Source organism: Solihabitans fulvus (genome assembly GCF_008386585.1).
Lineage (GTDB): Bacteria > Actinomycetota > Actinomycetes > Mycobacteriales > Pseudonocardiaceae > Solihabitans > Solihabitans fulvus.
The window spans coordinates 1-50,490 of sequence record NZ_VUOB01000070.1 but is presented as its reverse complement, the minus strand read 5'-3'; the positions used below and the strand labels follow the sequence as shown (position 1 = coordinate 50,490).

Genomic DNA, 50,490 nt, shown 5'->3' with positions numbered 1-50,490 from the left:
CCAGGTCGATCCCGACCTCGGCGCCGGACGGCGGCAGCACCACGCCCTCGCCCTCGCCGGTCTGGACGCCGAAGGAGGCGAAGTACCGGCCCCCCGCGTCCTTCACGATCGTGACTGACGACGGGGCCGACGGTAGGGGCCGCGACCACCGCACGCGCAGGTCACCGACCTTCGGCAACCGCAGCTTGCCGTCGTCGAGGACCGCGAACCGGGCGTTGCGGGTGAAGCGGATGCCCTGCCGGTGGTCCTTGCGGGACCGGAACCGGGGCGGAGCGACCTTGCGGCCCTTGCGCTTGCCGGTGACCGAGGCGAAGAAGTTGCGGATCGAGCAGCACAACCGCCCAGTGTCAGGCACTGCCCTGGGCCTTGACGGCCCGCCCAGCACAGGCCTTCACCCCCGCCCTCAATGGCGAAGCACCTGCCCGCATCCCGGTAGCGCGTCACTCCTCGATGGCCCCGCCGACGGCCCGCAGGTGGTCGCGGAAGGTCAGCGACGGCGTCACGCGCCGGTTCGCGAGGTACTCGCCGAACCGCACCTGGCTGCGCAGCGAGACGCCGTCGCGGATCTGGTCGGCCTGGCGCCGCTCGGTGTCGCGGATCGTCTCCGCGAGCGCGAACAGGTCCCCGGCGCGGGATGCCGGCACGAACAGCACGCCGTCCTCGTCGCCGAGGACGAGATCGTCGGGCCCAACGGTCCAGTCGCCGACCACGGCGGCGGTCAGCGCGTCGTCCTTGCGCGGGTCAAGGCGCAGCGGGCCGGTCGGCAGCGCGCCGAGACTGAAGACCGGCAGCCCGATCGCCCTGATGTCGGCCGTGTCGCGGTGCAGGCCCCAGATCACCACCCCGGACAGCCCGGCGTTCCTGGCCTCCAGCACCGCGAGGTCGCCGACGCAGGCCTCGTCGACCCGGCCGTCGTTGTCGACCACCAGCACGTCGCCGGGAGCCGCACCCTCATACGCCTCAAGGAAGATGTCGACGCTGCCGACATGGCGTGCCGGGCACACGCGCCCGACGACGCGATCACCGGCGCTGACCGCGCGCAGCCCGCTCGGCGCGCAGCGCACCGGGAGCCCAGCGCGGATGCACGCGTCGGCGAGGTGTGCGGTGGTCAACGACGCGAACCGCTGCCGAAGATCCTCGGTCTCCATGCGGTGATCATATTTCTCTGTCGACCGGGAGTCCTAGGGCAGGCGTTGGCCGAGCACCAGTGCGGAGCCGATGGCCAGCAGCGCGAGCAGGCTGCCGACGGTCAGCCACGGCCGGCTCGCGTCGGACACCTTGACCTCGAAGCCGATCTGCTCGCGCAGCGAGTCGTACACCCCGCGGAGCTGGTCGGCGGAGGCCGCCTTGAAGAACGAACCGCCGGAGCGGTCGGCGATGTCCTTGAGCGCCTTGTCGTCCACGGGCACCTGGCGGCTCGTGCTGCTGCCGTCGTCGACCACGCCCTGGTCGGTGCCGTAGGAGATCGTCGAGATGGGGATGCCGGCCTTCTTCGCGTCGTCGGCCGCGTCGGTGGACTTGCGGGTGCCGTAGTTCTCCTTGCCGTCGCTCATCAACACGATCCGCGCGGGCGGCGGGCCCTCGGCGCCGCCGATGATCCGGCCGAACGAGTCGATGGTGGAGATCGCCGTCGCGATGGCGTCCCCGGTCGCGGTCGACGTCCCGGTCTTCATGCTGTCCAGGCCCTGCTTGACGCTGGTCCGGTCCGTCGTCGGCGACACCAGCACGGTCGGCGAGTCCGCGAACGAGATCAGCCCGATGTTGACGCCGGGGGTCACCTCGTCGGCGAAGGTCTTCGCCGCCGTCTTGGCCACCTCGAGGCGGCTCGGCGGGATGTCGGTCGACTTCATCGACAGCGACACGTCGATCACCAGCAGCACGGTCGCCCGGTTGCGCGGGATCTTCTGCTCCGCCGTCGGGCCGGCGAGCCCGATCGTCAGCAGCGCGAACGCGACCAGCAGCAGCGCGACGGGAATGTGCGCGCGCCAGCCCGGCCGGCTGGACACGAGCCGGTCCAGCAGCGGCGCGCTGGCAAAGCGCAGCGTGCGGGTGCGCACCACGCGCTGCACGAGCAGGTAGCCGGCCAGGAGGGCGCCGACGCCGGCGAACAGCAGGAACCACCACGGCGTGGCGAAGTTCCCGAAGTGGAAACTCATCCGGCGACGCCCCCGGACCACCGGCGCTTGCGCGCCACGATGAACCGCACGGTGTCGGCGATCCAGTCGGAGTCGGTGCGCAGCACCAGATGCCCGGTGCCCGCCTGCCGAAGGCCCGCGGCCACGTTGGCGCGGTGCTGCGCGGCGGCCGCGGCGAACTCCCTGCGCAGCAACGGCGACGCGGTGACCTCCCGCTGCCGCCCGCTCTCCGGATCGGCCAGCACCACGGTGCCGACCTCGGGCAGGTCGATGTCGCGCGGGTCGAGCACCTCGATGGCAACCAGGTCGTGCCGTCCGGACAGCGCCCGCAGCGGACGCTGCCAGTCCATCGGCCCGAGGAAGTCCGACACCACCACGGCGAGGCCGCGCCGCCTCGGCGGCCTGCGCAGCTGCTCCAGCGCCTCGGCCAGGTCTCCCCTGGTGCCCTCGGGGGCGCGCGGCGTCTCGGCCACCTTGCGGACCAGCCCGCGCGCGTGCGCGAGGCCGCCCCGCGCCGGCACCCGGACGACCTGGTCGCCGGTGGACACCAGCGCGCCGATCCGGTTGCCGCCGCCACCGGTGAGGTGGGCGACGGCGGCGGTGGCGGCGATCGCGAGGTCACGCTTCTCGCAGGCCGCCGTGCCGAAGTCCAGGCTGGGCGACAGGTCGATGACGAGCCAGGTCTCCAGCTCGCGGTCGGCCACCGTCTCCCTGATGTGCGGCACGGTGGTCCTGGCCGTCACCGCCCAGTCCATCCGCCGCACGTCGTCGCCAGGCTGGTACGGCCGAGCCTCGCCGGGCTCGGAGCCGGGGCCGGGCACCAGGCCGAGGTGGTTGCCCTGCAACAGGCCGTCCAGCCGCCGCCGCACGTCCAGTTCGAGGGTCCGCAGCGCGGCCTCCATGCGGCCGGCGGCCAGCGTCGGCGGCGCCCAGGACGGCCGCGACGGGGAGTGCTCTTCGTCGGCCGCCTTCTTGGTCACGGCCGACCGGCCTGCGCGGGAGCCATCGGCGCGGCGGGCTGCTGCGGCCGGGCGGAGACCTGGGGCAGCGGCACGGTCTGGAGCACGCGGGTGATGATGTGGTCCAGCGGCACGCCGTCGGCCAGCGCGTCGTAGGACAGCACGAGCCGGTGCCGCAGCACGTCGGGCACGACGTCGACGACGTCCTGGGGCAACACGTAGTCGCGACCGCGGACCAGGGCGAGCGCGCGGGACGCGGCGATGATGCCGAGGCTCGCGCGGGGCGAGGCGCCGTAGGCGACCCAGCCGGCCACGTCGGACAGCCCGTGCTCGCTCGGCGCGCGGGTGGTGAGGACGAGGCGCACCACGTAGTCCACCAGCGCGTGGTGCACGAAGACGCGGGAGGCCACGCCCTGGAGCCTGGTCAGCTCCTCGGGGCTGAGCACCTGGTGCGGGACCGGCGGCTGCACGCCCATCCGGTAGACGATCTCCCGCTCCTCCTCGGCGGTGGGGTACTCCACGATAATCTTGAACAGGAAGCGGTCGCGCTGCGCCTCCGGCAGCGGGTACACACCCTCGTTCTCGATCGGGTTCTGCGTGGCGAGCACCAGGAACGGGTCGGGCATCGGGAAGGTCTGGCCGCCGATGGACACGTGCCGCTCGGCCATCACCTCCAGCATCGCCGACTGGACCTTGGCCGGCGCGCGGTTGATCTCGTCGGCGAGCACGAAGTTCGCCACCACCGGGCCGAGCTCGACGTCGAAGGTTTCCTTGGCCTGCCGGTAGATCCGGGTGCCGAGGATGTCGGCGGGCACCAGGTCGGGGGTGAACTGCACGCGGGAGAACGAGCCGCCGACCACGGTCGCGAAGGTCTCCACCGCCAGGGTCTTCGCGACGCCGGGCACGCCTTCGAGCAGCAGGTGCCCCTTGGCGAGCAGGCCGACGAGCATCCGCTCGACCAACCGGTCCTGGCCGACGATGACCCGTTTGACCTCGAACACCGTGCGTTCGAGCAACTGGGCATCGCGGGCCGGGGTGTTCGGCGACTGCGTGCTCGCCGCGCCCTCGACGGGACCGGGCTCCGACACTGGCCATCCTCCTACAAATCGAACACAGCGCGAATCTTGGTGATGCGCCAGCCTAGCCAACCCTGTTGGCGGTATGACGGCTGTCAACTTCTCGCGTCCGGGGGCTCTTCTCGGGACTTTTCCCGGTCACGGGGGTGTCTCGGGGACGCGGCGGAGCCGGTCGAGGTCGTCGGGGGTGTCCACGTCGTCGGTCTCGCCGGGCAGGGCCGGCACCCTGAGCGGTTCGAGCGGGCCGAGCACCGCCCGCAGCGACCTGCCTGCGGGGTCCTCGGACAGCGCGGCGCGCAGCCGGTCGGCCCGCCACACTCCGGCGAGCCACTGCGCCCTGCCGGCGTCGTCGACCAGCAGCGCGCCGGCCGCGCCCGGTTCCCCGGCCAGGGCCGCGACCAGCCGCGCCACGGTCCGGTCCGTCACCATCGGTTGGTCCACCGCGAGCAGCGTCACCAGGCCGACGTCGGCGGGGAGCGCCGCGAGGCCTGCGGCCAGGCCGGCGACCGGGCCCGCGCCCGGCGGCTCCTCGCGCGTCCACAGCGGTTCCGGCCCGTCGGTCAGCTGGCGCCGGGGGCCGACGACGACCACGTGGTCCGCCCCTGCCGCGGCGGCCAGCGCGCGGGACAGCAGGGTCCTGCCGTGCAGCTCGACGGCGGCCTTGTCGATCCCGGCCAGCCTGCTGGCCCGGCCGCCGGCGAGCACGACGGCCGCGGTGGGTTCGCGTCGCACTGGTCGCCGCCTGTCTGTCCGAGCCGGGCCGTTCGCCGGGTTCCTCGCCGCGTCTTTCCCGTGATCTTCGCACCCGCCGGGCTCTGCCGCTCCCCGGGTGCCGGTCAGCGCGTGGGCGGGACCAGCGCGGTGCCGGCGCGCTTGGCGCTGCGGATGATCGGCGCGGTCTCCACGCGCAGCACGCCGGCCAGCGCGCCGAGGCGGGTGGCGAGGTAGTCGTAGAGGGCGTCCGCGTCGCGGCAGACGGCGAACGCGACCACGTTCGTCGGGCCGGTGGTGGCCGAGGCGAAGGCGATCTCGGGGTGCCCGGCCAGCGCGGCGGCGACGTCCGTGAGATGGCCGGGAGCCACCGTGAGCCACAGGATCGCCTCCGTGGCGTACCCGAGCAGCAGCGGGTCGAGGTCGACGTCGAAGTAGAGGACGTTCGCGCGGCGCAACTGGTCGAGTCGCCTGCGCACCGTGGACTCGGACCATCCAGTCGCGGAGGCGAGCGCCGGATAGCCCGCGCGGCCGTCCTTGGCGAGTTCGGCCAGCAGGCGCTGGTCCGCATCGCCCAGTTCGACTGGTTGGTCGGCGTCCGGTACCGGCGCGGGGCGCAGGGCGTCGATCTGCGGTGCGGTGAGGGCGGCGGTGCGGCCGGGCCAGCCGGTGGTGCCGGCCAGGTTGCGCAGCAGGCAGTGCGCGGTGATCGCGACGACCTGCGGGGTGCGCGGCAGCGTCTGCAGCAGCAGCGAGTCGCTGTCCTGCCGGTGGCGCGTCCTGGTGATGCAGGTGATCTCGGTGCCGCCGGAGGTCAGGCTCACCCACGAGGTGTCGGACCGGCGGGACAGCGCCGCCGCGACCGAGGCGGCCGCATTGGGGGCGCACTGGATGCGCACCAGCCAGTCGACGCAGCCGATGCGCCGGGCGTCGGGCAGGCCGATCACTCGCAGCGCGCCGGCCGTGCGCAGCCGGCGGTAGCGGCGGGCGACCGTCTGGTCGGAGACGCCGAGCACGGCGGCGATCCGGCTGAACGACGCCCGGCCGTCGACCTGCAGCGCGTGCGCGAGTTGACGGTCGAGTTCGTCCAGCGTGAGCGATTCCACCAGCACACGCTACGACATGTCGGATTACGCCACGGAATGCGCATTGACTGTCGAACGCGGTCCAGGATGCGCAGCCTTTGCCGGGTAGGCCCAAGCCAACCCGAACGGAGACCGAGATGAACTCGACACGAGCCGCCGACATCGACTACATCGACCACGCCGTGCTGCTGACCAAGGATCTGGACGCGCTGTCCGAGCGGTACCAGGCGCTCGGCTTCACGCTCAGCCCGCCGTCGCCGCACCAGCTGTCCGACCGGCCGGGCGGCCCGCTCACCGCGACCTGCACCGCCAACCGGTGCGCGCTGTTCGGCGAGTCCTACCTCGAACTGCTCGGCATCGTGGACGAGACCGCGCCGGACCCGTGGCGGGTGCGGCCGGTGGCCGAGGAGCGCCAGGGCTTCCGAGGGCTGGTGTTCGGCTGCGGCGACGCCGAGGTGGTGTCGGCCAGGCTCGCAGCCTCCGGGCTGTCCTCGTCGGGAGTGCTGTCGCTGGCCCGCGAGGTCGACACGCCGGAGGGGACGCGGACCATGCGGGCCAGCAGCGTGCACGTCGACCACCGGTCGGGCGGCTGGCTCGGGGCGGCTTCGCACCTCGACCCCGAGTACGTGCACCAGGCCAGGTACCTGCGGCACGCGAACGGCGCAACGCGACTGGACGGCGTGCTGGTGGCGGTCGACGACGGCGAACTGGACGACGAGGTCACCCGCTACTCGCTCATCCTCGACGCGCACCCGGAGGTGCACGGTCCGCGACACGTGTTCGAGCTGCGGACGGGCCGGGTGGAGATCGTCCCCGCTTCCGCCTTCGGGGACGTGCTGCCCGGCGAGACCTCGCCTGCGCTGCCCTCGTTCGCCGCGCTGTCCGTCGCGGTGGCGGACCTCACCGCCGCGCGGAACCTGGTGGAGGGCAACGGGATTGCGACCCGGTCGGTGCCGGCGGGATTCCTGGTCGCCTCGGCCGACGCGTGCGGCGTGAGCGTGCGGTTCGTGGCCAATGACTGATCGCAGGCCGCCGCTGGTGACCACCGCGCACGGGCGGCTGCGCGGCCGGTGGCAGGGCGAGGTCGCCGGGTTCCTCGGCATCCCCTACGCGGCGCCGCCGGTGGGGCGCGGGCGCTTCGCCCCGCCTCGGCCGGTGCGGCCGTGGACCGGGCTCCGTGACGCGAGCCGGCCGGGACCGGCCGCGCCTCAGCCGCCGTCCCGGCTGGCCCGGGTGATGGGCCCAGGCGACCTCGCCTGCGCGGAGGACTGCCTGTCGCTCAACGTCTGGACGCCGGAGCCGGGCGGCCCGCCCCGGCCGGTTCTGGTGTTCGTGCACGGCGGCGGCTTCCTCACCGGATCCGGCGGCCTCGACTGGTACGACGGGGCGGAACTGGCCCTGCGCGGCGGGATCGTGGTCGTCACGATCAACTATCGGTTGGGCGCGTTGGGTTTTCTGCACCTCGGCGAGCTGGCTGAGGACATGGGCAACGGCAATCTCGGCCTGCTCGACCAGATCCACGCGCTGCGCTGGGTTCGGGAGCACATCGCCGCGTTCGGCGGCGACCCGGACACCGTCACCGTCTGCGGCCAGTCCGCCGGCGCGACGTCGATCCTCGGCATGCTGTCCGCACCGGCCGGGCGTGGCCTGTTCCGGCGGGCCATCGTGCAGAGCGCGCCCGGCGGGATGCGGCCCGCGCAGCCCGCCGAGGCCACCGGGCTCGCCACGCATTTCCTGCGGCTGCTCGGGCTCGGACCCGACCAGGTCGGACTGCTGCGGGACGTGCCGGTGGCGGACATCCTTGTCGCGCAACAGGAACTGGCCGCGTTGACGAGACGTCACCCGTTCGACGCGACGCCGCCGTTCCAGCTCGTCGCCGACGGTGACACCGTGGCCGAGGATCCGGTGGCCGCCGTCGGCGCTCGGGCTGCGGACGGCGTTGCGCTCGTGATCGGCACGACCCGGGACGAGGCCGCGGCGTTCTTCGCGGCCGACGACCGGGTGGCGCGGATGACTACGGCCGAGGTGCGCGCGATCGCGGCGGAGTGGTTCGGCGACCGAGGCGACCCCACACTGGACGGTGGCACCGGGCCGGCCGAGCTGGCCGTCGAGGTGGTGACCGAGCACCTGTTCCGCGCCCCCAGCGTGCGCCTGGCGGAGCTGCTCGCCGCCAACGGCAACCCCGGCCGGCTGTACCAATTCGACTGGAGCCCGGAGACCGGTCCGTTCCGCGCCTGCCACTGCATCGAATTGCCTTTCGTTTTCGGCAATCTGCCCGCCTGGCGCGACGCCCCCATGCTGGCGGGCGGTGACCCCGGGGTCCAGCAGGCCATTGTGGAGTCCGTGCAGGAGCGCTGGATCTCCTTTGTCCGACATGGCGACCCGCTGCCCGAAAGGCCGCCGCGCTGGCCCACGTACGACAAGGGTCGGCGCAGTGTCCTGCACTTCACCGAACCGCACTGATCGACGGACTGCCCCAAGGGGAATGAAATGATGGCGAATCGGTCCGCTTTTTCACCGGCGCGCCCGGCCGACGGACTCGATTCAGACATTGACACCCGCCGGACGTCCGCATAACATCGCAGGTCAAAGCCCTGACCAGGCTTTTATGGGGGATCGACACAGTCGGGGGGAACAATTCGTCCGTGACGCGTGGCGGGACCGGGTTTCCGGCCCGTGATCGACAAGGTTTCCGACATGGCACATTACGCTGACGGGAGCATTGTGTCTGGGGGCACGTCGGGGTTGAATTCGGGGTTCGGATCTTATTTTCGATTGCTGCGGGCGCCCGGCGCCGCGGCGCTGGCGTTCTCGGGGATGATCGGCCGGTTCCCGATCGCCATGCGGTCGTTGAGCTGTCTGCTGCTGGTCTCGGCGGTCACCGGATCCCTGGGAAACGCGGGCACGGTGGCCGCGGCGATGCTGGTCTCGCAGGGGGTGGCCAGCCCGGTGCTCGGGCGGTTGGCCGATCGGCTCAGCCAGCGGCGGGTGCTACTCACCGCCTGCCTCGCGCACGCGGTCGGCATGACGCTGCTGCTGGTGTCGATCCTGCTGCGGGCCCCGCTCGTGGTGCTGATCCTCGCGGCGGTGGTCACCGGATGCACCTCGGTCTCGTTCTCCTCGTTCATGCGGGCGCGGTGGGCGGCGATGGTCGAGCACGACCTGCTGCGGACCGCGTACGCGCTGGAGTCCATGCTGGACGAGACGATCTTCCTGCTCGGGCCGCTGCTGGTCACCCTGCTGGCGGCGGCGGTGCACCCGGCCGCGGCCCTGGTCGCGTGCGCGGTGCTGACCACGACCGGCTCCATCGCCGTCGCGCTGCACCGCCGGTCCGAGCCGATGTCCGAACCGGCCACCGGCCGAGGCCCCCGGCGGGCGATCGCGGTGCCCGGGGTCCGGGTGCTGATGGCCGCCTACGCCGGGATGGGGTTCCTGCTCGGCGCGGTCGACGTCACGATGATCGCGTTCGCCAGGGCGCAGTCGGCGCCGGGGCTCGCCGGCGTGTTCCTGTCGCTGACGGCGGTGGGCAGCCTGGCCGCCGGCGCGGTCTACGGCGCGGTGGACTGGCGGCTGTCCCAGGCACGGCTGCTCTCGATCACGACCTGCCTGCTGGCGCTCGGCGCGGTCCCGCTGGCCTTCGCGACGTCCTCGCTCGTGATGGCCCTGCTCGCCGTGGTCGCCGGCGTCGCGATCGCCCCCTCGCTGATCGCGGGCAGCACGCTGCTGGAGTCGGTGGCCCCCAAGGGTTCCCTCTCGGAGGGGTTCTCGTGGCTCACGAGCGCTGGGGCGCTGGGCATCGCGCTCGGCACGGCCGTCGGCGGGCGGCTGGCCGACCTCGGCGGCTTCGCGGAGGCGGCGGCGGTCGCGGTCGGCGGCGGGCTCGTCGCCCTCGCCCTGAGCGTCGCGGGGCAGTCGGCGCTGCGGCAGGCACCAACCGCCCGACCCGTTTCGGGAACGGCGGCACCAGAACACACGGCGGCACCAGAACAATCAGAACAGAGAGGTCAGCAGGCATGAGCACAGCACATCCGGCCGCTGAGCGGGACGGTCTCGCGGGCCTACCGGTCCCCCGTCTCTCGTTCGACGAGTTCCTGGCCTTCGGGCGGCAGGCCCTCATCCGGGCCGATGTCCCGGTGGTGATCACCCTGCCCAAGGACATCCAGGGCCTCGGCACGGACGGCCTGGCGCAACGCCTCGGGAACATGATGGTCACCCTGTTCACCGAGCCGAGCAACAAGCAGAACTCGGAACGGTGGACCACCAAGGACATCCGCCTCGCGGAGTTCTTCGAGGACAGCCGCTACCAGACCGATCCGGGCACCTGGAACCGCATCGTGTCGAACATCCGCGACAGCCCGGCCGACGTCAACGCGGTGCTCGGCTTCGACGCCGAGGAGCTGTTCGACTACCGGCGCTCGCTGAACGCGGCGAACCTGTGGATCAGCCACCGGGGCGTGTTCACCCAGAGCCACTTCGACGAGCTGGAGAACTTCAACATCGCGCTGGTCGGCCGCAAGCGATTCGTCCTGTCGCCGCCGGGATCCTGGGAGTACTACCCGAGATCGGTGATGCACGGGTTCGGCGACAAGTCGCAGGCCTTCGACTTCGACGACGTGAACCCGGCGCGCTTCCCGAAGCTCGTCACGAAGCTGGCGCAGCGGCGGGAGCTGATCCTCGAACCCGGCCAGATGCTGTACCTGCCGCTGGGCTGGTGGCACCAGGCCGAGTCGCTTGAGGAGATGAACATCAACATGAACTTCTGGCTGCGGGACCTGAAGATCCTCCGCAGGCCCTACGTGCTTGGCGTGGCGCTCTACACCGCCGCCTACCGCAAGCTCAAGGGCGTCTACAACTACCAGCCCGCCGAGGCGGCGAGCCAGTGAGCGATCGTAAGGCCATCACGCCACCGCACCTGTACCGCAACAACGACAAGGCCGTCGGCGTCGGGAACGCGTTCTGGGACATGTCCGAGCGCAACGGGCTCGCCGGGATCGTCGCCGAGCTCCAGGACGGCGTGCTGCGCACCGGGGTCGGGCACGAGTTCGTCAACTTCACCTGCTGCTCCTACCTCGACCTCGACTCGCACCCGAAGGTCATCGACGGCGCGATCGCCGCGCTGCGCCGGTTCGGCGTGCTGGACCACTGCATCCCGCGCAGCCGCGTGCAGATCCCGGCGCTGCTGGAGCTGGAGGCCTCGCTCGGCGAGCTGTTCGGCGCGACCGTGGTGAGCGCGATCTCGGCCGGCGTGGCCAGCGCCGGGCTGCTGCCGCTGATCGCCTCTGGCCATCTCGGCAACGGCATCCGCCCGTTGATGGTGTTCGACAAGAACTGCCACGTGTCGCTGGCCGGCGCGAAACCGACCTGCGCCGACGAGACGGAGGTCGTCACCTGCGGCCACCACGACCTCGGGTTCCTCGAGGACATGTGCAAGCAGTACCAAAGGGTCTGCTACGTCGTGGACGGCTCGGACAGCCTCGGCGGGTACGCGCCGGTGCAAGAACTCGGTGCGCTGCAAGAGAAGTACGGCATGCTGGTGTACTACGACGACTCGCACTCGATCTCGGCGTACGGCGAGCGCGGCATCGGCTACGTCCGCTCGCACGGCCCGGTGCTCGACGAGCGGACGATCACCGTGGCGACGCTGAACAAGGCGTTCGGCACCAGCGGCGCGGCGATCCTGCTCGACGGCTACCAGAAGACGACGCTGCGGGTGATCGAGCGGTTCGCCGGCGCGCTGTGCTACTCGCAGCCGATGAACACGGCCGCGGTCGGCGCCTCCCTCGCCTCGGCGGAGATCCACCGCACCGAGGAGCTGCCCGCGCTGCAACAGCGGATGCGGGACAACATCGAGCTGTTCGACACGCACATCAAGACCGAGCAGACCGGGACGACCTACCCGATCAGGGTCGTGCCGATGACCGACGAGACGGTGATCGAGTCGGGGCGGCGGGTGTACGAGGCGGGGTTCTACGTCTCCCCCGTGTTCTTCCCGATCGTCGCCAGGGGCACGGCAGGCCTGCGGGTGATGCTCCGCGCCGGCCACACCGACGAGCAGATCCGGCGGCTGTGCGCGGTGCTCATCGAGGTCGGCGCCCAGCAGGCGGCTCCCTTACCGGAGGAGGCTCCTCTGCTGGAAGAGACGGCTATGCCGGAGGAGGCGGCCCGATGACGGGCGCGACCAGGGCGATCCCCCGCAGCATCCTGTACACGCCGGCGCTGTCGCTCGACCGGGTCGTGAAGGCCTGGTCCTACGACGCGGACGTGCACCTGATCGACCTTGAGGACGCCGTCCCGCCGCCGGAGAAGCCCTCGGCGCGGCTGGTCTGCCGGGCGGCCCTGGAGAAGGCGCCGAACCCGGCGAACGTCGCCGTGCGGGTCAACCAGCTCGGCACCATCGAGGCCGCGCACGACCTGGTGCTGCTCGCCGAGTCCCCGGTCCGGCCCGGCTTCATCGTGATGACGATGGTGGAGTCCTCGGTCGAGGTGACGCTGATGCGCGACACGCTCGCCTCGGCCGGCGCGCATCCGGAGATCTACGTGACCATGGAGACCCCGGCGGCCGTCGTCGACGTCGACGCGATCGCGGCGGCGGCCGACGGGCTGATCCTCGGCTCGGCGGACCTGGCCGCCACCCTCGGCGTCGAGATCACCTGGGCCGGGATGCTCGCGGCCAGGCAGGCGATGGCGTTGGCCTGCGCGCGGCACGGCGCCGCGTGCGTCGACACCGCCAACTACCGGCTCGCCGAACCTGGCGTGCTGGCGGAGGAAATCGACCGGATCCGCGAACTCGGCTTCCACGGCAAGGCGACCGTGCACCCGAGCGAGCTGGACGCGATCAACCAAGCGCTGCGGCCCGACCAGGACGGCCTGCGGCTGGCCAGGCGGGTCGCCGAGGCCGTGCTGGCGGCCAACGGCGGCATCGCCGTCCTGGACGGGAACATGGTCGGCCCGCCGTTCGCGCGGATGGCGCGCGCGACGGTGGCGCTCGGGGACGCCTGGGCCGAACGGTTCGGCCGGGGCGACAGCAACGGCGAGGGGGCAACGCACCATGACCGTCACTGAGGACACCACCACCACCGTCGAGCCCGTCACCGTCGCCGTGATCGGCACCGGGGCCATCGGCCAGGACCTGGTCAGCAAGGTGCACCGGTCCCCCGTGCTGGAGTGCGCGCTGGTGGCGGGCCGCAATCGTGAGTCCGAGGGTCTGCGGCACGCCGCCCGGCTCGGCTACCCGACCACCTCGGGCGGGATCGACGCGATCCTCGCGGCCCCGCGCCCGTTCGACGTGGTGTTCGACGCCACCAACGCGATGTCGCACGCCGAGCACTGGCGGCTGCTGCGGCCGCTCCCCGGCACGCTGCTGATCGACCTGACGCCCAGCCGGGTCGGGCAGTTCGTGGTGCCGACCGTGACCGGGACGCACGCGCCGACCGAGCGCAACGTCAGCCTGATCAGCTGCGGCGGGCAGGCGTCGATCCCGGTCACGCACGCGCTGGCCAACCGGTTCGCCGTGCAGTACATCGAGGTCGTCTCGACCGTGGCCAGCAGCATCGCCGGCCGGGCGACCAGGCTCAACCTCGACGAGTACGTGGCGACCACCCAGCACGCCATCGCCGAGTTCTCCGGGGTGCGCGACACCAAGGCAATCCTCAACATCAGCCCGGCCGTGCCGCCCGCGACGTTCCGCACGGCCATCCACGCGATCATCCCCGACGCCACCACCGACGCGGTGCGCGCGGTGGTCGCCGACGCGGCCCGGCGGGTGCGCGCGTTCGCGCGGGGGTACGAGGTCATCGCGTGCACGGTGACCGGCGACCAGGTCGTGGTGTCCCTCGAGGTCGCGGCGGACAGCGACGTGCTGCCCAGGTACGCGGGCAACCTGGACATCATCAACTCGGCCGCCATCCTGGTCGCCGAGCAGCACGCGGCCCGGCTCGGTTCGGCCGCCGCCAGGACGGGGGCCGTTCGATGAGCGAGCGGAGCGAGCGACCAATCCAAGACAGCGTGCTCGGAGCCTCGTCGGCGCCCGGAGCGAAGCGAGGACGTCGATGAGCGCCGTTGAGATTCACGACCCCACGCTGCGGGACGGTCAGCACGCGGTGCGGCACCAGCTCGGTGTCGCGGCGTTGCGCGGGTACGCGGAGGCTGCCGACGCGGCCGGGATCCCGGTGGTGGAGGTGGGCCACGGCAACGGGCTCGGCGCCTCCTCCCTCCAGGTCGGCCGCGCCGCCGTCAGCGACGACCTGATGCTGTCGACCGTGCGGGAAGCCTTGCGGCACAGCAGGATGGGCGTGTTCATGCTGCCCGGCTGGGGCACCTCGGACGACCTGCGGAAGGCGATCGCGCACGGTGCTGACGTGATCCGCATCGGCGTGCACTGCACCGAGACCTCGCTGGCCGAGCGGCATCTCGGGTTCCTGCGGGAGGCCGGCGCGGACGCGCACTGCGTGCTGATGATGAGTCACATGGCCTCCCCGCACGAGCTGGCCGAGCAGGCCGCGCTCGTCGTCGGGTACGGCGCGCGGGCGGTGGGCATCATGGACTCCGCTGGCCACTTCCTGCCCGAGGACGTTACCGAGCGGATCGGCGCGATCGCCGGGGCGGTCGACGTGCCGGTGATCTTCCACGGGCACAACAACCTCGGCATGGCGGTGGCGAACTCGGTGGCCGCCGCGAGGGCCGGGGCCGGCATCCTCGACGGCTGCGCGCGCGGTTTCGGCGCGGGCGCCGGCAACACCCAGTTGGAGGTGCTGGTGCCGGTGCTGGAACGCAGCGGCTTCGAAACCGGCATCGAGCTGTACGGGCTGCTCGACGCCGCCGAGTTCGCCGAGCGGGAGCTGATGCCGGCGCCGCCGGTCACCGGCTCGCTGAGCATCGTCAGCGGACTCGCCGGGGTGTTCTCCGGGTTCAAACCGCAGGTGCTCGCGGAGTCAAGGCGAGCGGGGGTCGACCCGCGCGACGTGTTCTTCGAGCTCGGCAGGCGACAGGCCATCGCCGGCCAGGAGGACCTGATCGTCGACGTCGTCGCCGAGCTGAGCACCGCGAAGGCCATCGCATGACCGGGCCGCTGATGATCGGGCCAGCGGACATGGCGGGCGCGGACCGGCTGGTGCGGGTGATCGACGCGCTGGCCGAGGCGTTCGGAGACCTGTCGGCCGGCCGGACGCGGTCGCCGTCGCGGACGGTCGTCGAGCACGGCGAGGGCAGGCAACTGGTGGTCGGCCCGGCGATCTGGGAGCGGCGCGGGGTGGGCAGCGTCAAGATCAGCACGCTGACCCCGGACAACCCGGACCGGGGGCTGCCGCTGATCCACGGCGTCGTGGTGCTGACCGACCTGGCGACCGGGCGGGTCACGGCGCTGTTGGACGGCGGCGAGCTGACCGCCGTCCGCACCGGCGCGGTGGCCGGCCTGGCGACCCGGCTGTGCGCGCCAGCGGACGCCGAGGATCTGGCCGTGATCGGCGCCGGTGTGCAGGCGCGCGCCCTGGTGCGGGCGGTGTCCGCCGTCCGCCCGATCCGCTCGGTTCGGGTGTTCTCCCGGGGCCGGGCCGGCGCCGAGCGGTTCGCGGACTGGGTCCGCGACACGTCGGGTCAGGTCAGAGTCGCGGTGTGCGACACGGCCAAGGCGGCCGTCGTCGACGCCCAGGTCGTCTGCACGGCGACCTCGACCAGCGACCGGACCCCGCTGGTGGCGGCCGACTGGGTGACGCCGGGCGCGCACGTCAACGTGGTCGGCGGGACCCACGAGAACGCGATCGAGATCGACCCCGCGCTGCTGGCGGCCGCGTTCGTCCTCGTCGAGGAGCGGGCCGCCGCGGTCGAGGACGCCGGCGAAGTGCGGGCCGCGCTGGCGGACGGCCTGCTCGGCGCGGACGACCTGCACGAGTTGGGCGCGCTGGTGAACGGGGAGACCACGGCGGACGGCCGGACCACGGTGTTCCGCAGCGTCGGGATGGCCATCGAGGACACCGCCGCCGCCGCGGCGCTGTACGAAGCGGCGGGTGGCGAGTGACTCAGTCGGCCTCGCGACAGCGCACCATGAAGGACCGTTCGAACACGATGACGGTCTCGCCGGTCGACTTCGTTCCGGTGGTCTCCACGGTGATGATCCCCTGACCCGGCCGGGACTTGGACAGCCGCTTGGCGAGGATCCGGCTCGTCGCGTAGAGGGTGTCGCCGACGAACACCGGATCCTTGAGGCGGACCCTGTCCCAGCCGAGGTTGGCTACCGCCCGCGCGGACAGCGCCTGCACGGTCATGCCGCCGACCAGGCACAGGGTGATCCCGCTGTTGACGAGGATCTGGCCGTACTCGGCGTTCTCCCCGTAGTGCCGGTCGAAGTGCAGCGGGTGCTGGTTCATGGTCAGCAGCGTCAGCCAGGTGTTGTCGGCCTCGGAGATGGTCCGGCCGGGCCAGTGCCGGATCACCATGCCCGGCTCGAAGTCCTCGTAGTCCCCGCCGTGTTCCTCGACGTACTCGTTGTCCCCGACCCGACGCAGCGTCATGCGTTGTTCCCCCGTACCTCAAGGCGACCCATGCCACCAACGCTAGCGCCGCCCGCCTCAATGGACAGCCCAACGCTAGCGCGCCCACCTCAATGGACAGCACAGATGGGGAAGACCGGATGAACGTGCTCGAAGACGTTGCCGCCCAAGGGGTGTCGGGCCACCCGTGGTTCGGCCGGCATCGGCTCGCCCCCGCCGCACCCGTTGACACGATCCGGGAGATGCTGCGCACCGAGATCCGGGACACCGGCTGGCCGTACCAGCCGCTGCTGCCGGCCGCGCCGATCGCGTTGCCGCGCGCGTCCTACGCCGAGCTGTTCCGCGCGACGGCGGCGCTGCTCGACCTGGTGCGCCGCACCGCCTTGGAGAGCGCGGCCACCACCAGCGGCAGGCTGGCCGCGTACGCGATGCCGCCAAGCGAGCACCAGTTGTTCGTGGCCGACCAGCTCGTCGAGGAGCGGTACGCGGACTGCGTGACCCGGCCGGACATCGTGATCGGGCCGGACGGGCCCCGGTTCCTCGAGTTCAACGTCAGCGGCGCGCTCGGCGGTCCGGTGGAGACGCACTGCCGCCTCGAGGTGTGGCGCAAGCTCTACGCCGACGACGAGGGCCGGGTGCCGTTCAGCTACCAGGACCCGTTCGCGGTGCGCGCCGAGATGTTCCGGGGCCTGAGCGCGGAACTGGCCGTGGCGCCCCGGTTTGCGCTGGTCGGCAGCGTCCGCGACCAGGGGGTGACCTCCACCCGGTACTTCGACATCGAGGCCGACTACCTCAACAGTCACGGCCTGACCGCGCGGTTCTTCGAGCCGGAGGATCTGCACGAGGCGTGGGACTGCCCGCCTCGGCTGCGCTATCCGTTGGGGCTGCGGAACTTCACCATCCCCGACTGGGTCGAGCACGGCATCGACACGGCCCCGGTGCAGGCCGCGCTGGACAACGGCTGTCTGCTGGTCGGCACCCAGACCTCCACGTTCCTGTCCAGCAAGCTGACCATGGGCCTGCTGTCGGAGGGGCGGCCGTGGATGAGCGCCGCCGAGCGCGCGCTGGTCGAGAAGTACCTGCCGTGGACCCGGATTCTCGCCGACCGGCGGACCACCCGGGGCGGCGAGGAGGTGGACCTCGTTCGGTTCGCCGTGCGCAACCGGGAGCTGCTGGTGCTCAAGGCCGGCCTCGGGATGAGCGGCAAGCAGGTCCTCCTCGGTCGCGAGGCGGGCGAGGCGGAGTGGGAGGCGGCGGTGACCACGGCCGCCGAGACCGGCACCAGCGTGGTGCAGGAGTTCGTGGCTCCGGGCACGTGCCGCCTGGCGATGATCGCGGACGGCGCGGACGAGCCGCACGACGTCGACGTAGCCCCGGTGTTCGGGCCGCTGCTGTTCGGCGGCCGACCCGCCGGCGTGTTCACCCGGTTCTTCGGCGACGGCACCTCAGGAATCGTCGGCATCCTGAGCAGACAAGGCAGCTCCGACAACTGCGTAGTGGCCGTCTGACACTCGTGCCCGGATCGTCAACGGTCGACGGAATCAGCCCCGCCGACCCTTCACCTGGCGGGGTCGAGGGCGTCGAGGGCGTCCTGCACGCGGTCGGCGTCCTCGGTGCGGTGCTGGGCCTGGTACAGCCGAAGGGCCTGGCGCCGCGCGTCGCGGGCCTGGCCGAGTTGACCGAGCGCTTGGTAGGTCTTGGCGAGGCTGTCGAGGGTGTCGGCCTCGTAGTAGGCGTTGCCGAGCTCCCGGTACAGGGCGAGGGCGTCCCGGTAGTAGTCCAGGGCCGTGGCGTGGTGGTCGCTGTGGTGCGCGATGTAGCCGAGGCTGTCCAGGGCGGCGGCCTCGCCGAGGCGGTAGTTGTTGGCGCGCCCCAGGTTCAGGGCGGCCTCGCAGCTGGCGCGGGCCTGGTCCTGGTGGCCGAGCTTGGCGTGGGCGAAGCCCGTGTTGTTGAGCGCGTCGACCTCCCACGCCGGGTCGCCGAGGGTCTGGCACAGGGCCAGCGCGCGTTCGGCGTGCTCCAGCGCCCGCCCGTCCTCCCCCTGCTGCCCCCAGGCCAGCGCGAGGCTGTTGTGCGCGTGGACCTGGGCGACCGGGTCGCCGGAGCGCTCGGCGAGCGCGAGGGCCTCGCCGAGATGCCGCGTGGCGTCGGCGTGCAGCCCCACCAGCGCCAGCGAGCGCCCGAGGATGCGGTGGGCCCTGGCTTCGGCGGCCGGGTCACCGGACCGCCGGGCGGCGGCCAGCCCTGCTCGCCACGTCGCGAGGTTGTCGTGCAGGTGGCCGCGCCGCCAGAGAAAGGTCTGGAGGGACCAGGCGAACTGCCATACCGCGGCATGCCAGCCTTGGTTGGCCGCCACCTGTTGGGCGGCCAGCAGGTTCGGGTGCTCGGTGTCCAGCCACGCCAGCGCGGCGGCCTGGTCGTCCAGCCGGCGCGGGTGGCAGCCTGCCACGGGCTCGGGGAGCTGGATCGGCTGGCGGTGCGGGTCGAGCAGCCGTTCGCCGGCGAAGGCGGTGTGCAGGTAGTGGTCGACCAGCCTGCGCAGTGCCGCGTCGATGGCGTCCGCCGGCAGGTCGTGGCGGGCCTGGTCGGCGGCGAACAGCTTCACCAGGTCGTGCGTCCGGTACCGGCCGAGCGCGTGCCGCTCGATCACCGACACCCGCTCCAGTCCCCGCAACACCGCACCGACCTCGGCCTCGGACAGGCCGGTGAGGCTCGCGGTGGCCGGCACGCTGATGTCCGCTCCGGGGGCGACGCCCAACAGCGCCAGCACCCGCGCCTGCTCGGGTTCCAGCGCGGCGTGCGACCAGGACAGGACCGTGCGGACACTGGCGGCGGGATCCCCCGCGTCCAGGGCGCCCAACCGGGTCGCGGTGTCGCGCAGCTCGGCCGCCAACTCGGCCAGGGAGACATCCGGCGACAGCGCGGCGCGGGCCGCGACCACCGCCAACGCCAGCGGCAGGCCGGCACAGTGCCGCAGCAGCGCGGCCGTGGCCTCGGGCTCCATCGCCAACCGGTCGTGCCCCATCCGCCTGGCCAACAGGTCACGCGCATCGAGATCGTCGAGGACGTCCAGCGGCATCGGGATCGCGCCGTGCGCAACCACCAGGCCGGCCAGTCGGTCGCGGCTGGTCACCAACACCGTGGACGCGGGACTGCCCGGCAACAACGGGATGACCTGCGAGGTGTCGCGGGCGTTGTCCAACACCACCAACATCCGCTTGCCAGCTACCAGACTCCGGTACAGCCCGGCCCTGGCATCCAGCTCGGCGGGAATCGAGCCGGCCGGCACGCCGAGGGCGTCGAGGAATCCCCGCACCGCCTGCCCCGGCGCCACCGGCTCACTGTCGGCCGCGAAGCCACGCAGGTCGACGAACAACTGACCATCCGGGAACCGGTCCAGGTTCTGGTGCGCCCACCGCAACGCCAACCACGTCTTGCCGACCCCGCCACCACCACCGATCGCCGACACCACCACCGTCCCACCATGACCCGCCGCCGCGTCCAGCGACTTGTCCAACGCCGCCAACTCCTGGTGCCGACCCACGAACACCCCCGGCTGCGCCGGCAACTGCCGAGGCACCCGCCCCGCCGAACTCCCCGAGTCACCGCCCCCGTGCTCGACACCGACCGCCGCGGCCAACAACTCGTCCCGCGCCGCCGACCCCAGCTCCAACGCATCGGCCAACAGACCCACCGTGACCACCCGCGGATCCGCCCGCTCCCCCGTCTCGAACCCGCGAATCGTCCGCACCCCAAGGCCCGAGCGCGACGCCAACTCCTCCTGCGTCAGACCCGCCTGCCGCCGCAACCTCCGCAACAGCGCGCCAAACCGGCCCGTCACCTCGGCTCCTCCCGGTCTACGCGACACGTCCCCCCGAGATCGGACTCTAGCGTGGACGCTCGTCCCCATATCGACACAGAGTCAACGAGTGGATGCGGCCGAGGGATTCGCCCGGTGGCGTAACGAAGATCTCCAACGGGCGTACCCGAATGCCGATGCCGGCCTGGCACGTGGGCTTGCGCTGGAGCGCGCTCCAGCTCGTAGCGTCGTAGCCATGGCTACTGCACAGCACAAGATCGGCTCCGGTTTCGGAGCGACCAGCACGGCAGCCGAGATCATCGACGGCGTCGACCTGACCGGCAGGCTCGCGATCGTCACCGGCGGATATTCGGGGCTCGGCCTGGAAACCACGCGCGCCCTCGTCGGCGCCGGTGCCAGGGTGGTCGTCCCGGCGCGCCGCCGCGCCGCCGCCGAGGAGGCGCTCGCCGGCCTCGGCGACGTGGAGGTCGACGAACTCGACCTCGGCGACCTCGACAGCGTCCGCGCGTTCGCCGAGCGGTTCCTCGCCTCCGGCCGGGCGATCGACCTGTTCATCGGCAACGCCGGCATCATGGCCTGCCCCGAGACGCGCGTTGGCCCCGGCTGGGAGGCCCAGTTCGCGACCAACCACCTCGGCCACTACGCGCTGGTCAACCGGCTGTGGCCGGCGATCGCCGACGGTGCCCGCATCGTCTCGCTGTCCTCGCGCGCGCACTTCTTCTCGCCCATCCGCTGGGACGACGTCCAGTTCGGGCACGGCTACGACAAGTGGCAGGCCTACGGCCAGGCCAAGACAGCGAACGTGCTGTTCGCCGTCGCGCTCGACTCGCTGGGCGCCGAGCGGAACGTGCGCGCGTTCGCGGTGCACCCCGGTGGCATCCTGACGCCGTTGCAGCGCCACCTCGACCGGCAGGAAATGGTCGACCGCGGCTGGATCGACGAGCACGGCACCGCGGCCGTCTCGTTCAAGACCCCGGAACAGGGCGCTGCGACCACCGTGTGGGCGGCGACGTCCCCGCAGCTGGCCGGCCTCGGCGGGCTCTACCTGGAGGACTGCGACGTCGCCGAGCTCGCGCCAGCCGACGCGGACGCGCTCACCCCGTCGGGAGTCCGCCAGTACGCCGTCGACCCGGCGCAGGCCGCCCGCCTCTGGACGCTCTCGGCCGAGCTGACCGGCGTCAACGCCTTCGCCTAGGCCTGGCCACGACCCTCTCCCGGTTCAGCTGACGCCGTTCCCGTCCGCCGGACGGTCGTTTCTCCAGGCCGAGATCAGGATCCGGGCATGCTCGGCGAGCATGGTCGCAGGCAGCGGCTGACCGGTCTCGAGGACGAGGGCGACGACCGGTCCGGTCAGCTGTGCCGAGGCGAGACGGGCTTCCGGCATGGCCGGGGCATGCGGCCGGACGCGGTCAAGGACGGTGCGGGCAGCCCGGCCAAGCAGATCGGCGTCGCGGACGAGGTCACGCACGGCGGGGTCGTGTTGCGCCTCACCGAGCAGGGCGCGGTAGCCCAGTCCGGCGGGCGACACCGTCAGGAACGTGGCCAGTGCGGTGAGGAAACCGGCGAGATCATCGGCCGGATCGGCGCGCGGCGGGCTGGCCAGTTCGTGGTCAGCGTCGCCGCTGCTGGCCTCGAGCAGGATCTCGGCCTTGGTGGCCCACCAGCGGTACACGGTCTGGCGTCCGACGCCTGCCCGCTGCGCGATGCCCTTCATCGTCATCGCCGCGTAGCCGATCTCGACCAGCATGTCGTCGACGGCCTCCAGCACGGCCTGCCGCGCGGCCTCGCTGCGCGGGCGTCCTGGCGCCGCGCCGGTCCGGTCCGAATCACTCACCACACCAGCATATCGGTACACCTTGCCTCGAAAGTCGAGGTAACCTCCTTTACGAGGCAAGGTGTCTCGAATCTATCGCTGGGGGTCGGGCCATGAAGAACAGTCACCGCGCCGCGTTCCGCGGGTTGCTCGCGGCCCGGCTGCTCGGAGCGCTCGCCGACGGGGTCATGGTCCCGTTCGTCGTGCTGTGGGCACGCGAGTTCGGCGGCCTGGACGGTCCGGCCGCCGGTGCGCTGTTCCTCGCCCTCGCCTGCGGCGAGCTGATCGGCGGTCTCGCCGGTGGCGCACTGGCCGACCGGCTGGGACACCGGCGGACCCTGGTGGCCTCCACCGCCGGGATGGCTCTCGGCTACGCCTGCCTCGCCGTCATCCACCAGCCCGTCCTGACCATCGGCGCCTTCCTGATCGCCGGCCTGTTCGAGTCCGCCTTCCACCCCACCATCGCCGCCCTGATCGGAGATCTAAAAGAGGACGAGGACCTGCATCACGCCTTCGGCCTCAACCGTGTCGCGGCCAATCTGGGCAGGATCGCCGGCCCCCTGATCGGCGCCGGCGCCGCCGCGTTGTCCCTGTCGAGCGTCTTCCTCACCAGCGGCATCCTGCTCATCGCAGCGCTGATCACCATTCTCGGCACCATCCCGGCCGACGCGGTCCGCACGGGCGAGGCCGACGAAGCGGCGGCGGCGGAGTGCGCGGCGCCGCCCTCCGCGTTCGGCGTGATCCTGCGCGACCGGGGACTCGCCCTGCTCATCGCCGGTGGCGGCCTGCTCAGCATCACCTACACCTGGTGGGAGGCCGACGGACTCGCCCTGCTCCACCAGCAGTATCCGATCACCACAACCGGTTACGCCGCGCTGTTCACCATCGCCGCCGCGGCCACGGCGCTGTTCCAGATACCGACCAGCCGCCTGGCCCGCCGGTACTCCACCGGTCGCCTCGTCCTGGTCGGGGCCGGCTTCCAGGGACTTGGTCTCGGGCTCCTGGCCACGGCGAGCCTCGGCTATCCCATCCTGGTCATCGCCGCACTGGCGATCGCGTTGGGCCAGATGTTCTACGGCCCCGCGGTCTCGGCCTTCGTCAGCCGCCAGGCGGCACCCGGCAGGCGTGCCACCTATCAGGCCGCCATCTCCACCACCGAGGACATCGGCGCGGCCATCGGCCCCATCACCGGTCTCTCCCTGGGAGCACCGCCGCTGATCTGGCTGATCGCGCTTCCCCTGAGCCTCCTGGCGGGCGTCGTCAGCGCCAGGGCCACGACACCGGGAGGTCAGCCGAGATCGGCCGGGGAACTCACCACCGCAGCGTAGCCATCGCCGATGGCGGCAGGTGCTGCTGACGAAACGGGCGCACAAGATGAGAAGGCGCAGGGTTCATCGAGAACCCACGGTCACGCTCTCAGAGCATGCGGACGGCGTAGGGCTGGATGCCGCCCCACCGGACCGGGACCACCCGGACCACCGAGCCGGAGTACGGCGCCTCGATCATCATGCCGTCGCCGAGGTAGAGCGCGACGTGCGTGCCGCCGCCCGGCCCCCAGAACAGCATGTCGCCCCGGTCAGCCTGCGACACCGGTACCTGCGTGCCGGAGGTGTACTGGTAACCGCTGTACTTGGGCAGGTAGATGCCGGCCCCGGCGAACGCGTAGACCATCAGGCCCGAGCAGTCGAAGCCCACGTTGGCGTAGTCGCCGTACTCGTCGGCGACCCCGCCGTCGGGGATGCCGACGGTGGGGCCGGACGCGTTGCCGCCGCCCCAGGAGTACCGGACGCCCAGCTGGGACATCGCCCGGCCGATGACGGTCTCCACGTCGCCGCCACCGCTGGGGGCCTGGCTCGCCGGTCTGGTCGGGACGGCGGGCGCGGCGTGGTGCACCGGGGCCTTCGGCGTCGCGGCGGCCGCCGCCTCGGCGGCCCGGCGCGCCGCCTCCTGCTCCTCGCGCTGCTTGGCGGCGGCCCAGTCGTTGTACTGCGCGCGCTGCGCCTCAAGGCCGCCGACGACGTTCTGGGCGGCCGCGAGCTGCTGCTCGACCTGCGACTTGTTGTTCTGGATGTCGGCGGCCTGCGCCGCCTGGTTCTTCCTCGCCTCGACCGCGGCGGCCCTGGCCTCGTCGGCGGCCTTCTTCGCCGTGACCGCGTCGGCTTCCTTCTGGTCCGCCACGTCCTTGGCCAGGCGGGCCGCCGAGTCCTTGTTGGCCTTGTCGGTGCGGTCGCGTTCGAGCTGGTCGAGGGCGTTGAGGCCGGAGTTGCTCGCCGCGGCGAGCAGCTGCGCCCTGGCCAGCAGGTCCTCCGGGCTCTTCGCGCCGAGGTAGGCGGAGACCGAGCCGATCGTGGCACCCTGCTGGAAGCTCGCCGCGGCGAAGTCGTCGAGCTGGCTGCGGGAACCCTCGATGGCCTTGCCCGCGGCGTCCGCCTCGGTCCTGGCGGACTGCGCCGCCGACCGCGCCTTGTCGGCGGCGTCCGTGGCGGTCTGGAGGTCGACCAACATCTTGTTGGCGTACTCCATCTTGAACTCGACGTCGTCGCTGAGCTGCTGGAGCCGCGCCTCGGCCTGGGTGAGCTGGTTGGTCAGATCGCCGACCTTGGCCGCCTTGGCGTCCGCGTCGGCCCGGCCCGCGTCGATCTGCGAGTCGCTGGGGTTGGGCGGTGGCGGCGGAACGGCCGTGGCCGTGCTCGCGGCGCCAAGCACCACGGTCAGCGCGACCGCGCTCGACACCAGCAACCGAGCCGCACCTCGCTTCGGTGCCATCACGCCCACCTCCAACTCGACCGTCCGGATCAACGCATTGCGTCAAACGGCGTCAACCGGACACGGACCGAGACTTTGCCACTCCTACCTCGGTGTTTCCACCTATCGCAGCAAAAACTCGGACACCGTCAGCCACTCGTGTCACATCCGACGACAGACGGTAGTCAATGGTGGGCTGAACTGCACGTTGAGCGATCGAGATGATCCACACAGCGGCGCGCCGCCCCAACCGTGGCTGGGGCGGCGCGTCGGCGTGCTACTGCGGGTCGGTCAGTTGACCTTGCGGTCCAGGCCCGTCCAGTAGGGCTCGCGGAGCTTGAACTTCTGGATCTTGCCGGTCGCGGTCCTCGGGATCGCGTCCCGGAACTCCACCGAGGTCGGCGCCTTGTAGCCGGCGATCCGCTGCTTGCAGTGCGCGATGATCTCGGCCTCGGTCACGTCCCGACCCTCGACCCGCACCACCAGCGCCTTGATCGTCTCGCCCCACTTCTCGTGCGGCACGCCGATCACCGCGACCTCGGCGACCGAGGGATGGCTGAACACGCAGTCCTCGACCTCGATCGACGACACGTTCTCGCCGCCGGTGATGATGACGTCCTTCTTGCGGTCCGAGATCGTCAGGTAGCCCTCGTCGTCGAAGAACCCGCCGTCGCCGGTGTGGAACCAGCCGTCCCGCAGCGCGGCGTCGGTGGCCTCCTTGTTCTCCCAGTAGCCCTCCAGCACCACGTTGGACCTGGCCAGCACCTCGCCGTCCTCGCTGGTGCGCAGCCGCGCGCCCAGCGCGGGCGCGCCCGCCCGCATCAGCTTGCGGGCCCGCTCCTCCGCCGGCAGGTCCACGTCGGCGGCCCTGGTGCGGTTGAAGGTCAGCAGCGGGGCGGTCTCGGTGAGGCCGTAGATCTGGAGGAACTCCCAGCCGAGCTCCTCCTCCATCCGCGCGATGGTGCGGCTCGGCGGCGGCGCGCCCGCGCACACCACCCGAACCGTGTCGCGGCCGGGGATCTCGCCGTCCCACTGCTGCGCGGCGTCCAGCACCGCGTTCCACACCGCGGGCGCCCCGCACATCAGGGTCACGCCGTGCCGCTCGACCCGGCGCAGGATCTCCGCGCCGTCGACCTTGCGCAGCACCACCTGCGGCACGCCGAGCCCGGCAAGGCCGTAGGGCATGCCCCACCCGTTGCAGTGGAACATCGGCAGCACGTGCAGGTAGACGTCGCGCTCCCAGGCCCTGGTGTGCATGGCGAAGGTGACCGCGTCGAGCCAGATGTTGCGGTGCGTCAACTGCACGCCCTTGGGCCGGGCGGTGGTGCCCGAGGTGTAGTTGATCGTCGCGGTGGCGTCCTCGTCCGGCCGCTCCCACGGGCGCGGCTCGGTGTCGAACCGCATCACCTCGGTCTCGGTCTGCTCGCCGAGCACGAACCGGTGCCGCGCGGTGATGCCGGCCAGCGCCTCGTCCACCTCGGGATCGACCAGCAGCACCGATGCGCCGCTGTGCCCGACGATGTAGTTCACCTCGTCGGGGCGGAGCCGGAAGTTGACCGGCACGCAGACCCGGCCGCTGGCCGGCACGGCGTGCAGCAGTTCCAGCAGCCGCGCGGAGTTGTGGCTGACCACGGCGACGCGTTCGCCCTCGCCGACACCGAGCGCGTCGAGCCCGGCCTGCCAGGCGCGGGCCCGCCGCGCCAGCTCGCCGTAGGTGGTCGTCGGCACCGGCGCGGCCGGTTGTTCCGGCTCGTCGATGGTGGCCGTGCTGTCCGCGAAGGCGAAGGCGGCGCGGTCCAGAAAGTCAGCGATGGTGAGCGGCACCCGCATACCCAGCACCTCCGGGAGGGGACAGCGATAGTCGAACTACCCTAAGTGATCGACCTCGGCCGCGTCACGGCAACGTGCCCGCTCATCCCGGGTGTGCCGCGACGCTGCCCGACCGACTCCGGCAATCGGCCCGACCACGGCGAACTCGGGCATGCCGCGAACACCGCTCGCCGCACTGTGCACGGCGCACCCGACGCTCACGACCACGTGCTCGGGTCACCCCACGTGGTCAGCGGGGCCGCCCGCTCGGCGTCGTCGATCGGCGCGATCGCGACCAGCTCGGGCAGCGCCTCGGCCAGCGGCCGCCGCACCACGGCCGTGGCGAGGCCGTCGTAGGGCGTCGGCTCGGCGTTGCAGATCAGCACGGCGGCCCCGGCCGTCGAGGCGAGGCCGACCAGCCCGGCGGCCGGCTGCACGGTCAGCGAGGTGCCCGCGGCCACGAGCAGGTCGCAGTCCACCACGGCGGCCCGCGCCCTGCGCAGCACCTCGGGGTCGAGCGGCTCGCCGAACAACACCGCGGTGGACCGCAGGATTCCGCCGCAGGCCGGGCAGTCCGGCTCGTCCTCGCCGGCCTGCACCCGCTCCAGCGCGGCCCGCATCGAGCCGGGCGACCCGCAGTCCACGCACACCGTGCCGGTGGCCGAGCCGTGCAGCTCCACCACCATCGACGGCGTCGAACCGGCCTTCTGGTGCAGTCCGTCGACGTTCTGGGTGACCAGCGCGCGCAGCCGCCCGGACCGCTCAAGGTCGGCGAAGGCCCGGTGCGCGGGGTTCGGCTCGGCGAGCCAGACGGGGTGCGCGGCGCGCCGCCGCCAGGCCGCGCGGCGCACCTCGAGATCGCCGAGATAGGACTCCAGCGTGGACATGCGCTGCGCGGCGGGGTCCTTGGTCCACACGCCCGCTGGGCCGCGGTAGTCCGGAATGCCCGACGCCGTGGACACGCCGGCGCCGGTCAGCGCCGTGATCCGCCGCGCGCCGGCGAACAACTCCACCGCCGCGGCCCATTCCCCGTCCGGCGAACGATCCTGTTCCGCACCACGCTGTGCCACGGGTCCACGGTAGCCGAGCGGGCACCCGCCGGTTCCTCGGCCGGACGCACGGCCATCGGCTGCGCCGATACCCAGGCCGATGCCCCTCCGACGACCCTAGGCTGGTGCCTTCGCTGTCGGACGGTCGAAGTGGGCGCCACACGATGATCACCGCAGTTCTCACCGGCCTGGTCGCCGGAACCGCGATGGGCTACGTCCTCTATCGGGGCCGCCTGTGCTTCCACGCCACCTTCGCCGGCCCGTACGAGCGGCGCTGGCTGCTGGCGCGGGCCTGGCTGCTCGGCGTGGCGGTCGCCTCCGTCGGCCTCGCCGTGCTGTTCGGCACGCCGCTGGCCGCGGGCCTGAACCGGGGCCTGCCGTTCGCGCCGGTGGCCGATCTCGTCGGCGGTCTGCTGATCGGCGTCGGCATGGCGGTCGCGCGGTCCTGCGTCTCGGGGCTGCTGTTCAAGCTCGGCTCCGGCATGCTCGGCGCGCTGGTCGGCCTCGCGGGCTGGGTGGCCGGCGAACTGGCCGTGCACGACCTCGTGCTGCCCGGCCCCACGGTGCTGCCCGGCGGGCGCGGCGCGACGGTTCCCGGCGTGCTTGGCCTGCCGACGCTCGCGGTCTCGGTGGTGTTCCTGGTGATCGTGGCCGCCGCGCTCCGGTGGCGACGCGGCGCGGAGCGCCCGGACCGCGCCTGGCAGTGGAACTGGCCGACGGCCGGGGTCGCGCTCGGCGCGGTCACCGTCGCGGGGTGGGTGCTGGCGGCCGTCGGCGGCGCGGGCTTCGGGCCGAGCACCGTCGGCGCGGCCACCGGCGTCCTCGACGGCAACCCGAACTGGTGGCTGATCGCGTTCCTCGGCGGGATCGTCGCGGGTGGCGCGGTCGCGGCCCGCACCTCGGGCGGCTTCCTGGTCAGGGGCGAGACAAAGGTCCGCTACGCGCAGCTCGCCGTTGGCGGGGCCCTGCTCGGCGCCGGCGGCTGGCTGGCCGGTGGCTGCAACCTCGGTCACGCGCTGTCCGGCGCGGCCCAGCTCAACGTCTCCTCGTGGGTGGTGGTCGCGGCGATCGTCGCCGGGATCGGTCTCGCCCGCGCGGCGCAGCGCATGGCCGGCGTCCGGCAGGTCCCGGCGGGCACGACGTACTGACCACGGTGGTGGGCGCCGGCCGCGGCACCCACCACCGGGCCGGTCAGGGCCGGCCGGCCAGCGCGAACTGGCGCACGTCCAGGTAGCCGACCCGGAAGCCTGCCTCGCTGTAGGCCAGGTAGAACTCCCACATCCGCCGGAACGTGTCGTCGAACCCCAGCTCCGCCACCTGTTCCCAGCGGTCCACGAACCGCTCCCGCCACTGCCGCAACGTCTCCGCGTAGTCGCCGCCGAAGCTGCGGGACTCCGCGACCCGCAGCCCGGTGTGGAAGCGGACGTTCTGCTCGATGGCCCGCACCGACGGGATCAGCCCGCCGGGGAACACGTACTTGTGCACCCAGCCGTAGCTGTCGCGGGTGGCCAGCAACCGGTCGTGCGGCATGGTGATGGCCTGGAGCCCGACCCGCCCGCCCGGCTTGAGCAGCCGGTCGAGGGTGCCGAAGTAGGTCGGCCAGTACTCGGCACCGACCGCCTCGATCATCTCGACGCTCACCACCGCGTCGTACTGCCCCTGCGCCTCGCGGTAGTCGCGGAGCAGCACCTGCACGCGGTCGGCGACGCCGGCCTCGGCGATCCGCTGCTCCGCCAACCTCTTCTGCTCCGGCGAGATGGTCAGCGAGGTGACCCGCGCCCCGCGCTGCGCCGCCCTGATCGCCAGGCCGCCCCAGCCGGTGCCGATCTCCAGCACGTGCGAGTCCGCCCGCACGCCCGCGTAGTCCAGCACCCCGTCGATCTTGCGCAGCTGCCCGGCAACCAAGTCCGTCGAGCCCGCCTCGAACAACGCCGACGAGTAGCTCATCGTCTCGTCGAGGAAGGTCGCGAACAGGTCGTTGGACAGGTCGTAGTGGCGGTGGATGTTCTCCCTCGCGCCTGCGACGGTGTTGCGCTCGCTGCTCGGCTGGGGCCGCTCCACCCAGCGCCGCAACGCCTGGAGCCTCGGCGGGACCAGCGTGGTCAGCCTGGCCGCGAACACCGAGAGCAGGTCGGCGATGGCCGAACTCGTCCAGTCCCCCACCATGTACGACTCACCGAAACCGATCTTCGCGTCGACGCCGAGCCGGTGGAAGAACGCACCCGGCCGGTGCACGCGCATCAGCGGCGAGTCGGGGCCGCCCGCGCCGAGCCGAACGCCGCCGGGCAGTTCGACCCGCAGCGGCAGCGTGCGGACGGCGCGTCGGAACAGCTGCTCCGCGATCCACGCGCGCCACGGCGAGTGCGGTGCGGTCGCCAGCCCCGGCCAGACACCCTCGTTCGGTCGCGGCAGGGGCCTGCCGGACCGTGTGGTGGCGCCGCCCCCAGCATGGACTGTGCTCACTTCGTCCCTCCTCATTGTCCTTACCGGACGGGAAACTACCCACGCTCCCCGGTGGAGACGACAGTCCTGTGCCGCAGTTCATTCCGACCGGGTTCAAGGTCACCAGCACCGCCGACACCGGAATGCTGTTCAACCACGCGAGGGTCTCCCTCCCAGCGGAACGTCGAGGCCGCCGGTCTCCGGCTGACTCATGGCGTCCGCAATGGCCGGCGACTCCGGTTCGAGGCCGAGTTCGCCGAGCACGAACTCAGTGACCAGGCGGGTCCAGTCGGCCGCGCGGCGCAGCATGGCGTGGCCGTCGCCGAGCACCGCGAACCGGCACACCCTGGCGGTGACCTCCTTGGCCCGCGCGGCGAACCGGTGGGACAGCGCGGGATCGGTCCAGCGTTCGCGGTCGCCGTGCGCGATCAGCACGCCTCGGCCGGCGAGCTGCGCGACCGGTTCGTCGGCTTCGGTCCACGGCGCGAGCGCGCACACCGCGACCACGGCGGGGTCGTCGGCGACGCGCAGCGCGGTCCGGCCGCCCATGGAGTGGCCGACCAGGACGACGGGCCGCCCCGGGTAGACCGCGCGGGCGCGGGCCAGCGCCCAGCGCGCGTCGGCGACGGGGTCGAGGCTCGGCGCGTTCCAGCCCCGGTAGCGGTAGCGCAGCAGCCAGACGGCAAGGCCGTGTCGCCGGCCGGCCCGGCGCAGCGCCCTGGCCAGCGGCACCATCCGCAGATAGGCCAACCGCAGGCGGTGCACGCGGCCGTGGTCGTGCTGCCGGCCGCCGTGCAGCACGAGCACGACGGCCCGCACCTCGGACGGTGTGGCGGGCGCGAGTGCGTCGAGCCTGGGCTGACGGGTCATGACGGGCTCCCTCCGGTCGCGGCGGGAGTCCCCGCGCAGCAACGTTCGCCGGCCGACGATCCTCGGTTGATCGCCGCGGCACACGTCACACCCTCGGATCCATGGGTGGCGCCGGCACGGCCGGACCTGATCGTCGGGGCTGTCGGGCCGGTCCCCTAGGGTGCAGCGGTGACCGAACAGCTACAGATCCCCACCGCTGCCGGCGGCTTCGACGCCATCGCTGCCGGCCCTGAGGACGGCCGCGAAGTGTTGCTGCTGCACGGTTTCCCCGAGGCCGGGATCGAGTGGGAGGAGCAGGTGGCCGCGCTCGGCGCGGCCGGCTGCCGGGCCGTCGCGCCCGACCAGCGGGGCTACTCCCCCGGCGTCCGGCCGGAGCGGATCGAGGACTACGCGATGGCCGAACTGGTCGGTGACGTGCTGGCGATGGCGGACCGGCTCGGCTGGCAGCGGTTCGACCTCGTCGGCCACGACTGGGGCGGCGCGGTCGCCTGGGTCGTCGCGGCGGAGCATCCCGACCGGGTGCGCACGCTGAGCGTGTTCTCCACGCCGCATCCCGGCGCGTTCCGCGCTGCCCTGCGCGAGGACGAGGACCAGCAGCAGCGGTCGCAGTACATGTCGGTGTTCCGCCAGCCGCGCACGGCCGAACGCGCGCTGCTCAAGGACGACGCGGCCGCGTTGCGCCGGATCTACGAGTGGCGGGTCCCGCCGTCGCGGATCGAGGAGTACGTGCAGCGGCTGTCCGAGCCCGGCGCGCTGACCGCCGCGCTGAACTGGTACCGGGCCGCGCGCGGCCCCGGCACGCTCGAGAAGGTGTCAGTGCCGACGCTGTACGCGTGGAGCACGGAGGACTCGGCGTTCGGCTCGACGGCGGCGATGGACGTTGAGAACTGGGTGACCGGCCCGTACACGTTCCAGCTGATCGAGGACGTCTCGCACTGGGTGCCGGAGGAGACCCCGGAGACCGTGGTGGCGCTGTTGCTGGAGCACCTGGTCGCGCACCGCGGTTAGGTCCTGCGACAGTTGGGTCCTACGACTCATTACGCGGCGCACCCGGTTGGCGTGGGCGGTTCGTGACGAGCGTCACGGTCGATCATCCTATTGGGCAAGCGGCGGTGACTGTCCGTCGCGTACTAGCCTGCGCCAATGACCCGCGTCCCCCGGCAGAGTGCATGGCGTCCCCTGATGGTGATGTCGGTGGCGGCCGCCGCGCTGCTCGGGCTGACCGGCTGCGGCGGCGACGTGGCCGCCAAGGAGGGCGTGTCGACGACGCCCTCGACGTCCGCCAGCTCCACCAGCGCCAGTGCCTCGGCGAGCAGCTCCGCGCCGCCGAGCGCGAGCTCGCCGCAGGGCACCCCGGCGAACACGGCCCCGGCCAAGCCGAGCGAGCCGCCGCAGCAGCAGAACTGCCCGCTGCCGCAGACCGGTTTCGACTGCGACTTCCAGCAGCGCTTCGCCGCGGCCCAGGCCTACGTCGCCAAGCGGCCGGGCACGGTCGGCATCGTGGTGCGGGACCGGCAGACCGGCGCGGTGTGGCGCAACGACCACGCGACGACCCCGGTCTGGACGGCCTCCACGATCAAGCTGGCGATGAGCGTCAACCTGTTCCTGCGGGACCGGGCAGGCTCGATCCACCTGTCCGACGAGGACCGCTCGCTGATCCAGGCGATGCTGCACAGCTCGGACGACAACGCGGCGGACACGCTGTGGTTCCGCTACGCGGGCGACGACCACCTGACGTTCAACAACGCCTTCCCCGGCTACGGCATGACCTCGCTGGCGCCGCAGCGCGGGTTCAGCAAGTTCTACCCGTACTGGGGTTTCCAGAAGTGCACGCCGGACGATCTCGACCGGCTGATCAACTACGTGCTCGGCTCGCTGCCCGGCGACCTGCGCGACTACATCGTCGGCCAGCTCAGCGCGGTCGACCCCGACCAGCAGTGGGGCGTGTGGGGCGCGGGACCGGCCGCCCAGCCCGGCAACAAGGACGGCTGGTCGGACGAGCAGGGCGGCTCGGTGATGAACTCGGTCGGCTTCGTCGGCCCGGGGCACCGCTACACGCTCGCCGTGATGAACAGCCTCAACGGCGAGGGCGGCCAGGAGGTCGGCAGGGTGACCGACAGCCAGGTCGCGAAGCTCATCTTCGGCGGTCGGTTCTGACGGGCCCATCGCCCAGACATCGGACGATCAACGGCGGAAACGGCCGTGTCACGACACTTCAGGCAGTCTTCAGCGTCGATTCGTCCGACCTTGTCTTGACCTCGCCAGGCCGCGGGTAGTACAGCTTGTGCTGGCCGGCGTCAGCCGCCGACCGCACGGACAGCACAGGCCGAGCCTTCCGCCGCGGGCTCCTCGTTCGCGTGAGGAGCAGCTTGACTACTCTCCGTCCTGAAGGACGGGGATTCTCCCGGTCGCCCGGGAGGGTTCCTGTTTCACCGACCGCTGCCCGCTCGTGCGTGCGCACGAGCAGGTCTGACACCGTCTCCACAGGCTTGGACCGCCAGCCCGGCGGCACGAATGTTGACCGCCGCGTTCACGTCCCGGTCAAGGGTCGTACCGCAGCCACACGTCCACATACGGACGCTCAACGACATCCCCGCCCGCAGGACACCGCAGGCCGAACACAACTTCGAGGAAGGAAACCACCGGTCGACGACGACCAGGTCCCGCCCGTACCAACCGGCCTTGTACTCCAGCATGGACCGCAACTGCGACCAGGACGCGTCCGAGATGGCACGGGCGAGCCTGCGATTCTTGACCATGTTGCGGACGGTCAGATCCTCGATCACGAGCGTTTGGTTCTCACGCACGAGTCGAGTGGTGAGCTGGTGCAGGAAGTCCCTGCGCCGGTCAGTGATCCTCGCGTGGACTCGGGCGACCTTCACCCGGGCCTTGTCCCGGTTGTTCGAGCCCTTGGTTTTGCGGGACAGCGCACGCTAGGCCTTGGCCAAGCGCCGCCGGTCCTGGCGTTCGTGCCTCGGGTTGGTGATCTTCTCCCCGGTGGACAGCGTCACCAGGCTGGTGATACCGGCGTCGATACCCACCGCCGTCGTGACCGAGGGCAGCAAAGCCGGGATGTCCTCGCACAGCATCGACACGAACCAGCGCCCGGCCGGGTCGCGGCTGACGGTCACCGTGGACGGCGTGGCGCCTTGGGGCAGGGGCCGGGACCACACGATGGCCAGCGGGTCGACCATCTTCGCCAAGCTCAACCGTCCGTCCCGGAACCGGAACGCGGAGCTGGTGTACTCGGCCGAGGCCCGCGACCCGCGCTTGGACTTGAACCGCGGATACCCGGCCCGCTTGGCAAAGAAGTTCGTGAACGCCCCTTGCAGGTGCCGCAAGACCTGCTGCAACGGCACCGACGACACCTCGGTGAGGTAGGCCAGGTCCTCGGTCTTCTTCCACCCGGTGAGCAGCGCCGACGTGGCGTTGTAGTCCACCCGTTCCCGCCGCAACGTCCAGGCCTCGGCGCGGGCCTGCAACGCCAGGTTGTAGACCTTCCGCACACAGCCGAACGTGCGCGACAGCTCCACTGCCTGCGCGTCGGTGGGATAGAAGCGGTACTTGAACGCCCGCCTCACCTGCCTGGCCACCATCCACAATGTACAGAGTTTGATGGTGAACCCCGTGGCCGGGTGGGTGGTGGACGACGAACCGCCCGACGGCGGTTCGACTTTCCCTGCTCTGCTCCGCAGGGGCTTCGCTTCCTCCCCGGACTGAAGCCTGGGGTATCCACGAAAGGAACCCGATGACCAGTCTGCGGTCACGACGTGACTTCTTCCGGCTCACCGGCACGGTCGCCGGCGGCCTCGCCCTCGGCGCAGGCGCGCTCGCCGCCGCCGCACCAGCCGCCGCAGCCACACCCCTGCTCGCGCCGAACTCGGCGGCGCCTGCCGACTGGTCGGTCGCGGTCGTCGAGTCCACCCTGAAGCGCTTCCCGACCCCGGCCTCCATCGGCGGCTGGGGCTACGCCGTCGGCCTGTACCTGTACGGGCAGTACCTGGTCTACCGGCGCACCGGCACGGCGCGGTACCTCGGCTACGTCAAGGACTGGGTCGACCGGTTCGTCGGCGCGGACGGCAGCATCAGCAACAGCTTCAACAGCCTGGACAGCATGCGCTGCGGCACGCTCCTGGTGATCCTGCACGCCGAGACCGGACAGGACAGGTATCGGATCGCCGCCAAGCAGATCAGGGACCGGCTCAACACCTACCCGAGGAACGCAGACGGCGCGTTCTGGCACGCCACCAGCCGCCAGCACCAGCTGTGGGCCGACGGCACCTACATGGCGCTGCCGTTCCTGGCGGGCTACGGCAAGGAGTTCGGCGACGCGGCCTACGCGAACACCGAGGTGGTCAAACAACTCCAGCTCTACACCGCACACCTGGCCAGCCAGAACGGCCTGCTCTACCACGCCTACGACGAGTCGGGGAAGCAGACCTGGGCCGACCCGAAGACGCACCGCTCGCCGGAGTTCTGGCTGCGCGCTGTTGGTTGGTACGGCATGACCTGCGTCGACGTGCTGGACATCCTGCCGGCCGACCACCCGGACCGGCCGAAGATCATCGCGATGGTCGGCAACCTGGTGCGCGGCATCGCGCGCTACCAGGACCCGAGGACCGGCCGATGGTTCCAGGTGGTGGACAAAGGCTCGAACCCGCAGAACTGGACCGAGACCTCGGGGTCCTCGATGTTCAGCTACGTGGTGTCCAGGGCGGTGCAGCGCGGCTACGTGACCCAGGACAACGCGGCCGTGGCCGCGCGCGGCTACCGCGGCGTGCTGAGCACGGTGTCCGTCGGCTCGGATGGGCTGACCACCATCTCCGACATCTGCACCGGCACGAACGTCGGCGAGCTGAGCTACTACCTGTCGAGGCCGAGGGCCGCCAACGACTTCCACGGCCTCGGCTCGTTCCTGATCATGAACGAACAGTTCGCCGGCCACCCGACCGGCGCGCTGCTCGAGGCTGGCTGACGGCTCCTCGGCCGCTGACGGCTCCACGGCCGGCGCGCGCCGAAAGCCCTGTGCTCACAGGGTTTCCGGCACGCGCCGGTCGTAGTCGAGTCTGGCCGCGTCGACGTCGGCGGTGTGTTCGGTCGACCAGTCGACCAGCGCCCCGATCAGGCTCCGCAACGTCTCGCCGAGCGGCGTCAACTCGTACTCGACGCGCGGCGGCACGACCGGGAACACGGTGCGGCGGACGATGCCGTCCCGCTCCAGCGCCCGCAGCGTCACGGTCAGCATCCGTTGGCTGATCCCGTCGATCTCCCTGCGCAGTTCCGTGAACCGCCGCGTGCCCTCGGTCAGGTTGTAGATCACCTCGACCGACCACTTGTCCCCGATGCGGTCGAACACGTCCCGAGCGAGGCAGCGCTGCTGCGGTTCTCCCCGGGTAACTGAGGCAGGAATTAGTGCCGTCTTCCGCATCTGCCCCACGGTACTCAAAGATGAGGTCAGTTACCAGAAGTAACTGATACGAGGGGATTTGGGACTGTGACACGCTTCGAGGGAAAGACGGCGCTCGTGACCGGCGGCCGCACCGGCATCGGCTTCTACATCGCGTCCGCCCTGGTCGAGCAGGGCGCGCGGGTGGTGCTGACCGCCCGCAGCGCGGACAAGTTGCAGGAGGTCGCCGACGGCTTCGGCGCGGACCGCGCCATCGCGGTCGCCGGCGACACCAACGATCCCGAGCACCGCGAGGCCGCCGTGCAGACGGCGATCGAGCGGTTCGGCTCGCTGGACCTGTTGGTGAACAACACCGGTGGGGCCGAGGAGTTCGGCGTGCCGGCGGTGGAGGCCGACCTGGCCGCCTTCCGCGCCACGATGGAGATCAACGTGGTGGCCACGCTCGGGTGGACGCAGGTCGCCTGGCGCGCTTGGCTCGGCGAGCACGGCGGCGCGGTGCTCAACGTGTCCTCGATCGCCGGCGAGGTGGCGATTCCCGGCGGGGCGGCGTACTCGGCGGCGAAGGCCGCGCTGACCCACCTGACCAGGCAACTCGCCTTCGAGCTCGCGCCGACGGTGCGGGTCAACTCGATCGCGCCCGCCATCGTGCCCACCGACCTGAGCCGCGCGTACTACGGCTCACGCGAGCAGGAGCTGACCGCCACCTACCCGCTCGGCCGGTTCGCCGAGCCGGGCGACCTCGGCGCGGCGGCGACGTTCCTGCTGTCCGACGATGCCGCCTGGATCACCGGCCAGTCGCTGGTCCTTGACGGCGGCAGGCTGCTGAACCACGGCACGTTATGACCGCTGTGCGCGGGCGGCGGCTACCCGCCGCCCGCGTGCCGCTTCTTGGCGTTGTCGATGACGACCAGCGCCGCGAACGCGGCCACCAGGACGGCTCCCGACACGATCCACCACGCCGGGCTCGCCAGGCGCACCGGCAGCGCGAGCAGCGGATGCCAGCCGAAGATCTTGGCGGGAAAGGGAATCAGCCCCTCGTACAGGCCGACGATGCCAACGAAGGACGACAGCGCGTCGTAGGACTTGGGATCCCTCAACGGTTCACTCCGTTCTCCTGGCCGGTCGCTGGCTGCTCGGTCGCGGTGGTCACCGATCGTTCCTAGCACTGATCCACACCGACTGTCCGACAATTCCGACATTTAACCTGTGTCTTGGGGCGAACCTCGACGATCGTCCCGCCGCGCGGCCTACCCTCCTCCCGTGCCAACGAACCCGATCACCCCGCCGGCCGTGGCCGGGCTGCTGCTCGCCGCCGGCGGCGGACGCCGGTTCGGCGGCCCCAAGGCGCTGGTGGAGCACCGGGGACAGCTGTTCGTCGAGGCGGCCGCCGCCGCGCTGGCCGGGGGCGGCTGCGCGCCGGTCGTCGTCGTGCTCGGTGCGTCGGCCGCCGAGGTGCGCGAGCGGGCGGACCTGTCGGACGCCGTGCTGGTGGACAACCCGGAGTGGGTGTCCGGCATGGGTTCCTCGCTGCGCGCCGGGCTCGCTGTGCTGGCCGACGCGCCCGTCGACGCGGTCCTGGTGCTGCCGGTGGACACGCCCGGCGTGACGGCCGCGGCGGTGCGGCGGGTCGCCGCGCACACCTCGCCGGATGCTCTGGTCCGGGCCAGCTACAAGGGCAGGCCAGGCCATCCCGTGCTGATCGGCCGCGCGCACTGGGCAGGCGTCGCGGAACTCGCGGTCGGCGATGCCGGGGCGCGAGACTACCTGCGCCGCAACCCGGTGCTGGACGTGCCGTGCGCGGACGTGGCCTCCGGCGAGGACGTCGACCGCCCCGAGGACCTGCCGAGCTGACGCTGTGGCGTCGAGGGGTCAGCGGGCGCGGCCGGGCAGGCTCCGCGCCCCGGCGACGATGCCGAGGCACAGCAAAGGAAGCAGCGCCAACGCGACCGGCCGAGAACTGACCTGAACGAGCAGGCCGACCCTGCCGCGCCGCCAGGTCAGCGGACGCGACCGGGCAGACTCCACGCCCCAGCGACGATACCCAGACACAGCAGGGGAAGCAGCGCCAGCGCGACCGGCCGGGAACTGACCTGGGCGAACAGACTGGCCCTGTCGCGCCGACGGGTCAACGGGCGCGGCCGGACAGGCTCCGCGCTCCAGCGACGATGCCCAGGCACAGCAGGGGAAGCAGCGCCAACGCAACGGGCCGAGAGCCGGCCCGAGCGAACAGTCGACCCTGCCGCACCGACAGGTCAACGAGCACGACCAGGCAGATTCCGCGCCCCAGCGACGATACCGACGCACAGCAGGGGAAGCAGCGCCAACGCGACCGGCCGAGAGCTGACCTGGGCAAGCAGGCTGCCCCTGTCACGCCGACAGGTCAGCGGACGCGGCCAGGCAAGTTCCGCGCCCCAGCGACGATACCGAGACACAGCAAGGGAAGCAGCGCCAACGCAACGGGCCGAGAGCCGGCCCGAGCGAACAGTCGACCCTGCCGCACCGACAGGTCAACGAGCACGACCAGGCAGATTCCGCGCCCCAGCGACGATACCGACGCACAGCAAAGGAAGCAGCGCCAGCGCGACCGGCCGGGAGCTGGCCTGAGCGAGCAGGCCGATCAGCGGCGGCCCGAGCAGGAAGCCTGCCCAGCCCGCCGTCGCGACCCCGGCGATGGCCTGGCCGGCGTGCCCGTCGGATCCGGCGGCGGCCGCGCTGAAGGCGACCGGGACGATGCAGGCGAGCCCAAGCCCGAAGGCGGCGAACCCAATCAGCGCCAGCCAGGGCTGGCCGACCAGCAGCGCGCAGCCGAGGCCGACCGCGCCGAGCGCGGCGAGCGTCGCGACGACCCTGGCCGCGCCGTACCTGGCCACCCACCGGTCGCCCATGGCCCGCCCGGCGAACATCGCGACCGCGAAGGCCGCGTAGCCCAGCCCGGCCGAGGACGCCGGCACGCCGAGGGAGTCGCGCAGGTACACCGCCGCCCAGTCGCCGACCGCGCCCTCGCAGAGCAGGCCGGCGAACATCAGCGCGGCGAGCAGCATGATCCTGCGGTCCCGCCACGGCACCCCGAGGTGATGTTCCTCGGTCGCGCCGTCGTCGCCGAGCATCCGCCGGATCAGCGGCCAGGCCGCCGCGCCGAGCAGCACCGCGAGGCCGGTGAGCTGCACGGTCAGGTCGATCCCCATGGCGATAGCGAGCGCGCCGAGCCCGGTGCCGGCGAACGCGCCGAGGCTCCACCAGGCGTGGAAGCTGGACAGGATCGGCCTGCCGTAGGCCTGCTCCACCGCGACGCCCTGGGCGTTCATCGCCACGTCCAGCGAGCCCTGGAACGCGCCCCACAGGGCGAGCGCGCCGAACAGCGCGCCGGGCGACCAGGCGAGCCCGAGCAGCGGCCCGCAGGCCAGGTAGCCGAGCAGCGTCGCGAACACCACCCGCCTGCTGCCCCAGCGCGCCACGGCGTGGCCGGCGAGCAGCATCGCGCAGACCGAGCCGACCGGAGCGCCGAGCAGCGCAAGGCCGAGCGTGCCGTCGTGCAGGCCGAGGTGGTCCTTGACCAGCGGGATGTGCGGGGTCCACGAGGCGAACACGGCCGCGTGCAGCGCGAAGACCAGCGCGGTCGCGACGCGCGCCGACCTGGCCTGCCGCGTCGCCGCGCCCGCGACGCCGGAGCGCGGTGCGTCAGACAAGGTGCACCTCGACGCCGGCCTCGCGGATGGCCGCGACCTGCTCCGGCGCGGCGTCCCGGTCGGTGACCACGATGTCGAGCCGGTCGACCGGGCAGACCCGGCCGAAGGCGGTGCGGCCGAGCTTGCTGCTGTCCACCGCCGCGATCACCCGCGCGGACGCGGTGATCGCCGCGCTCTTGACGGCCAGCTCGGCCAGGTCGTGCGCGGACACGCCGTCCCGCACGCTGAGCGCGCAGCAGCCGAGCAGCATCGTGTCGAACCGCATGACCTGGAAGGCGTGCTCGGTGAGCGGACCGACGAAGGACAGCTCGCCTGCGCGCAGTTCGCCGCCGGGCAGCACGAGCCGGATCTGGTCGGCCGCGCGCAGCGCGTCCGCGCCGTGCAGGGACAGCGGCAGCACCGTGAGCCGGTGGTCGACGAGCGCCCTGGCGGCCTCCAGCGTGGTGGTGCCACCGTCGAGCACCACGCTCTCGCCGTCGTCGACCAGGGCGGCGGCCGCCGCGCCGATGCGGCGCTTGGCCTCGATCCGCTGCCTGGTGCGCGCCGAGTAGGGCGTCTCCTCGCCGGTGAGCATGTTGACCGCGGCCCCGCGCACCCGCCGCAGCAGGCCCTCGCGCTCCAGGGCGTCGAGGTCGCGGCGCACCGTCATCTCCGAGCATCCGGTGAGTTCCGCGAGCGTGCCGACCGCGACCCGCTCCCGCTCGCGCAGGGCGCGCAGGATCACCTCGTATCGTTCCGCACTATCCACTCGTTCATACGAACATGATCCGCGTGCGAAGTGCAAGTGGATACTTGACCGACCCGGCACAGTGGTATGGACCACACGCAGGCGGTGGCGTGATCTAGGAGGTAGCGCGCATGACGGCCGAAACCGTGACGGGCTCGGACTACGGCGATCTGGTCCGCACGCACCTGAGTCGGGTCGAGCGACACAACGCCGGGGCTCTCGACGACGTCGCCGAGCTGGTGCTGGCCTGTGTGCACGCGGACGGAACCGTGCTGACGGCCGGCGCGGGACACTCCCTGGCCGCGGTGGCCGAGACCTTCTACCGGGCGGGCGGCCTCGCCTGCGTCCGGCCGCTCTACCACCCCGAACTGCTGCCGCTGCACGGCGCGATCAGCAGCACCTCGGCGGAGCGACGCGAGGGGCTGGCCGCCGAGGTGCTCGCCGACGCGCAGCTCGCCGCCCACGACGTGCTCGTGGTGTTCTCCACCTCCGGGGTCAACCCGTACCCGGTCGAACTGGCCATCGCGGCCCGCGAGGCCGGCTGCCCGGTGGTCGCGTTCACCTCGGTGGAGGCCAGCTCGACCGCGCCGCGCCGGGCCGGCACCACGCTGGCGCAGAACGCCACCGTCGTGCTGGACAACCTGGTGCCGCCTGGTGACTCCACCTACCCGCCGGACGCGCCCGTCTCCGCGCCGATCTCCACGCTGGCCAGCGCGTTCCTGTGGAATCTGCTGCTGGTGCGGTTGGTCGACAAGGCAGCGCGGACCGGCGTGCAGCTGCCGTTGTGGCGCAGCTCCAACGTCGAGGGCGGCGACGCGGCCAACGCCGATCTCCTGCGGCGGTACCAGGTTCGCATCGACGCCCTCGGCTGATCGGCGTTCTCTCGCTACTGTGGTGGCCGGGGAGGCGTGGGGGCGTCGGGGGACGGTTCCGCTGGCGCGCCCCGAGACAGGGGGCACCACCATGAACCGGACCACTCGCCGGGTGATCGTCATCGGCGGCGCGGTCGTCACGGTCGGCATCGTGCTCGGGGCGGTGATCGCGATCTGGCCACACCACCAGGAACCGACGCGCACGGCCTCGTCGCAGACCGGGTCGACCGCCGCGCCGGTAGCCAGCGCGGCGCAGACCGCGGAGCGCTTCACGACGGCGCTGTCGCGCGGCGACACGGCAGCCGCGGCCACGCTCACCGACAGCGTCGATGCGGCCCGCAAGCAGCTCGACCTGACCCGCAGCGGCATGGGCCCCGCCACCCTCCAGGCGACCATCGGGCAGGCGCCGGCCGAGGACCCGGCGGCGACCACCGTCACCGTGCCGTTCACCGCGACCTGGCAGATCCCCAAGGACCAGCCGTGGACCTATCCCAGCGCCATGGAGCTGCGCCGCGCAGGCGACAAGTGGCAGGTGCACTGGGCGGCCTCGGTGGTCAACCCCACGCTCACCGACGGCCAGACGCTGGCGTTCAGGCCGGACCTCGGCAAGGGCGGCCTGCTCGACCGCAACGGCGCGCAGCTGCCCCAGGACTCGACCTTCGCGCCTGCCGTGATGGCCGGGATTCGCCAGGCGATCGGCGGCCTCGCCGACGGCAGCAGTTGGCGGATCGTCGCGGTGAACGCGGCAGGCGCGGACGCAGCCGCCCTGAAGGAGAAGCAGGGACCAGCCGCGCAGACCGTGACCGTGACGCTCAGCCCGACCGTGCAGAACGCGGCGCAGCAGGCCGTGAACGCCTCCCCGCAGCCGACCGCGATCGTGGCCATCCAGCCGTCCACCGGCGAGATCCTCGGCGTCGCGCAGAACACCGGCGACGCGCTCAGCGGCCTGCGCCCGCCCGGCTCCACGTTCAAGATCATCACGGCCGGCGCCGTGCTCCAGGCCGGCGCGGCCGCCTCGGACACCGTCCTGCAGTGTCCCGCCGTCGCGACGGTCGGCACCCGCACCGTGCCGAACGAGAACAAGTTCGACCTCGGGCAGGTGCCGCTGCACACCGCGTTCGCGCAGTCCTGCAACACGACCTTCGCCAAGCTCGGCGGGGCCCTGCCGCGCGAGGCGCTGCCGGCCACCGCGCTGCGCTTCGGCCTCGGCGCCGACTTCGACGTGCCCGGCATGACCACCAACACCGGCAAGGTGCCGGCGCCAGACTCCGGCGACCGGCAGGTGGAGGACAGCTTCGGCCAGGGCGACGTGCAGACCAGCCCGTTCGGCATGGCGCTCGTCGCGGCGACGGTCGCGCGCGGCTCGGTGCCGACGCCGGTTCTGTTACGTGGCAAGGAAACCATCGTGCAGAAGGCGCCGGGCGCCGCGCCGTCCCCCGCCGTGCTCGGCGCGCTGCGGCCGATGATGCGGGAGGTCGTCACCAGCGGCACCGCGCAGGGCCTTGCCGGGCTCGGCGCGGTCTACGGGAAGACGGGCACGGCGGAGAACCCGCAGGGCGCCGACCACGGCTGGTTCGTCGGCTACCGGGGCGACCTGGCGTTCGCGGTGCTCGTGGTCGGCGGCGGCTCGTCGAAGGTCGCGGTCACCGTCGCCGCGAGCTTCCTCGGCGCTTCGGGTTAACCGCGGACGTCCCCCGTCCGCGCCGCCGATGGCGGGCAGTGCGGACCGGTGCGAGCATGGTTCGCGGCGGTCGCGGGCGTCGCGTCCGCGCGCCAGGGAGGTCACTATGCCTGAAATAACGTCGTATTCGCAGGGCACGCCGACCTGGATCGACCTGTCCACTCCGGACATCGAGGCGTCCAAGAAGTTCTACGGCGCACTGTTCGGTTGGGACTTCGAGGTCGGCCCGCCCGAGACGGGCGGTTACACGAACGCTCAGCTACAGGGCAAGAACGTGGCTGGGCTGATGCAGCAGATGCCGGACATGAGCCCGCCGGAAGCCGGTCCGCCGGTCACCGCGTGGTCCACCTACCTGGCCAGCGACGACGTGGACGCCACCGCGGCGGCCATCGAGGCGAACGGCGGCCGGCTGATGATGCCCGCCATGGACGTGATGGACCTCGGCCGCATGCTGGTCGCGTTCGACCCGCTCGGCACGATGATCGGGGCCTGGCAGGCCGGCCGGCACAAGGGCGCGGAGCTGGCCAACGAGCCTGGCACGTTCGTGTGGAACGAGCTGGCCACCACGGACGTGGCCGTGGCTCGCCCGTTCTACGCCGCCGCGTTCGGCGTGGAGATCAGCGGGCCGATGTCCGAGGACTTCGACTACACGACCTTCCGGTCGGCCGGCCGTGACGTCGGCGGGATCTACCCCGCGGACGAGGGCACGGCGGCGCAGTGGAAGGTCTACTTCGGCGTGGCGGACACCGACGCGGCAGCGAAGACCGCCACCGACAACGGCGGGACGGTCGTCAGCGAGCCGACGGACACCCCCTACGGCCGGATGGCGACCATCCGGGACCCGCAGGGCGCGATGTTCTCGATCATGAGCACCCCGGCCCAGGGCTAGCAGGTCTAGTGCGGTGTCCAGAAGCGTTCGCCGGGTCCTTCCGGGCCCAGATCGCGCCTCGCGGCGTTGCCACCACGCCCCCATCCAACACCGGGATGGGGACGCGGCGGCGCCTTGCGAGACACAATCTGGATCCCGGAAGGCCACCGACAACGCTCCCGGACACCGCACCTGCCAGACGGCAGCACTGGCCGAACAGCGTCTGGACCCACTGCGCCGATGCGCGGTGGGTCCAGACGCGAGCACGGCTCACGCGACGGCGGGCTGCTCCTCGAACTGCGTGCGGTAGAGGTCGGCGTACCGGCCGCCCTTGGCCAGTAGCTCGGTGTGCGTGCCGCGCTCGACGACGCGGCCGGCCTCAACGACGAGGATCTGCTCGGCCGCCCTGATGGTGGACAGCCGGTGCGCGATCACCAGCGAGGTGCGCCCGCGCAGCGCCTCGGTCAGCGCGGCCTGGACGGCGACCTCCGACTCGGAGTCCAGGTGCGCGGTCGCCTCGTCCAGGATCACCACCTTCGGCCGGGCCAGCAGGAGCCTGGCGATGGTGAGCCGCTGGCGTTCCCCGCCGGACAGCCGGTAGCCGCGCTCCCCCACCACGGTGTCGAGCCCGTCGGGCAGCGACGCGACCAGGTCCTCGAGCCTGGCCCGACGGATCGAGTCCCACAGCTCCTCGTCGGTGGCGGTCGGCCGCGCGTAGCGCAGGTTCGCGCCGATCGTGTCGTGGAACAGGTGGCCGTCCTGGGTGACCACGCCGACGGTGTCGCGGACCGAGTCGAAGCCAAGCTCGCGGACGTCCACGCCGGCCAGCCGCACCGAGCCCTGGTCCACGTCGTAGAGCCGGGGCACCAGCGACGCGATGGTGGACTTGCCCGCCCCGGACGAGCCGACCAGCGCGACGAGCTGTCCCGGCTCGGCGCGGAAGCTGACGCCGTGCAGCACCTCCTCGCCGCCGCGCGCGTCCAGGGTGGCGACCTCCTCGAGGGAGGCCAGCGAGACGCGGTCCGCGGCGGGGTAGGCGAAGCGCACGTCGGTGAACTCCACCGAGACGGGCCCGTCCTCCGGCACGGTCTTCGGCTCGGCCGCCTCGGTGATCATCGGTTTGAGGTCGAGCACCTCGAAGACCCGCTCGAAGGACACCAGCGCGGTCATCACGTCCACCCTGGCGTTGGCCAGCGCGGTCAGCGGCGCGTAGAGGCGGGTAAGCAGCAGGGCGAGCGAGACGACGGTGCCGGCGGCGAGGTGCCCGGTCAGCGCCAGGTAGCCGCCGAGCCCGTAGACCAGCGCCTGGGCGAGCGCGGAGACCAGGGTCAGGCCGGTCATGAACCAGCGGGTCGCCATCGCGTTTCGGATGCCGATGTCGCGGACCCGCCTTGCCCGGTCGCCGAACTCCTCGGCCTCCGGCTTCGGCCGGCCGAACAGCTTCACCAGGGTCGCGCCCGGCGCCGAGAACCGCTCGGTCATCTGGGTGGTCATGCCCGCGTTCAGCCCGGCGGCCTCGCGTTGGAGGTCGGCCATCCGGTTGCCCATCCGGCGCGCCGGCAGCACGAACACCGGCAGCAGCACCAGCGCCAGCGCGGTGACCTGCCAGGACAGCGTGAACATCACACCGAGCGAGAGGGCCAGCTGGATGACGTTGGTGACCATGCCGGACAGCGTCGAGGTGAACGCCCGCTGCGCGCCGATGACGTCGTTGTTGAGCCTGCTGACCAGCGCCCCGGTGCGGGTCCTGGTGAAGAACGCGACCGGCATCCGCTGCACGTGCTCGAACACCGCGCGCCGCAGGTCGTAGATCAGGCCCTCGCCGATCCGGGAGGACTGCCACCGCTCGACCAGGCCGAGCCCGGAGTCGAGCACGGCGATCAGCGCGATCACCACGGCAAGCACGACGACGGAGGACACCGAGCCGCCCTTGATGATCGCGTCGACGACGCGACCGGCCAGCACCGGCGTGGACACCGCAAGAACCGCCGACACCACGGTCAGCAGCAGGAAGATGATCAGGCTGAGCCGGTGTGGACGCGCGAATCTCAGCACCCGGCGCAGGGTTCCGCGCCGAATTCCCTTCGGCGTATCGGCGCGCTGCATCATGCCGCGCATCAACATCCACGAACCATCCACCGGCCGGCTCCTCATAAAAGATTTCTATGGGTCCGGCCGGCGCGCTTGTCTGGTCAGACCCCCACGGTGCCGAGCCATCGTGCACTCGTCACTCGATGGGATCAACGCGGGCGCGGGTCGATCGCTTCCCGATCGACGTTCACCGATGGCTTATTCGGACTCCGAACCGGTTCACCGACAGACCCGGTCGGCCCAGCGACGGACCCGGCCGAGAACCCTCTGCCGTCGATCGGGTCAGGACTGGACGGTGAGCAGCGCCGCGAGTTCGTGCAGTCGGGTCACCTGCGCGGCGCGCTCGACGGCGAGCTGACTCTCCGCAGTCGGGCCGTCGGCGGCGTGCGCCAGCAGCGCCAGCGTCTCGCGGACCGCGCCGGGCATCGGCCGCAGCAGGCCGGCGACGAGTTCGTCGACGGCCGCGTCGAGCCCGTCGACCGGCACGACCCGGTTGGCGAGGCCGATGCGCAGCGCCTCGTCGGCCGGCACCCGCCGGCCGGTCAGGCAGATCTCGGCCGCGCGCGAGTAGCCGACGGCGCGCACCAACGGCAGCGTGCCGCCGAGGTCGGGCACCAGCCCAAGGCTCGTCTCGGCCATCGACAGCTTCGCGTCCTCGGCCAGTACCCGCAGGTCACAGGCCAGCGCGAGCTGGAAGCCCGCGCCGATCGCGTGGCCCTGCACGGCGGCGACGGTCACCCTCGCCGGGTCGCGCAGCCAGTAGAACGCCTGCTGGAACTCGGCGATGGCCGCCTCGGCCTCCTCGCGCGGGGCGGTGCCGAGCGCGGCGAGGCCCTGGCCGTCGAGGCCGTCCGGGGTGAACATGCCGCGATCCAGACCGGCCGAGAACGAACGACCGGAACCCCGGACGACCACCACGCGGACGTCCGGGTCCAGCCTCGAACCGATCTCCCGCAACGCCGCCCAGGTGGTCGGCGTCTGTGCGTTGAGCACGTCGGGACGGTGCAGAGTGATCGTCGCGCGCGGGCCGTCGACCGCGAGGCGCACGCCGCCACGCTCTAGCAAGCCAGCGTCGATGTCCGGTGCTGGCAAGGAAACCTCCGGTGTGGCGGGCGCCGCGTTCGTCGGCGCACAGCAGTTGTTACCGGAGGGTAGCCTACTTCTTCTTGGTGCGCGTCGCCCCACCACGCCCACGAAGCTGCACGCCGGATTCCGACAGAACCCGGTGCACAAAACCGTAGGAACGCCCGGTGGACTCGGCGAGAGCACGGATGCTGGCGCCCTTTTCGTACTTCTTCTTCAGATCAGCGGCCAGCTTGTCCCGTGTAGCGCCGGTGATACGAGCGCCCTTCTTGAGGTCAGTCGCCATGTCCCGCTTCCTTCCAAGCAGGTCGGGCCTCATGCGGCCCCTGTCGTCGCAATGATCGAACAACAGCGGCGCTTACGCCAGGTGATCAAGCAAAATGATCGGTGAGTGGTCATGGCGATAGAACCGGCTGATCACCTGGCAGCCGGCGCGACTTCCCGCAAGATCGGGTCCAGAACGGCCCGAAATCAGGCCAATTGCACGAGTTCGAGGTAGTCCGGCGACCAGTGGTCCTCGGTGCCGTCCGGCAGCAGGATCACCCGCTCGGGCTCAAGCGCCTCGACCGCTCCGGGGTCGTGTGTGACGAGAACAACGGCCCCCTGGTAGCGGCGGAGCGCGTCGAGCACCTGCTCGCGGCTGGCCGGGTCCAGGTTGTTGGTCGGCTCGTCGAGCAGCAGCACGTTCGCGGCGCTGGAGACCAGGCCGGCCAGCGCCAGCCGGGTCTTCTCGCCGCCGGAGAGCGTGCCGGCGGGCTGGTCGAGCTGCTCGCCGCTGAACAGGAACGTGCCCAGCAGCGACCGCAGCTGCTGCTCCTGGGTGTCCGGGGCGGCGTGCCGGATGTTCGACCAGACGCTCGCCTCGTGGTCCAGCGTCTCGTGCTCCTGCGCGAAGTAGCCCAGCTTCAGGCCGTGGCCGGGCACGACGCCGCCGCTGTCGGCCTTCTCCATGCCGCCGAGCAGCCGCAGCAGCGTGGTCTTGCCAGCGCCGTTGAGCCCGAGCACGACCACCCGTGAGCCCTTGTCGATGGCCAGGTCGACGCCGGTGAAGATCTCCAGCGAGCCGTAGGACTTGCTCAGGCCCTCGGCCATCAGTGGCGTGCGGCCGCACTGGGCGGGCTCCGGGAAGCGGATCTTGGCGACCCGGTCGGCCTGCCTGGTCTCGTCGAGCCCGGACAGCAGCTTCTCCGCGCGCTTGACCATGTTCTGCGCGGCGACGGCCTTGGTGGCCTTGGCGCGCATCTTGTCCGCCTGCGCCATCAGCGCGCCGGCCTTCTTCTCCGCGTTGGCCCGCTCGCGGCGGCGGCGCTTCTCGTCGGCGGAGCGCGCGTCGAGGTAGCGCTGCCAGGTCATGTTGTAGATGTCGACCTCGCCGCGCGTCGCGTCGAGGAACCACACCTTGTTCACGACGTCAGCCAGCAGCTCCACGTCGTGGCTGATCACCACGAGGCCGCCCTCGTGGCCCTTGAGGAACCCGCGCAGCCAGGCGATCGAGTCGGCGTCGAGGTGGTTGGTCGGCTCGTCGATCAGCAGGATCGTGCTGGACTTGCCGCCGGCACCGGCGTCGGAGGCGGCGAACAGGATGCGCGCCAACTCGACGCGGCGGCGCTGGCCGCCGGACAGCGTGCGCAGCGGCTGGTCGAGGATGCGGTCGGCGAGGCCGAGGTTCGCGCAGATCCTGGCGGCCTCGCTCTCGGCCGCGTACCCGCCGAGCGCGGAGAAGCGCTCCTCGAGGCGGCCGTAGCTGCGCACGGCGGCGTCCTGCGCGGCGTCGTCGACCAGCTCGGCCATGGCCGTCTGCGCCTTCTCCATGTCGCGCAGCAGCTGGTCGAGGCCACGCGCGGACAGCACGCGGTCCTTGGCGATGACCGAGAGGTCGCCCTCGCGGGGGTCCTGCGGCAGGTAGCCGAGCTCGCCGGTGCGGTGCACCTCGCCCGCGTAGGGCTGGCCCTCGCCCGCGAGCACGCGCAGCGAGGTGGTCTTGCCGGCGCCGTTGCGGCCGACCAGGCCGATGCGGTCGCCGGGCTGGATGCGGAGGGTGGCGTCGGACAGCAGGATGCGCGAGCCAGCGCGCAGCTCAAGATCAGTGGCGGTGATCAAGGAAGTTCTCCGTCAAATGGTGGTCGCAGGCAGGACTCATCTGCCCGCCGACCGGAGCCGGCGAGCCAGAAGGCGACTCATTCCATGAGGATGACCACGCCACCATCCTACTGGCTGCCGTCGATCGGTTTTGTGTGCCGTTGGCTACTCCTGGGTACGGTGCGGCATGACCTCCACCACCGTGCAGGACTTCGCCGGCAGGGCCGCGCTGATCACGGGCGCGAGCCGGGGCATCGGCCTCGCGATCGCCGCCGAGCTGCTGAGCCGGGGCGCGTCCGTGACGATCACCGCGCGCAAGGCCGACGCCGTGCAGGCCGCCGCGGCGCGGCTCGCGACGGACACCGGGGCCGACCCGAGCCGGGTGCTCGCCGTGCCGGGCAACGCGGGAAACGACGACGACCGGGCGGCTGCGGTGCGCGGCACCGTCGAGCGGTTCGGCAGGCTGGACGTGCTGGTCAACAACACCGGCATCAACCCGGTGTTCGGCCCGCTCGCCGACGCCGACCTCGACGCGGTGCGCAAGATCTTCGACGTCAACGTGGTCGGGGCGCTGGGTTTCACGCAGCTCGCGCTGAAGGCGTGGATGGCGGAGCACGGCGGTGCTGTGATCAACATCGCCTCCGTCGGCGGGATCCGCTCGACCGGGGTGATCGGCGCGTACGGCGCGAGCAAGGCGGCGCTGATCCGGTTGACCGAGGAGCTCGCCTGGCAGCTCGGGCCCAAGGTCAGGGTGAACGCGGTCGCCCCCGCCGTGGTGAAGACCAAGTTCGCCGAGGCGCTCTACACCGGGCGCGAGGAGGAGGCCGCCGCCGGCTACCCGATGAAGCGGCTCGGCACGCCGGAGGACGTGGCCAGGCTGGTCGCCTTCCTCGCCTCCGACGCGGCGTCGTGGATCACCGGGGAGACAGTCCGCGTCGACGGCGGCCTCCTGGCCACGGGCACGCTCGGCTAGCCGCAAGGCCGTGAAGTTTGCGGGT

At 71.9% G+C, this 50,490-nt stretch carries 45 protein-coding genes and 2 pseudogenes; 22 read left to right on the top strand and 25 right to left on the bottom strand.

Annotated elements, in window-relative coordinates; translation table 11 throughout:
- From F0L68_RS33990 to F0L68_RS33960, 7 genes and pseudogenes are all read right to left on the bottom strand, one after another.
- Positions 1 to 355: pseudogene (locus F0L68_RS33990) on the bottom strand (hypothetical protein); the annotation flags it as partial.
- 85 nt (positions 356 to 440) lie between these two features.
- Positions 441 to 1,148, bottom strand: a complete 708-nt coding sequence (locus F0L68_RS33985) for an RraA family protein (protein ID WP_149853985.1) — start codon at positions 1,146 to 1,148, stop codon at positions 441 to 443.
- A 33-nt stretch (positions 1,149 to 1,181) separates the two neighbouring features.
- Positions 1,182 to 2,156: a VWA domain-containing protein gene (locus F0L68_RS33980; RefSeq protein ID WP_149853984.1), complete on the bottom strand. Its 975-nt coding sequence runs from the start codon at positions 2,154 to 2,156 to the stop codon at positions 1,182 to 1,184.
- Positions 2,153 to 3,037 (bottom strand): DUF58 domain-containing protein, encoded by an 885-nt coding sequence (locus F0L68_RS33975; protein WP_149853991.1) that lies wholly within the window; start codon positions 3,035 to 3,037, stop codon positions 2,153 to 2,155. Before F0L68_RS33975 ends, F0L68_RS33980 begins: the two co-directional genes overlap by 4 nt.
- A gap of 74 nt (positions 3,038 to 3,111) precedes the next feature.
- Positions 3,112 to 4,182 (bottom strand): AAA family ATPase, encoded by a 1,071-nt coding sequence (locus F0L68_RS33970; protein WP_149853983.1) that lies wholly within the window; start codon positions 4,180 to 4,182, stop codon positions 3,112 to 3,114.
- A 126-nt stretch (positions 4,183 to 4,308) separates the two neighbouring features.
- Complete coding sequence (gene mobA / locus F0L68_RS33965) at positions 4,309 to 4,902, bottom strand: molybdenum cofactor guanylyltransferase (RefSeq protein ID WP_149853982.1); 594 nt, start codon at positions 4,900 to 4,902, stop codon at positions 4,309 to 4,311.
- Between the two features lie 104 nt (positions 4,903 to 5,006).
- Positions 5,007 to 5,987, bottom strand: a complete 981-nt coding sequence (locus F0L68_RS33960; protein WP_149853981.1) for an Lrp/AsnC family transcriptional regulator — start codon at positions 5,985 to 5,987, stop codon at positions 5,007 to 5,009.
- A gap of 116 nt (positions 5,988 to 6,103) precedes the next feature.
- Between F0L68_RS33960 and F0L68_RS33955 the strand changes: the two genes are divergently transcribed.
- The 9 genes from F0L68_RS33955 to F0L68_RS33915 all read left to right on the top strand — a co-directional run bounded on the left by F0L68_RS33955 (position 6,104) and on the right by F0L68_RS33915 (position 15,978).
- Entirely contained in the window at positions 6,104 to 6,988 is an 885-nt protein-coding gene (locus F0L68_RS33955; RefSeq protein ID WP_149853980.1) for a VOC family protein, read from the top strand.
- The gene (locus tag F0L68_RS33950) at positions 6,981 to 8,429 is read left to right on the top strand and encodes a carboxylesterase/lipase family protein (RefSeq protein ID WP_149853979.1); all 1,449 of its coding nucleotides are present in this window, start codon (positions 6,981 to 6,983) and stop codon (positions 8,427 to 8,429) included. Before F0L68_RS33955 ends, F0L68_RS33950 begins: the two co-directional genes overlap by 8 nt.
- Before the next feature lie 312 nt (positions 8,430 to 8,741).
- Positions 8,742 to 9,983, top strand: coding sequence for an MFS transporter (locus tag F0L68_RS33945; RefSeq protein ID WP_223199375.1), 1,242 nt, complete (start codon positions 8,742 to 8,744; stop codon positions 9,981 to 9,983).
- Positions 9,980 to 10,849 carry a cupin-like domain-containing protein gene (locus F0L68_RS33940; protein WP_149853978.1) on the top strand — a complete coding sequence of 290 codons (870 nt, stop codon included), beginning with the start codon at positions 9,980 to 9,982 and terminating at the stop codon, positions 10,847 to 10,849. Before F0L68_RS33945 ends, F0L68_RS33940 begins: the two co-directional genes overlap by 4 nt.
- Positions 10,846 to 12,135 carry an 8-amino-7-oxononanoate synthase family protein gene (locus tag F0L68_RS33935; protein ID WP_149853977.1) on the top strand — a complete coding sequence of 430 codons (1,290 nt, stop codon included), beginning with the start codon at positions 10,846 to 10,848 and terminating at the stop codon, positions 12,133 to 12,135. Before F0L68_RS33940 ends, F0L68_RS33935 begins: the two co-directional genes overlap by 4 nt.
- Positions 12,132 to 13,028 carry an HpcH/HpaI aldolase/citrate lyase family protein gene (locus tag F0L68_RS33930; protein WP_149853976.1) on the top strand — a complete coding sequence of 299 codons (897 nt, stop codon included), beginning with the start codon at positions 12,132 to 12,134 and terminating at the stop codon, positions 13,026 to 13,028. The genes F0L68_RS33935 and F0L68_RS33930 overlap by 4 nt, the downstream gene beginning before the upstream one ends.
- Positions 13,015 to 13,938, top strand: a complete 924-nt coding sequence (locus F0L68_RS33925; RefSeq protein ID WP_149853975.1) for an acetaldehyde dehydrogenase (acetylating) — start codon at positions 13,015 to 13,017, stop codon at positions 13,936 to 13,938. The genes F0L68_RS33930 and F0L68_RS33925 overlap by 14 nt, the downstream gene beginning before the upstream one ends.
- A gap of 76 nt (positions 13,939 to 14,014) precedes the next feature.
- Positions 14,015 to 15,025: a 4-hydroxy-2-oxovalerate aldolase gene (gene dmpG / locus F0L68_RS33920; RefSeq protein WP_149853974.1), complete on the top strand. Its 1,011-nt coding sequence runs from the start codon at positions 14,015 to 14,017 to the stop codon at positions 15,023 to 15,025.
- On the top strand, positions 15,022 to 15,978 hold the full coding sequence (locus F0L68_RS33915; protein WP_149853973.1) for an ornithine cyclodeaminase family protein: 957 nt from the start codon (positions 15,022 to 15,024) through the stop codon (positions 15,976 to 15,978). The genes dmpG and F0L68_RS33915 overlap by 4 nt, the downstream gene beginning before the upstream one ends.
- 1 nt (position 15,979) lies before the next feature.
- Here the strand turns inward: F0L68_RS33915 and F0L68_RS33910 are convergent, their stop codons facing one another.
- Positions 15,980 to 16,471 (bottom strand): MaoC family dehydratase, encoded by a 492-nt coding sequence (locus tag F0L68_RS33910; protein WP_149853972.1) that lies wholly within the window; start codon positions 16,469 to 16,471, stop codon positions 15,980 to 15,982.
- A 119-nt stretch (positions 16,472 to 16,590) separates the two neighbouring features.
- On the opposite strand from F0L68_RS33910, the gene F0L68_RS33905 reads away from it, so the two are divergent.
- A complete protein-coding gene (locus F0L68_RS33905; RefSeq protein ID WP_149853971.1) occupies positions 16,591 to 17,958 on the top strand; it encodes a hypothetical protein in 1,368 nt (455 codons plus the stop codon).
- Positions 17,959 to 18,008: 50 nt separating this feature from the next.
- Here the strand turns inward: F0L68_RS33905 and F0L68_RS33900 are convergent, their stop codons facing one another.
- Positions 18,009 to 20,291, bottom strand: a complete 2,283-nt coding sequence (locus F0L68_RS33900) for a tetratricopeptide repeat protein (protein ID WP_188316975.1) — start codon at positions 20,289 to 20,291, stop codon at positions 18,009 to 18,011.
- 214 nt (positions 20,292 to 20,505) lie between these two features.
- Here F0L68_RS33900 and F0L68_RS33895 point away from each other — a divergent pair, with 214 nt between their 5' ends.
- On the top strand, positions 20,506 to 21,465 hold the full coding sequence (locus F0L68_RS33895; RefSeq protein ID WP_149853969.1) for an SDR family NAD(P)-dependent oxidoreductase: 960 nt from the start codon (positions 20,506 to 20,508) through the stop codon (positions 21,463 to 21,465).
- Positions 21,466 to 21,489: 24 nt separating this feature from the next.
- Here F0L68_RS33895 and F0L68_RS33890 read toward each other — a convergent pair whose 3' ends face one another.
- The gene (locus F0L68_RS33890) at positions 21,490 to 22,104 is read right to left on the bottom strand and encodes a TetR/AcrR family transcriptional regulator (protein WP_223199373.1); all 615 of its coding nucleotides are present in this window, start codon (positions 22,102 to 22,104) and stop codon (positions 21,490 to 21,492) included.
- A 92-nt stretch (positions 22,105 to 22,196) separates the two neighbouring features.
- Between F0L68_RS33890 and F0L68_RS33885 the strand changes: the two genes are divergently transcribed.
- A complete protein-coding gene (locus F0L68_RS33885) occupies positions 22,197 to 23,411 on the top strand; it encodes an MFS transporter (protein ID WP_149853968.1) in 1,215 nt (404 codons plus the stop codon).
- Positions 23,412 to 23,499: 88 nt separating this feature from the next.
- Here F0L68_RS33885 and F0L68_RS33880 read toward each other — a convergent pair whose 3' ends face one another.
- The 3 genes from F0L68_RS33880 to F0L68_RS33870 all read right to left on the bottom strand — a co-directional run bounded on the left by F0L68_RS33880 (position 23,500) and on the right by F0L68_RS33870 (position 27,644).
- Positions 23,500 to 24,849 carry an NlpC/P60 family protein gene (locus tag F0L68_RS33880; protein WP_149853967.1) on the bottom strand — a complete coding sequence of 450 codons (1,350 nt, stop codon included), beginning with the start codon at positions 24,847 to 24,849 and terminating at the stop codon, positions 23,500 to 23,502.
- A 270-nt stretch (positions 24,850 to 25,119) separates the two neighbouring features.
- Complete coding sequence (locus F0L68_RS33875; protein WP_149853966.1) at positions 25,120 to 26,658, bottom strand: AMP-binding protein; 1,539 nt, start codon at positions 26,656 to 26,658, stop codon at positions 25,120 to 25,122.
- Positions 26,659 to 26,855: 197 nt separating this feature from the next.
- Positions 26,856 to 27,644, bottom strand: a complete 789-nt coding sequence (locus F0L68_RS33870) for an SIR2 family NAD-dependent protein deacylase (RefSeq protein WP_149853988.1) — start codon at positions 27,642 to 27,644, stop codon at positions 26,856 to 26,858.
- 206 nt (positions 27,645 to 27,850) lie between these two features.
- Here F0L68_RS33870 and F0L68_RS33865 point away from each other — a divergent pair, with 206 nt between their 5' ends.
- Complete coding sequence (locus tag F0L68_RS33865) at positions 27,851 to 28,834, top strand: YeeE/YedE thiosulfate transporter family protein (RefSeq protein WP_149853965.1); 984 nt, start codon at positions 27,851 to 27,853, stop codon at positions 28,832 to 28,834.
- A 43-nt stretch (positions 28,835 to 28,877) separates the two neighbouring features.
- Here F0L68_RS33865 and F0L68_RS33860 read toward each other — a convergent pair whose 3' ends face one another.
- Together F0L68_RS33860 and F0L68_RS33855 are read right to left on the bottom strand one after the other, a co-directional pair.
- Positions 28,878 to 30,149, bottom strand: a complete 1,272-nt coding sequence (locus F0L68_RS33860; protein WP_223199372.1) for an SAM-dependent methyltransferase — start codon at positions 30,147 to 30,149, stop codon at positions 28,878 to 28,880.
- 129 nt (positions 30,150 to 30,278) lie between these two features.
- Entirely contained in the window at positions 30,279 to 30,998 is a 720-nt protein-coding gene (locus F0L68_RS33855) for an alpha/beta hydrolase (protein WP_149853963.1), read from the bottom strand.
- A gap of 168 nt (positions 30,999 to 31,166) precedes the next feature.
- On the opposite strand from F0L68_RS33855, the gene F0L68_RS33850 reads away from it, so the two are divergent.
- Together F0L68_RS33850 and F0L68_RS33845 are read left to right on the top strand one after the other, a co-directional pair.
- A complete protein-coding gene (locus F0L68_RS33850; RefSeq protein WP_149853962.1) occupies positions 31,167 to 32,006 on the top strand; it encodes an alpha/beta fold hydrolase in 840 nt (279 codons plus the stop codon).
- A gap of 135 nt (positions 32,007 to 32,141) precedes the next feature.
- A complete protein-coding gene (locus tag F0L68_RS33845; RefSeq protein ID WP_223199371.1) occupies positions 32,142 to 33,155 on the top strand; it encodes a serine hydrolase in 1,014 nt (337 codons plus the stop codon).
- A 272-nt stretch (positions 33,156 to 33,427) separates the two neighbouring features.
- Here the strand turns inward: F0L68_RS33845 and F0L68_RS44420 are convergent.
- A pseudogene (locus F0L68_RS44420) lies at positions 33,428 to 34,531 on the bottom strand (RNA-guided endonuclease InsQ/TnpB family protein).
- 215 nt (positions 34,532 to 34,746) lie between these two features.
- On the opposite strand from F0L68_RS44420, the gene F0L68_RS33835 reads away from it, so the two are divergent.
- Entirely contained in the window at positions 34,747 to 35,973 is a 1,227-nt protein-coding gene (locus F0L68_RS33835) for a glycoside hydrolase family 88/105 protein (protein ID WP_149853961.1), read from the top strand.
- 54 nt (positions 35,974 to 36,027) lie between these two features.
- Here the strand turns inward: F0L68_RS33835 and F0L68_RS33830 are convergent, their stop codons facing one another.
- Positions 36,028 to 36,354, bottom strand: coding sequence for a winged helix-turn-helix transcriptional regulator (locus F0L68_RS33830; protein WP_223199369.1), 327 nt, complete (start codon positions 36,352 to 36,354; stop codon positions 36,028 to 36,030).
- Positions 36,355 to 36,492: 138 nt separating this feature from the next.
- On the opposite strand from F0L68_RS33830, the gene F0L68_RS33825 reads away from it, so the two are divergent.
- The gene (locus tag F0L68_RS33825; RefSeq protein ID WP_149853959.1) at positions 36,493 to 37,248 is read left to right on the top strand and encodes an SDR family oxidoreductase; all 756 of its coding nucleotides are present in this window, start codon (positions 36,493 to 36,495) and stop codon (positions 37,246 to 37,248) included.
- A gap of 20 nt (positions 37,249 to 37,268) precedes the next feature.
- On the opposite strand, the gene F0L68_RS33820 is transcribed toward F0L68_RS33825, so the two are convergent.
- Positions 37,269 to 37,502 carry a hypothetical protein gene (locus F0L68_RS33820; protein ID WP_149853958.1) on the bottom strand — a complete coding sequence of 78 codons (234 nt, stop codon included), beginning with the start codon at positions 37,500 to 37,502 and terminating at the stop codon, positions 37,269 to 37,271.
- Positions 37,503 to 37,665: 163 nt separating this feature from the next.
- Between F0L68_RS33820 and F0L68_RS33815 the strand changes: the two genes are divergently transcribed.
- Complete coding sequence (locus F0L68_RS33815) at positions 37,666 to 38,256, top strand: nucleotidyltransferase family protein (RefSeq protein ID WP_223199368.1); 591 nt, start codon at positions 37,666 to 37,668, stop codon at positions 38,254 to 38,256.
- An 18-nt stretch (positions 38,257 to 38,274) separates the two neighbouring features.
- Here the strand turns inward: F0L68_RS33815 and F0L68_RS42810 are convergent, their stop codons facing one another.
- The 3 genes from F0L68_RS42810 to F0L68_RS33805 all read right to left on the bottom strand — a co-directional run bounded on the left by F0L68_RS42810 (position 38,275) and on the right by F0L68_RS33805 (position 40,839).
- A complete protein-coding gene (locus F0L68_RS42810; RefSeq protein ID WP_188316974.1) occupies positions 38,275 to 38,430 on the bottom strand; it encodes a hypothetical protein in 156 nt (51 codons plus the stop codon).
- A 482-nt stretch (positions 38,431 to 38,912) separates the two neighbouring features.
- Positions 38,913 to 40,091 carry an MFS transporter gene (locus tag F0L68_RS33810; RefSeq protein WP_149853957.1) on the bottom strand — a complete coding sequence of 393 codons (1,179 nt, stop codon included), beginning with the start codon at positions 40,089 to 40,091 and terminating at the stop codon, positions 38,913 to 38,915.
- Positions 40,084 to 40,839 carry a DeoR/GlpR family DNA-binding transcription regulator gene (locus tag F0L68_RS33805; RefSeq protein WP_149853956.1) on the bottom strand — a complete coding sequence of 252 codons (756 nt, stop codon included), beginning with the start codon at positions 40,837 to 40,839 and terminating at the stop codon, positions 40,084 to 40,086. Before F0L68_RS33805 ends, F0L68_RS33810 begins: the two co-directional genes overlap by 8 nt.
- A gap of 110 nt (positions 40,840 to 40,949) precedes the next feature.
- On the opposite strand from F0L68_RS33805, the gene F0L68_RS33800 reads away from it, so the two are divergent.
- The 3 genes from F0L68_RS33800 to F0L68_RS33790 all read left to right on the top strand — a co-directional run bounded on the left by F0L68_RS33800 (position 40,950) and on the right by F0L68_RS33790 (position 44,260).
- Complete coding sequence (locus F0L68_RS33800; RefSeq protein WP_149853955.1) at positions 40,950 to 41,690, top strand: SIS domain-containing protein; 741 nt, start codon at positions 40,950 to 40,952, stop codon at positions 41,688 to 41,690.
- Positions 41,691 to 41,781: 91 nt separating this feature from the next.
- Positions 41,782 to 43,371 (top strand): penicillin-binding transpeptidase domain-containing protein, encoded by a 1,590-nt coding sequence (locus tag F0L68_RS33795; RefSeq protein ID WP_149853954.1) that lies wholly within the window; start codon positions 41,782 to 41,784, stop codon positions 43,369 to 43,371.
- Between the two features lie 106 nt (positions 43,372 to 43,477).
- Complete coding sequence (locus F0L68_RS33790) at positions 43,478 to 44,260, top strand: VOC family protein (RefSeq protein WP_149853953.1); 783 nt, start codon at positions 43,478 to 43,480, stop codon at positions 44,258 to 44,260.
- Positions 44,261 to 44,509: 249 nt separating this feature from the next.
- On the opposite strand, the gene F0L68_RS33785 is transcribed toward F0L68_RS33790, so the two are convergent.
- From F0L68_RS33785 to F0L68_RS33770, 4 genes are all read right to left on the bottom strand, one after another.
- Positions 44,510 to 46,378 (bottom strand): ABC transporter ATP-binding protein, encoded by a 1,869-nt coding sequence (locus F0L68_RS33785; protein WP_188316973.1) that lies wholly within the window; start codon positions 46,376 to 46,378, stop codon positions 44,510 to 44,512.
- Between the two features lie 234 nt (positions 46,379 to 46,612).
- Complete coding sequence (locus tag F0L68_RS33780; protein ID WP_149853951.1) at positions 46,613 to 47,422, bottom strand: enoyl-CoA hydratase/isomerase family protein; 810 nt, start codon at positions 47,420 to 47,422, stop codon at positions 46,613 to 46,615.
- A 64-nt stretch (positions 47,423 to 47,486) separates the two neighbouring features.
- Positions 47,487 to 47,699 carry a helix-turn-helix domain-containing protein gene (locus F0L68_RS33775; RefSeq protein ID WP_149853950.1) on the bottom strand — a complete coding sequence of 71 codons (213 nt, stop codon included), beginning with the start codon at positions 47,697 to 47,699 and terminating at the stop codon, positions 47,487 to 47,489.
- 185 nt (positions 47,700 to 47,884) lie between these two features.
- Positions 47,885 to 49,513 (bottom strand): ABC-F family ATP-binding cassette domain-containing protein, encoded by a 1,629-nt coding sequence (locus F0L68_RS33770; protein WP_149853949.1) that lies wholly within the window; start codon positions 49,511 to 49,513, stop codon positions 47,885 to 47,887.
- A 166-nt stretch (positions 49,514 to 49,679) separates the two neighbouring features.
- Between F0L68_RS33770 and F0L68_RS33765 the strand changes: the two genes are divergently transcribed.
- On the top strand, positions 49,680 to 50,465 hold the full coding sequence (locus tag F0L68_RS33765; RefSeq protein WP_149853948.1) for an SDR family oxidoreductase: 786 nt from the start codon (positions 49,680 to 49,682) through the stop codon (positions 50,463 to 50,465).
- Positions 50,466 to 50,490: the final 25 nt, after the last annotated feature.

Excerpts from the sequence above, each read along its gene's own strand:
- F0L68_RS33985 (WP_149853985.1), bottom strand. The coding sequence starts at position 1,148 with ATGGAGACCGAGGATCTTCGGCAGCGGTTCGCGTCGTTGACCACCGCA.
- F0L68_RS33980 (WP_149853984.1), bottom strand. The coding sequence starts at position 2,156 with ATGAGTTTCCACTTCGGGAACTTCGCCACGCCGTGGTGGTTCCTGCTG.
- F0L68_RS33975 (WP_149853991.1), bottom strand. The coding sequence starts at position 3,037 with ATGGAGGCCGCGCTGCGGACCCTCGAACTGGACGTGCGGCGGCGGCTG.
- F0L68_RS33955 (WP_149853980.1), top strand. The coding sequence starts at position 6,104 with ATGAACTCGACACGAGCCGCCGACATCGACTACATCGACCACGCCGTG.
- F0L68_RS33950 (WP_149853979.1), top strand. The coding sequence starts at position 6,981 with ATGACTGATCGCAGGCCGCCGCTGGTGACCACCGCGCACGGGCGGCTG.
- F0L68_RS33940 (WP_149853978.1), top strand. The coding sequence starts at position 9,980 with ATGAGCACAGCACATCCGGCCGCTGAGCGGGACGGTCTCGCGGGCCTA.
- F0L68_RS33930 (WP_149853976.1), top strand. The coding sequence starts at position 12,132 with ATGACGGGCGCGACCAGGGCGATCCCCCGCAGCATCCTGTACACGCCG.
- F0L68_RS33925 (WP_149853975.1), top strand. The coding sequence starts at position 13,015 with ATGACCGTCACTGAGGACACCACCACCACCGTCGAGCCCGTCACCGTC.
- dmpG (WP_149853974.1), top strand. The coding sequence starts at position 14,015 with ATGAGCGCCGTTGAGATTCACGACCCCACGCTGCGGGACGGTCAGCAC.
- F0L68_RS33915 (WP_149853973.1), top strand. The coding sequence starts at position 15,022 with ATGACCGGGCCGCTGATGATCGGGCCAGCGGACATGGCGGGCGCGGAC.
- F0L68_RS33910 (WP_149853972.1), bottom strand. The coding sequence starts at position 16,471 with ATGACGCTGCGTCGGGTCGGGGACAACGAGTACGTCGAGGAACACGGC.
- F0L68_RS33905 (WP_149853971.1), top strand. The coding sequence starts at position 16,591 with ATGAACGTGCTCGAAGACGTTGCCGCCCAAGGGGTGTCGGGCCACCCG.
- F0L68_RS33895 (WP_149853969.1), top strand. The coding sequence starts at position 20,506 with ATGGCTACTGCACAGCACAAGATCGGCTCCGGTTTCGGAGCGACCAGC.
- F0L68_RS33885 (WP_149853968.1), top strand. The coding sequence starts at position 22,197 with ATGAAGAACAGTCACCGCGCCGCGTTCCGCGGGTTGCTCGCGGCCCGG.
- F0L68_RS33880 (WP_149853967.1), bottom strand. The coding sequence starts at position 24,849 with ATGGCACCGAAGCGAGGTGCGGCTCGGTTGCTGGTGTCGAGCGCGGTC.
- F0L68_RS33875 (WP_149853966.1), bottom strand. The coding sequence starts at position 26,658 with ATGCGGGTGCCGCTCACCATCGCTGACTTTCTGGACCGCGCCGCCTTC.
- F0L68_RS33865 (WP_149853965.1), top strand. The coding sequence starts at position 27,851 with ATGATCACCGCAGTTCTCACCGGCCTGGTCGCCGGAACCGCGATGGGC.
- F0L68_RS33855 (WP_149853963.1), bottom strand. The coding sequence starts at position 30,998 with ATGACCCGTCAGCCCAGGCTCGACGCACTCGCGCCCGCCACACCGTCC.
- F0L68_RS33845 (WP_223199371.1), top strand. The coding sequence starts at position 32,142 with ATGACCCGCGTCCCCCGGCAGAGTGCATGGCGTCCCCTGATGGTGATG.
- F0L68_RS33835 (WP_149853961.1), top strand. The coding sequence starts at position 34,747 with ATGACCAGTCTGCGGTCACGACGTGACTTCTTCCGGCTCACCGGCACG.
- F0L68_RS33800 (WP_149853955.1), top strand. The coding sequence starts at position 40,950 with ATGACGGCCGAAACCGTGACGGGCTCGGACTACGGCGATCTGGTCCGC.
- F0L68_RS33795 (WP_149853954.1), top strand. The coding sequence starts at position 41,782 with ATGAACCGGACCACTCGCCGGGTGATCGTCATCGGCGGCGCGGTCGTC.
- F0L68_RS33790 (WP_149853953.1), top strand. The coding sequence starts at position 43,478 with ATGCCTGAAATAACGTCGTATTCGCAGGGCACGCCGACCTGGATCGAC.
- F0L68_RS33775 (WP_149853950.1), bottom strand. The coding sequence starts at position 47,699 with ATGGCGACTGACCTCAAGAAGGGCGCTCGTATCACCGGCGCTACACGG.
- F0L68_RS33765 (WP_149853948.1), top strand. The coding sequence starts at position 49,680 with ATGACCTCCACCACCGTGCAGGACTTCGCCGGCAGGGCCGCGCTGATC.